General features: G+C 68.1%; 50 protein-coding genes and 1 tRNA gene (1 of these 51 running past the window's edge). 20 read left to right on the top strand and 31 right to left on the bottom strand.

Annotation, left to right across the window (positions count from 1 at the left end):
- Nucleotides 1-446, top strand: partial view of a class I SAM-dependent methyltransferase gene (locus AZOLI_RS12415; protein ID WP_014249006.1) — the 3' portion only. It extends 115 nt beyond the left edge of the window; only the last 446 of its 561 coding nucleotides appear in the window; its start codon lies off the left edge, out of view; it ends in the stop codon at nt 444-446.
- Nucleotides 447-453: 7 nt separating this feature from the next.
- Here the strand turns inward: AZOLI_RS12415 and AZOLI_RS12420 are convergent, their stop codons facing one another.
- Nucleotides 454-1,038: an RNA methyltransferase gene (locus AZOLI_RS12420; protein ID WP_014249007.1), complete on the bottom strand. Its 585-nt coding sequence runs from the start codon at nt 1,036-1,038 to the stop codon at nt 454-456.
- 77 nt (nt 1,039-1,115) lie between these two features.
- Between AZOLI_RS12420 and AZOLI_RS12425 the strand changes: the two genes are divergently transcribed.
- The 3 genes from AZOLI_RS12425 (at nt 1,116) to AZOLI_RS12435 (ending at nt 4,519) form a co-directional block, all read left to right on the top strand.
- Nucleotides 1,116-2,237 (top strand): asparaginase, encoded by a 1,122-nt coding sequence (locus tag AZOLI_RS12425; RefSeq protein ID WP_014249008.1) that lies wholly within the window; start codon nt 1,116-1,118, stop codon nt 2,235-2,237.
- Between the two features lie 61 nt (nt 2,238-2,298).
- Complete coding sequence (locus tag AZOLI_RS12430; protein ID WP_014249009.1) at nt 2,299-3,204, top strand: AraC family transcriptional regulator; 906 nt, start codon at nt 2,299-2,301, stop codon at nt 3,202-3,204.
- A gap of 88 nt (nt 3,205-3,292) precedes the next feature.
- A complete protein-coding gene (locus AZOLI_RS12435) occupies nt 3,293-4,519 on the top strand; it encodes a class I SAM-dependent methyltransferase (RefSeq protein WP_014249010.1) in 1,227 nt (408 codons plus the stop codon).
- A gap of 416 nt (nt 4,520-4,935) precedes the next feature.
- Here the strand turns inward: AZOLI_RS12435 and AZOLI_RS12440 are convergent, their stop codons facing one another.
- The gene (locus AZOLI_RS12440; protein WP_014249011.1) at nt 4,936-6,318 is read right to left on the bottom strand and encodes an aspartate aminotransferase family protein; all 1,383 of its coding nucleotides are present in this window, start codon (nt 6,316-6,318) and stop codon (nt 4,936-4,938) included.
- A 165-nt stretch (nt 6,319-6,483) separates the two neighbouring features.
- Nucleotides 6,484-9,087 (bottom strand): ATP-dependent chaperone ClpB, encoded by a 2,604-nt coding sequence (gene clpB, locus AZOLI_RS12445; RefSeq protein WP_014249012.1) that lies wholly within the window; start codon nt 9,085-9,087, stop codon nt 6,484-6,486.
- 311 nt (nt 9,088-9,398) lie between these two features.
- Between clpB and AZOLI_RS12450 the strand changes: the two genes are divergently transcribed.
- Together AZOLI_RS12450 and AZOLI_RS12455 are read left to right on the top strand one after the other, a co-directional pair.
- Nucleotides 9,399-9,968 carry an NUDIX domain-containing protein gene (locus AZOLI_RS12450; protein WP_014249013.1) on the top strand — a complete coding sequence of 190 codons (570 nt, stop codon included), beginning with the start codon at nt 9,399-9,401 and terminating at the stop codon, nt 9,966-9,968.
- Between the two features lie 129 nt (nt 9,969-10,097).
- Entirely contained in the window at nt 10,098-10,859 is a 762-nt protein-coding gene (locus AZOLI_RS12455) for an MOSC domain-containing protein (RefSeq protein ID WP_014249014.1), read from the top strand.
- Between the two features lie 34 nt (nt 10,860-10,893).
- Here AZOLI_RS12455 and AZOLI_RS12460 read toward each other — a convergent pair whose 3' ends face one another.
- Both AZOLI_RS12460 and prmC read right to left on the bottom strand, forming a co-directional pair.
- Nucleotides 10,894-11,340: a DUF4167 domain-containing protein gene (locus AZOLI_RS12460; protein WP_014249015.1), complete on the bottom strand. Its 447-nt coding sequence runs from the start codon at nt 11,338-11,340 to the stop codon at nt 10,894-10,896.
- Nucleotides 11,341-11,623: 283 nt separating this feature from the next.
- The gene (gene prmC, locus AZOLI_RS12465; RefSeq protein ID WP_014249016.1) at nt 11,624-12,472 is read right to left on the bottom strand and encodes a peptide chain release factor N(5)-glutamine methyltransferase; all 849 of its coding nucleotides are present in this window, start codon (nt 12,470-12,472) and stop codon (nt 11,624-11,626) included.
- Nucleotides 12,473-12,585: 113 nt separating this feature from the next.
- Between prmC and AZOLI_RS31120 the strand changes: the two genes are divergently transcribed.
- Nucleotides 12,586-12,984 (top strand): endonuclease domain-containing protein, encoded by a 399-nt coding sequence (locus AZOLI_RS31120; protein ID WP_014249017.1) that lies wholly within the window; start codon nt 12,586-12,588, stop codon nt 12,982-12,984.
- 4 nt (nt 12,985-12,988) lie between these two features.
- Here the strand turns inward: AZOLI_RS31120 and prfA are convergent, their stop codons facing one another.
- The 7 genes from prfA to AZOLI_RS12505 form a co-directional block, all read right to left on the bottom strand.
- Nucleotides 12,989-14,074, bottom strand: a complete 1,086-nt coding sequence (gene prfA, locus AZOLI_RS12475) for a peptide chain release factor 1 (protein WP_048816488.1) — start codon at nt 14,072-14,074, stop codon at nt 12,989-12,991.
- Entirely contained in the window at nt 14,049-15,395 is a 1,347-nt protein-coding gene (gene hemA / locus AZOLI_RS12480) for a glutamyl-tRNA reductase (protein ID WP_014249019.1), read from the bottom strand. The genes prfA and hemA overlap by 26 nt, the downstream gene beginning before the upstream one ends.
- Nucleotides 15,396-15,432: 37 nt before the next feature.
- Nucleotides 15,433-16,614, bottom strand: coding sequence for a flavodoxin-dependent (E)-4-hydroxy-3-methylbut-2-enyl-diphosphate synthase (gene ispG, locus AZOLI_RS12485; protein ID WP_014249020.1), 1,182 nt, complete (start codon nt 16,612-16,614; stop codon nt 15,433-15,435).
- Between the two features lie 166 nt (nt 16,615-16,780).
- Nucleotides 16,781-18,016 carry a helix-turn-helix domain-containing protein gene (locus AZOLI_RS12490; RefSeq protein ID WP_014249021.1) on the bottom strand — a complete coding sequence of 412 codons (1,236 nt, stop codon included), beginning with the start codon at nt 18,014-18,016 and terminating at the stop codon, nt 16,781-16,783.
- Nucleotides 18,017-18,192: 176 nt separating this feature from the next.
- A complete protein-coding gene (ptsP, locus tag AZOLI_RS12495; RefSeq protein ID WP_014249022.1) occupies nt 18,193-20,511 on the bottom strand; it encodes a phosphoenolpyruvate--protein phosphotransferase in 2,319 nt (772 codons plus the stop codon).
- Nucleotides 20,512-20,513: 2 nt separating this feature from the next.
- Nucleotides 20,514-21,620, bottom strand: a complete 1,107-nt coding sequence (locus tag AZOLI_RS12500) for an NAD(P)H-dependent flavin oxidoreductase (RefSeq protein WP_014249023.1) — start codon at nt 21,618-21,620, stop codon at nt 20,514-20,516.
- A 53-nt stretch (nt 21,621-21,673) separates the two neighbouring features.
- Entirely contained in the window at nt 21,674-22,909 is a 1,236-nt protein-coding gene (locus AZOLI_RS12505; protein WP_014249024.1) for an aspartate kinase, read from the bottom strand.
- A 169-nt stretch (nt 22,910-23,078) separates the two neighbouring features.
- Between AZOLI_RS12505 and ubiG the strand changes: the two genes are divergently transcribed.
- Nucleotides 23,079-23,873: a bifunctional 2-polyprenyl-6-hydroxyphenol methylase/3-demethylubiquinol 3-O-methyltransferase UbiG gene (gene ubiG / locus AZOLI_RS12510; RefSeq protein WP_081505937.1), complete on the top strand. Its 795-nt coding sequence runs from the start codon at nt 23,079-23,081 to the stop codon at nt 23,871-23,873.
- A 125-nt stretch (nt 23,874-23,998) separates the two neighbouring features.
- Here ubiG and AZOLI_RS31125 read toward each other — a convergent pair whose 3' ends face one another.
- The 12 genes from AZOLI_RS31125 to AZOLI_RS12565 form a co-directional block, all read right to left on the bottom strand.
- A complete protein-coding gene (locus AZOLI_RS31125; RefSeq protein ID WP_197541515.1) occupies nt 23,999-24,439 on the bottom strand; it encodes a type II toxin-antitoxin system MqsA family antitoxin in 441 nt (146 codons plus the stop codon).
- Nucleotides 24,436-24,774 (bottom strand): type II toxin-antitoxin system MqsR family toxin, encoded by a 339-nt coding sequence (locus tag AZOLI_RS12515; protein ID WP_044550125.1) that lies wholly within the window; start codon nt 24,772-24,774, stop codon nt 24,436-24,438. The genes AZOLI_RS31125 and AZOLI_RS12515 overlap by 4 nt, the downstream gene beginning before the upstream one ends.
- Nucleotides 24,775-24,968: 194 nt before the next feature.
- Nucleotides 24,969-25,511, bottom strand: a complete 543-nt coding sequence (locus tag AZOLI_RS12520) for a Uma2 family endonuclease (protein WP_014249029.1) — start codon at nt 25,509-25,511, stop codon at nt 24,969-24,971.
- Nucleotides 25,512-25,662: 151 nt separating this feature from the next.
- Nucleotides 25,663-26,121, bottom strand: a complete 459-nt coding sequence (ptsN, locus tag AZOLI_RS12525) for a PTS IIA-like nitrogen regulatory protein PtsN (RefSeq protein ID WP_014249030.1) — start codon at nt 26,119-26,121, stop codon at nt 25,663-25,665.
- Between the two features lie 34 nt (nt 26,122-26,155).
- Nucleotides 26,156-26,746 (bottom strand): ribosome hibernation-promoting factor, HPF/YfiA family, encoded by a 591-nt coding sequence (hpf, locus tag AZOLI_RS12530; protein ID WP_014249031.1) that lies wholly within the window; start codon nt 26,744-26,746, stop codon nt 26,156-26,158.
- A 138-nt stretch (nt 26,747-26,884) separates the two neighbouring features.
- Nucleotides 26,885-28,501, bottom strand: a complete 1,617-nt coding sequence (gene rpoN, locus AZOLI_RS12535) for an RNA polymerase factor sigma-54 (protein ID WP_014249032.1) — start codon at nt 28,499-28,501, stop codon at nt 26,885-26,887.
- Nucleotides 28,502-28,534: 33 nt separating this feature from the next.
- Complete coding sequence (gene lptB / locus AZOLI_RS12540) at nt 28,535-29,326, bottom strand: LPS export ABC transporter ATP-binding protein (RefSeq protein ID WP_014249033.1); 792 nt, start codon at nt 29,324-29,326, stop codon at nt 28,535-28,537.
- The gene (locus AZOLI_RS12545; RefSeq protein WP_014249034.1) at nt 29,323-30,192 is read right to left on the bottom strand and encodes an LptA/OstA family protein; all 870 of its coding nucleotides are present in this window, start codon (nt 30,190-30,192) and stop codon (nt 29,323-29,325) included. Before AZOLI_RS12545 ends, lptB begins: the two co-directional genes overlap by 4 nt.
- Nucleotides 30,189-30,935, bottom strand: coding sequence for an LPS export ABC transporter periplasmic protein LptC (lptC, locus tag AZOLI_RS12550; RefSeq protein ID WP_014249035.1), 747 nt, complete (start codon nt 30,933-30,935; stop codon nt 30,189-30,191). The genes AZOLI_RS12545 and lptC overlap by 4 nt, the downstream gene beginning before the upstream one ends.
- Nucleotides 30,936-30,987: 52 nt before the next feature.
- On the bottom strand, nt 30,988-32,037 hold the full coding sequence (locus tag AZOLI_RS12555) for a KpsF/GutQ family sugar-phosphate isomerase (RefSeq protein ID WP_014249036.1): 1,050 nt from the start codon (nt 32,035-32,037) through the stop codon (nt 30,988-30,990).
- Between the two features lie 173 nt (nt 32,038-32,210).
- Nucleotides 32,211-32,837 (bottom strand): ribonuclease D, encoded by a 627-nt coding sequence (locus AZOLI_RS12560; protein ID WP_014249037.1) that lies wholly within the window; start codon nt 32,835-32,837, stop codon nt 32,211-32,213.
- A 119-nt stretch (nt 32,838-32,956) separates the two neighbouring features.
- A tRNA-Leu gene (locus AZOLI_RS12565) sits at nt 32,957-33,043 on the bottom strand.
- A gap of 290 nt (nt 33,044-33,333) precedes the next feature.
- Here AZOLI_RS12565 and AZOLI_RS12570 point away from each other — a divergent pair.
- The 5 genes from AZOLI_RS12570 (at nt 33,334) to AZOLI_RS12590 (ending at nt 37,469) form a co-directional block, all read left to right on the top strand.
- Entirely contained in the window at nt 33,334-34,305 is a 972-nt protein-coding gene (locus tag AZOLI_RS12570; protein ID WP_014249039.1) for a complex I NDUFA9 subunit family protein, read from the top strand.
- Nucleotides 34,306-34,378: 73 nt separating this feature from the next.
- Entirely contained in the window at nt 34,379-35,176 is a 798-nt protein-coding gene (locus AZOLI_RS12575) for a sulfite exporter TauE/SafE family protein (RefSeq protein WP_197541516.1), read from the top strand.
- A gap of 111 nt (nt 35,177-35,287) precedes the next feature.
- Nucleotides 35,288-36,472 (top strand): MFS transporter, encoded by a 1,185-nt coding sequence (locus AZOLI_RS12580; protein WP_014249041.1) that lies wholly within the window; start codon nt 35,288-35,290, stop codon nt 36,470-36,472.
- Nucleotides 36,473-36,633: 161 nt separating this feature from the next.
- Nucleotides 36,634-36,990: a hypothetical protein gene (locus AZOLI_RS12585; protein WP_014249042.1), complete on the top strand. Its 357-nt coding sequence runs from the start codon at nt 36,634-36,636 to the stop codon at nt 36,988-36,990.
- Between the two features lie 167 nt (nt 36,991-37,157).
- Nucleotides 37,158-37,469: a hypothetical protein gene (locus AZOLI_RS12590; protein WP_044550132.1), complete on the top strand. Its 312-nt coding sequence runs from the start codon at nt 37,158-37,160 to the stop codon at nt 37,467-37,469.
- Nucleotides 37,470-37,517: 48 nt separating this feature from the next.
- On the opposite strand, the gene AZOLI_RS12595 is transcribed toward AZOLI_RS12590, so the two are convergent.
- Nucleotides 37,518-38,318: an undecaprenyl-diphosphate phosphatase gene (locus tag AZOLI_RS12595; RefSeq protein ID WP_014249043.1), complete on the bottom strand. Its 801-nt coding sequence runs from the start codon at nt 38,316-38,318 to the stop codon at nt 37,518-37,520.
- A 376-nt stretch (nt 38,319-38,694) separates the two neighbouring features.
- On the opposite strand from AZOLI_RS12595, the gene AZOLI_RS12600 reads away from it, so the two are divergent.
- Nucleotides 38,695-40,143, top strand: a complete 1,449-nt coding sequence (locus AZOLI_RS12600; protein ID WP_014249045.1) for an NAD(P)-dependent oxidoreductase — start codon at nt 38,695-38,697, stop codon at nt 40,141-40,143.
- Nucleotides 40,144-40,351: 208 nt separating this feature from the next.
- Nucleotides 40,352-44,914: a glutamate synthase large subunit gene (gltB, locus tag AZOLI_RS12605; RefSeq protein ID WP_014249046.1), complete on the top strand. Its 4,563-nt coding sequence runs from the start codon at nt 40,352-40,354 to the stop codon at nt 44,912-44,914.
- A 153-nt stretch (nt 44,915-45,067) separates the two neighbouring features.
- Here the strand turns inward: gltB and AZOLI_RS12610 are convergent, their stop codons facing one another.
- The gene (locus AZOLI_RS12610; RefSeq protein ID WP_162488069.1) at nt 45,068-46,720 is read right to left on the bottom strand and encodes a tyrosinase family protein; all 1,653 of its coding nucleotides are present in this window, start codon (nt 46,718-46,720) and stop codon (nt 45,068-45,070) included.
- 190 nt (nt 46,721-46,910) lie between these two features.
- Nucleotides 46,911-47,561: a glutathione S-transferase family protein gene (locus tag AZOLI_RS12615; RefSeq protein WP_014249048.1), complete on the bottom strand. Its 651-nt coding sequence runs from the start codon at nt 47,559-47,561 to the stop codon at nt 46,911-46,913.
- A 544-nt stretch (nt 47,562-48,105) separates the two neighbouring features.
- On the opposite strand from AZOLI_RS12615, the gene AZOLI_RS12620 reads away from it, so the two are divergent.
- The gene (locus AZOLI_RS12620) at nt 48,106-49,485 is read left to right on the top strand and encodes a leucyl aminopeptidase family protein (RefSeq protein WP_014249049.1); all 1,380 of its coding nucleotides are present in this window, start codon (nt 48,106-48,108) and stop codon (nt 49,483-49,485) included.
- 203 nt (nt 49,486-49,688) lie between these two features.
- Nucleotides 49,689-50,711, top strand: a complete 1,023-nt coding sequence (gene fliG, locus AZOLI_RS12625) for a flagellar motor switch protein FliG (protein WP_014249050.1) — start codon at nt 49,689-49,691, stop codon at nt 50,709-50,711.
- Between the two features lie 67 nt (nt 50,712-50,778).
- Here the strand turns inward: fliG and AZOLI_RS12630 are convergent, their stop codons facing one another.
- Nucleotides 50,779-51,975 (bottom strand): sensor histidine kinase, encoded by a 1,197-nt coding sequence (locus AZOLI_RS12630; RefSeq protein ID WP_014249051.1) that lies wholly within the window; start codon nt 51,973-51,975, stop codon nt 50,779-50,781.
- Nucleotides 51,976-52,043: 68 nt separating this feature from the next.
- On the bottom strand, nt 52,044-52,541 hold the full coding sequence (locus AZOLI_RS12635; RefSeq protein ID WP_014249052.1) for a low molecular weight protein-tyrosine-phosphatase: 498 nt from the start codon (nt 52,539-52,541) through the stop codon (nt 52,044-52,046).
- Between the two features lie 166 nt (nt 52,542-52,707).
- Between AZOLI_RS12635 and cobB the strand changes: the two genes are divergently transcribed.
- Nucleotides 52,708-53,451, top strand: coding sequence for a Sir2 family NAD+-dependent deacetylase (gene cobB / locus AZOLI_RS12640; RefSeq protein ID WP_014249053.1), 744 nt, complete (start codon nt 52,708-52,710; stop codon nt 53,449-53,451).
- Nucleotide 53,452: 1 nt separating this feature from the next.
- Nucleotides 53,453-54,052 carry a uracil-DNA glycosylase family protein gene (locus AZOLI_RS12645; protein WP_044550137.1) on the top strand — a complete coding sequence of 200 codons (600 nt, stop codon included), beginning with the start codon at nt 53,453-53,455 and terminating at the stop codon, nt 54,050-54,052.
- A 25-nt stretch (nt 54,053-54,077) separates the two neighbouring features.
- On the opposite strand, the gene AZOLI_RS12650 is transcribed toward AZOLI_RS12645, so the two are convergent.
- Complete coding sequence (locus tag AZOLI_RS12650) at nt 54,078-54,428, bottom strand: metallopeptidase family protein (RefSeq protein WP_014249055.1); 351 nt, start codon at nt 54,426-54,428, stop codon at nt 54,078-54,080.
- A gap of 141 nt (nt 54,429-54,569) precedes the next feature.
- On the opposite strand from AZOLI_RS12650, the gene AZOLI_RS12655 reads away from it, so the two are divergent.
- The gene (locus AZOLI_RS12655; protein ID WP_014249056.1) at nt 54,570-54,872 is read left to right on the top strand and encodes a 4a-hydroxytetrahydrobiopterin dehydratase; all 303 of its coding nucleotides are present in this window, start codon (nt 54,570-54,572) and stop codon (nt 54,870-54,872) included.
- Between the two features lie 67 nt (nt 54,873-54,939).
- On the opposite strand, the gene AZOLI_RS12660 is transcribed toward AZOLI_RS12655, so the two are convergent.
- Nucleotides 54,940-56,916: a HAMP domain-containing methyl-accepting chemotaxis protein gene (locus AZOLI_RS12660; RefSeq protein ID WP_244442482.1), complete on the bottom strand. Its 1,977-nt coding sequence runs from the start codon at nt 56,914-56,916 to the stop codon at nt 54,940-54,942.
- Nucleotides 56,917-57,046 lie beyond the last annotated feature (130 nt).

Here is a 57,046-nt window from a genome sequence, read left to right on the forward strand (position 1 = left end):
GGCTGTTCCACCGGCGCGGCCATCCGGTGGCCGGGCTGGACCGCGACCTCGGCGGCGTCGCCGACCTGGACGGCAGCGCGGGCGTCACCCTGATCCAGGCCGATCTGGAGAGCGGCGACTCGGGCAGCCACACCCCCTCCCTGCCGACCGCCGGCCGCTTCGCCGGGATCGTCGTCACCAACTACCTGCACCGCCCGCTCTTCCCCGCCATCCTGGCGGCGCTGGAACCGGGCGGCGTGCTGATCTACGAGACCTTCGCCGACGGCAACGCCCGCTTCGGCCGCCCGTCCTCCCCCGACTTCCTGCTGCGCCGGGGCGAGCTGCTGGAGGCGGTGCGCGGCACGCTTCAGGTGGTGGCCTTCGAACAGGGAGAGATATCAGTGCCCAAGCCCGCGGTGGTGCAGCGGATCTGCGCCGTCGCCGGGAACGATCCGCTGCCGCTCTGAGGCATCCTTACTCGTCGCTGTCGTCGGGAACCGGCTTCTGCTCCCCGCGGATGCGGCGGCGGCGGTCCTCCTTGCGCATGATCTGCTTGCCATGCTTGTGCTGCGCCGGCCCCTCCAGCGGGCCGCCGGGACGCACCGGGCGCTCGGCGAAGCGGCCCAGCGAGATCATCCGGTCATACATCACCAGCGCCCCGGCGACGCCGACATTGATGCAGAAGGACATCGGGATCTTCACCACATGGTCGCAGCGCGCCAGCAGGGCGGGCGACAGGCTGTCGCGCTCCGGCCCCAGCACATAGGCGGCGCGCGACGGGTGGCGGAAGCTGGGCAGCTCCACCGCATCGTCGGTCAGCTCCACCCCGACCAGCATGCAGTCCCTGGGCAGGGTGAAGTCGGCGACCCGCTCGTGGATGTAGAGCGGCAGGTGCAGCGTGGCGCCCGAGGTATCGACCAGCTTCGTCTCCCGCAGATCCGGTTCCGGATCGATGGCGAAGAAGAAGGAGGCGCCGAAGGCATGGGCGGTGCGCATCAGGTTGCCGACATTGCCCGGCTTGCTGATCCGCTCCACCCCGATTCCGAAATAACCACGCATGAAGAACCCGCTGCTCCAGGTAAGGATAACCGGGCCGGAGCTTGCCGCCGCCGCCCGCCCGAGGCAAGCTTGCCGGCATGAGCCAAGACCATACGCACGACCACTCCTGCTGCGGTGGGGATCACCACCACGGCCATTCCCACCAGAATAGCGAGGGCGCCGAGGGCCGCGCCGATCTGTCCGGCCCGGCGGAAAGCCCGATCACCGTCGAGGTGACGCGCGGCAGCCTGGTGGAATCGGTCCACCGCGCCCGCGCCTGCATCGTCGATGCCGGCGGTCATGTGCTGGCGCGCTGGGGCGACATCGACGCCTCCGTCTACCCGCGCTCCGCCATCAAGTCGCTGCAGGCGATCCCGCTGGTGGAAAGCGGCGCGCTCGACGCCTTCGGGCTGGGGGACGAGGAACTGGCGCTCGCCTGCTCCTCCCACAATGGCGAGGCGCGGCATACCGAACTGGTGCGGTCCTGGGCGGAGCGGGTCGGGCTGACGCTCGACGATTACGAATGCGGCGCGCAGATCCCCTACGATCCGGCCACCGCCGCGGATCTGGTCCGCCGCGGCGAGGCGCCGACCGCCTTCCACAACAACTGCTCCGGCAAGCACAGCGGCTTCCTGACCACGGCGAAGCACAGGGGCGAGCGGCTGAAGGGCTATGTCCGCTACGAACACCCGGTGCAGCAGCGCATCCTGGGCGTGATTGAGCAGATGACCGGCCAGGACCTGTTCGGCGCGCCCTGGGGTGTGGACGGCTGTTCCATCCCCACCATCGGCATCCCGCTGGGCGCCATCGCCTATGCCATGGCCCGCATCGCCGACCCGGTCGACCTGCCCGACGCGCGGGCTGCGGCCGTCACCCGCATCGCCGCCGCCTGGGGCAGGCACCCCTTCCTGATCGGCGGCACCGGCACCTTCGACACCGCGCTGATGGAGGCGGCCGGCGGCGCCGTGCTGGTCAAGGGCGGGGCCGAGGGCGTCGGCTGCGCCGTGATCCCGGAGCAGGGCATCGGCATCGCGCTGAAGATCGAGGACGGCGCAGCCCGCGCCCGCGATGTTGCCTTGGCCGCGCTGATCCGCTCGACCGGGGCGCTGACCGAGGCGCAATGGGCGCGCGTGCCGCAATTGCTGACCGCCCCGCTGCTGAACCGCGCCGGCACGCGGGTGGGCGAGGTGCGGCCGGCGGCGGGCTGGCCGGCGGCTTAACTCCGCAAGCGCGATCAAGCGGCTGCCGGCTAGCATCGGCGGGACTGGAGGATGTCACCCCATGGCCCACGACAGCATCTCCGCCGAACTGCCTGTACCTTGCTCCGCCGTCGCGGCGAAGCCCGGCACCCGGCTCGATTACGGCGACCGGACCGAACGGGTGGTGGCCTATATCGCCGCCAACCTGGACGAACCGCTCGACCTCGATCGGCTGGCGGAGGTCGCCTGCTTCTCGCCCTACCATTTTCACCGCATTTACCGGGCGATCACCGGCGAGACGGCGGCGGAAACCCTGCGCCGGCTGCGCCTGCACCGGGCGGCCGGCGATCTGGTGCGCGACAGCATCGCCATCCCGACCATCGCCCGGCGGGCGGGCTACGGCAGCGTCGAGGCCTTCACCCGTGCCTTCGGGCAAAGCTACGGCGTGACGCCGGCAGCCTATCGCAGGCAAGGACGGCTCAATCCTCCGGTTCCGACCACTCATCGAACGGAGGACAGCATGCACGAGGTCGAGATCCGCGACCTGCCCGCCTATCGCATCGTCGGGCTGCCGCACACCGGTCCCTACATGACCATCGGCGTCAGCTTCGACCGGCTCTATGCCTGGGCGTCGAAACAGGGGCTGATCGGTCCGGGCACCCGCAGCTTCGCCATCTATTACGACGATCCCGAATCGGTGAAGCCGGAGGAGTTGCGCTCCTTCGCCGGGCTGATGCTGAACCTGGGTGTCGTGGAGGACGGGGCGATCCGCGTGGTGGACATCCCCGGCGGGCGTCATGCCGTGGTCCGGCACCAGGGACCCTATGCCGAACTCGGCGCGGTCTACCGCTGGCTCTACGGCGAGTGGCTGCCCAGCAGCGGCCACACGCCGGGCGACGCCCCCTGCTACGAGGAATACCTCAACAACCCAAGGGCCTTGCCGCCGGCCGAGTGGCTGACCGAGATCTGCGTTCCGCTGGCGGACTGAGCTCGGCCACGCTCCCGCCACCGAACGGCTGCCATCGGACAGGCGCGGTGCTATGGTCGCCGCGCCCGTCCCTTATGAGCAGTCCCCCATGAGCATCGACGACCTGCGCGCCCAGTACGAAGCCTATCCCTACCCGGCGCGCAACCCGGCCGACGAATCCAAGCGCCTGATCACCGGGTCGCCCAGCCATCTGGACGAGCTGGTCCAGCATGTCTTCGGCGGCCGGATCGACCATTCCAAGCCGCTGCGCGTGCTGGTGGCCGGCGGCGGCACGGGGGACGGCACCATCATGCTGGCGCAGCAGATGGCCGATGCCGGCAATCCCGGCCGCATCACCTACATCGACTTGTCCGACGCCAGCCGCGCCGTCGCCGAGGCGCGGGCCAAGGCGCGCGGCCTGACCAACATCGACTTCCGCCGCGGATCGCTGCTGGAGCTCGATGGACTGGGACCGTTCGACTACATCGACTGCTGCGGCGTGCTGCACCATCTGGACGATCCGGCGGCGGGTCTGCGCTCGCTGGCCGGCGCACTGGCGCCCGGCGGCGGCATCGGCATCATGGTCTACGCCCCCTATGGCCGCACCGGCGTCTATCCGATGCAGGAGGCTCTGCGCGGCATGACCGAGGGGCTGCCGCCGACCGAGAAGGTGGCGCTGGCCCGCCGGCTGATCCAGGCTCTGCCGTCGACCAACTGGCTGCTGAACAACCCGCATATCAGCGACCACCGCCTCGCCGACGCCAACCTCTACGACCTGCTGCTGCACAGCTGCGACCGTCCCTACAGCATGCCGCAGCTGGCGGAGCTGGCGGACAGCGCCGGGCTGGCCATCGCGACGCTGATCGACCCGTTGCGCTACGAACCGTCGCTGTGGATCAAGGACGCCCGCGTGCTGAAGCGGCTGGAGGGGATGGGCATGCTGGAGCGCGCCGCCTGGACCGAGCGCATCACCGGCGCCTTCACCAAGCACATCGCCTATCTGCTGCGCCCGGCCGATCTGGATGCCGCCCGCATCGCGCCGGACGGGCCGGACGTTATCCCGGTCCTGCGCGACATCGACGGCCCGATGGTGGCGAAGACCGCGCCGCCCGGCGGCAGCCTGGAATTCGACCTGATGGGCAGCGTCGTGGCCCTGCCCCTGCCCCGGCTGGCCGGCCCGATCCTGTCGCGGATCGACGGCAAGACCAGCCTCGGCGCCCTGCACACCGCCATCGAGCCGACGACGAAGGCGACCTGGGAGCAGTTCCTCACCCAGTTCCGCCAGCTGTTCGACGCGCTGGGCGGCCTGGGCAAGATGCACCTGCGGCGGGGTTGAGTGCCCTCTCCCTACAGGCTTTTCTCCCTCTCCCCCCGGGGCTACCGGATGCACACATTTCGCATTTGCGAAAGGACGTGCAGCTTGGCATTGAGGACAGCCCCTCTCCCCTCGCGGGAGAGGGGTTGGGGTGAGGGGCGGAAACTTGATTTCCACGGGCTTTCAGCCGGTCGCACCCCTCATCCCGCCCCGCAAGGGGAGAAGGGCTTTTCACCACCGGTGGTTGCCGCCATTTCGCAGAGGCGAGATGTGTGAATGCCATAGCCCCCCGGGGAGAGGGTCGGGGTGAGGGGGACGCACCGCATGGATCACGGGAAAACGAGACGCGCGGGTTCCTGAATCAAATCTCGCCGCGCCTCCCCCTAACCCTCTCCCCGGGGGGGAGAGGGGATCTCGGGGGCGGGAGAGGGTGCCCCTTACCCCCGCAGAACCGGCACCGCGGCGTCGAGCGCCTTGGTCAGCCGGTCGAAGGTCTCGTGGATTTCCGCCTCGGTGATGACCAGCGGCGGGCAGAGCGCGATGGAATCGCCCATGGCGCGGACAATCAGCCCATTGTCCTGGGCCAGCCCGTTGACCAGCGCACCGGCGCGGCCGGGCGGGTCGAAGGGCATTTTGGTCGCCTTGTCCGCCACCAGCTCCAGCGCGCCGATCAGGCCGGTGCCGCGGGCCTCGCCGACCAGCGGATGCGCCGCCAGCGCCTTCAGACGGTTCTGGAACGCCGGGGCGACCGAGCGGACATGGCCGACGATGTCGCGCTCCTCGTAGATCTTCAGCGTTTCCAGCGCCACCGCCGCCGCCACCGGATGGGCGGAATAGGTGTAGCCATGGCCGAAGGTGCCGATCTTCCGGCTCTCGTCGACGCAGGCGCGATAGATGGCGTCCGTCACCATGACGGCGGAGATCGGCAGATAGCCCGACGACAGCTGCTTGGCGCAGGTCAGAATGTCCGGCTGCATGCCCATGGTCTGGCTGCCCCAGAAATTGCCGGTGCGGCCGAAGCCGCAGATCACCTCGTCGGCGACCAGCAGGATGTCGTATTTCTTCAACACCGGCTGGATCTTGGCGAAATAGGTCGCGGGCGGCACCACGACGCCGCCGGCACCCATGATCGGCTCGGCAAACATGGCGGCGATGGTGTCCGGCCCCTCGGCCAGGATCAGCGCCTCCAGCTGTTCGGCCAAGCGGGTGGCGAAGGCCTCTTTGCTCTCGCCCTCAAGCCCGTTGCGGTAATGGTGCGGGCAGTCGCCGTGAATGATGCGGGCGATCGGCAGGTCGAAGTCGCGGTGGTTGTTGGGCAGCCCGGTCAGGCTGGCGGTCGCCACCGTCACGCCGTGATAGGCGCGCTGGCGCGACAGGATCTTCTTCTTCTCCGGCCGGCCGAGCGCGTTGTTGTAGTACCAGATCAGCTTGATCGCGGTGTCGTTGGCTTCCGACCCCGAATTGGCGAAGAAGACCTTCGACATCGGCACCGGCGCCAGCCCGATCAGCTTTTCCGCCAGATCGATGCCGGGCTCGTGCGACTTGTGGCCGAAGATGTGATAGCTGGACAGCTGCCGCATCTGCTTGGCCGCCGCCTGCACCAGCCGCTCCTCCCCCCAGCCGAGCGAGACGCACCACAGGCTGGCCATGCCCTCGATGTAATCCCGGCCGCCGTCGTCGAAGACGCGCACGCCCTCACCGCGCTCGATGATCATCGGCCCCTGCGTCTCGTGGACGTCCAGGTTGGTGTAGGGATGGAGGATGAAGGCCTTGTCGCGGCTGGCCGCGGAGTTGCCGGCGGTGCTGACGGGAGCGGTCATGGAAGGTGGCTTCCTGTTCGGGCGTTCGGGTGCATTGCTCCGCCGTCCGCGAGGGATCGGCGGAAACTGTTCGATATGTTAAACAGTTCCGCCGATCATACGCACAGTTCACCCACCCGACAAAGCCGCGTCGCAGTCATCGGTGCAATGCGGCGGGCACAGACGTCAGCCCTTGCGAACCAGACTGCTCACCGGCTGGCCGTCGATGGTCAGCGAACCGCCTTCCGCGCCGACCGCCACCGTCTGGCCGTCCTTGATGCGGCCTTCCAGGATCAGGGTCGCCATCGGGTTTTGCAGCTCGCGCTGGATCACCCGCTTCAGCGGTCGCGCGCCGTAGACCGGATCGTAGCCGGCCTCGGCCAGCCATTCGGTCGCGGCCTCGTCCACCGTCAGCGTGATCTCGCGGTCGGCGAGCATCTTCGTCAGGCGGCCGAGCTGGATCTTGACGATGCCGCCCATATGCCGGCGGTCGAGCCGGTGGAACAGCAGGATCTCGTCCAGGCGGTTCAGGAATTCCGGCCGGAAATGGGCGCGGACGGCTTCCATCACCTCCTCGCGCACGGCAGCGCTGTCCTCGCCCTCCGGCTGCTCGGCCAGCGCCTGCGAGCCGAGGTTGGAGGTCATGATGATGACGACGTTGCGGAAATCGACGGTGCGGCCCTGCCCGTCGGTCAGGCGGCCGTCGTCCAGCACCTGCAGCAGCACGTTGAAGACGTCGGGATGGGCCTTCTCCACCTCGTCGAACAGCACGACCTGATAGGGCCGGCGGCGCACCGCCTCGGTCAGCGCCCCGCCCTCCTCATAGCCGACATAGCCCGGAGGCGCGCCGATCATGCGGGCGACGGAGTGCTTTTCCATATATTCCGACATGTCGAGCCGGACCATCGCCGTCTCGTCGTCGAACAGGAATTCGGCCAGCGCCTTGGTCAGCTCGGTCTTGCCGACGCCGGTCGGCCCCAGGAACAGGAAGGAGCCGATGGGACGGTTCGGGTCCTGCAACCCGGCCCGCGCCCGGCGCACGGCGTTGGATACGGCGACGATTGCCTCGTCCTGGCCGATCACCCGGCCGCGCAGCTTGTCCTCCATCGCCAGCAGCTTCTCGCGCTCGCCGGCCAGCATCTTGTCGACCGGCACGCCGGTCCAGCGGCTGACCACCGCGGCGATGTCGCCGTCGCGGACCTCCTCGTTCAGCATGCGGCTGCTGGCATGCGCCTCGGCATCCTTCAGGGCCTTCTCCAGGCCGGGGATGACGCCGTAGGCCAACTCGCCCGCCCGGCCCCAATTGCCGTCGCGCTGCGCCGTCTCCAGTTCGGTGCGGGCCTTCTCCAGATCCTCCTTGATCTTCTGCGCGCCCTGCAGCTGGTCCTTCTCGGCCTGCCACTTGGCGGTCAGCTCGGCCGAGTCCTGCTCCAGGTCGGACAGTTCGCGCTCCAGATTGACCAGCCGGTCGCGCGACGCGGCATCCTGCTCGCGCTTCAGCGCCTCGCGCTCGATCTTCAACTGGATGATGCGGCGGTCGAGTTCGTCGATGGCTTCCGGCTTGCTGTCCACCGCCATGCGCAGGCGGCTCGCCGCCTCGTCGATCAGGTCGATGGCCTTGTCGGGCAGGAAGCGGTCGGTGATGTAGCGGTTGGACAGGGTCGCCGCCGACACGATGGCGCTGTCGGTGATGCGCACGCCATGGTGCACCTCATAACGCTCCTTCAGGCCGCGCAGGATGGAGATGGTGTCCTCCACCGTCGGCTCCGACACGAAGACCGGCTGGAAGCGCCGGGCCAGCGCCGCGTCCTTCTCGATGTACTTGCGGAACTCGTCCAGCGTGGTGGCGCCGACGCAATGCAGCTCGCCGCGCGCCAAGGCCGGCTTCAGCATGTTGGAGGCGTCCATCGCGCCGTCCGACTTGCCGGCGCCGACCAGCGTGTGCAGCTCGTCGATGAAGACGACGATCTCGCCGGCTGCCGCCTGGATTTCCGACAGAACGGCCTTCAGCCGCTCCTCGAACTCGCCGCGATACTTGGCGCCGGCCACCAGGGCGCCGAGGTCGAGCGACAGCAGCTGCTTGTTCTTCAGGCCTTCCGGCACGTCGCCCTTGACGATGCGCTGGGCCAGCCCCTCGACGATGGCGGTCTTGCCGACGCCGGGCTCGCCGATCAGCACCGGGTTGTTCTTGGTGCGGCGGGCCAGCACCTGGATGGTGCGGCGGATTTCCTCGTCGCGGCCGATCACGGGGTCGAGCTTGCCGTCGCGCGCCGCGGCGGTCAGGTCGCGCGCATACTTCTTCAGCGCGTCATAGCCCTGCTCGGCGCTGGCGCTGTCGGCGGTGCGGCCCTTGCGGATGTCGTTGATGGCGGTGTTCAGCGCCTGCGGCGTCACGCCGGCGGACTTCAGCGCACGCGCCGACGGGGTGCCGTCGGCCATGGCCAGCGCCAGCAGGATGCGCTCGGCGGTGACGAAGCTGTCGCCGGCCTTTTCGGCGACCTTCTCCGCCTGTTCGAAGACGCGGGAGAGTTCGGGCGTCAGATAGAGCTGACCGGCGCCGCTGCCCTCGACCTTCGGCAGCTTGTCCAGTTCGGCATCGACCGCCGACAGTGCCGCCTTCGGGTCGCCGCCCGCCGCACGGATCAGGTTGGCGGCAAGGCCTTCCTTGTCGTCCAGCAGGGTCTTCAGCAGATGTTCCGGGGTCAGGCGCTGATGCCCACGGCGCACGGCCAGGGTCTGCGCGGCCTGGACGAACCCGCGGCTGCGCTCGGTGTATTGCTCGAAATCCATGATGCTCCCCTATCTCCCGCCGACCGTCCGCGAGGCAGCCCGGTCAACTCGATTCCCTTGCCCGATCCACGCAAATGTGCGATCCGCAAGAATGCTGCCGGAGATGTAGGCAGGGCCGGAGGTCATGCAAGACCATCGGCATAGAAAGGTTATCGCAGGAGAAATCCCGCCTCCCAGCCTTCCCCAGGACCGCGTAGGACCGGGAAAAAGGGGTAGCTCGCGACCCGCCGATTGCCCCCCTACACGGCACGCGCCCGGCCCGGCTAGACTTCCGCCCGCCCGCCGTCCACGGGTCCTTCCGGATTCCCATCATGACCGATTTGGCCGCCTCCAGCACCAGCCCACGCGCCAGCACCGACACGAAAGCTTCGCCGATCCCAGCCCACCACGCCACGCCCCGGACCATGATGGCCCGACTGCTCCGTCTCGCCTGGACCCTGCGCGGGGTCTGGCACCGGATCGCCCGGCCGCTGACCATGGGGGTGCGGGCGATCATCATCGACGACTCGGACCCGGCCGCCCCCTGTGTTCTGCTGATCCGCCACAGCTATGTCGATGGCTGGCACTTCCCCGGCGGCGGTGTCGGGCGGGGGGAGACGCTGGCCGACGCCATGCGGCGGGAGGTGCGGGAGGAGGTCGGGTTGATCGCCGACCGCCCCGCTCAGCCTTTCGGCATCTATGCCCGCTTCCGCAACGGCGCGAGCGACCATGTGGCGGTCTATGTCGTGCGCGGCTGGAGCGGCACGCCGAAGGCGGACGGGGTCGAGATCGTCGAGACCCGGTTCTTTCCGCTCGACCGGCTCCCGGCGGACCTGTCGCCGGCCACCGGGCGCCGGCTGGAGGAATTTCTGGGGCGCCGCCCGGTCGCCGAACGCTGGTAAAGGCACCAGATTAGGGGGTGGAGCGGGCGGTCCGGGTTGCTACCGGCCGCCTTTCCCCCAGCCGCAGCGTGAGAAACAGGCACCGCATCGGTTGACAGGGACGCTCCCACCCTCTCATTGTGCAGTGCAATGAAAACCACACTGACCGCCATCCGCCGCTATCCCGTCAAGGGCATGAGCGGCCAGGACCTGACCGCCACCGACCTGACCGCCGGACAGGCGATCCCGCTCGACCGCCGTTACGGCCTGCTGCACGGCCCGGCCGCGCTGGACAGCGAGACGGAGGGCTGGCGCCTGCCGTCCGACTTCTTCACGCTGGACCGCACGGAAAAGCTGGCGGCGCTGCAGACCGAGTTCGACGAGGAGACGCACGCGCTGGTCATCCGCCGCGGCGGCCGGCAGGTGTCGCGCGGCCGGCTGGACCAGCCGATGGGCCGCACGCTTCTGGAACAGTTCTTCGCCGCCTATCTGGCCGGCATCGTCCCCGGCATGCCGCGGCTGATCGAGGCGCAGCACGGCGCCTTCGGCGACAGCGAGGAGCCGTCGGTCACCCTGCTGAACCTCGCCAGCCTGCGCGACGTCGAGGAGCGGATCGCCAAGCAGCCGGTCGATCCCCGCCGCCTGCGCGCCAACCTGCTGCTGGACGGCATCGATCCGTGGGCGGAGCGCGGCTGGATCGGCCGGACCCTGACCATCGGCGATGCGACGCTGGAGGTGGTGGAGGCGCTGGACTGCACGCCCGGCAACGATGTGAACCCGGACAGCGGCATCGCCGACCTCAGCCTGCCGACCATCATGGAGCGGGGGTATGGCCACAGCCAGATCCTGCTGCGCGCCCGGGTGACCGGCGGCGGCCGGATCGCAGTGGGCGATCCGGTCACGCCGGCCTGAACTTTCAGATATCCAGCCTCAGGAACGCGAGGCGTCAGGCGTTGACGGCCGCCCGTTCCTCGCCGTCCGTCTCGTCCTCGCCCTGCTGGTCGTCATCGTCGCCGGCCTGCGAGGACCCTTGCTGCTGGTGGCCGTGCCCGATGCTGGGCTGGCCGCCGCGCTGGCGGTTTTCCGATTCCTGGATCTGGTTGATGATGCGCAGGTAATGCTCCGCATGCTGCAGGTAGTTTTCCGCCTGCACGCGGTCGCCGGACGACATCGCGTCGCGGGCCAGCGCCTGATACTTTTCCTGCACCTGCCACGCATTGCCGCGGATGCGGACATCCGGACCGTTGCTGTCGAAGGTCTGGTGACGCAGCGGAACGTTCTGGCGCCGGCCGGCACCACCGCCGCCCCCGCCCCCGCCACCACCGCCGCCGCTGCCCCCGCCGCCGCTGTTGCCACGACCACGCGAACGCCTGGAGTTCGGTCCCTGTCTCATTCGGCTCTTAAGGCCCCATGCAAGAGAAGTGCAGTCCCCGGAACGCTCCGGCGGCCATCCGGCCTTGCGGCCCGGCCACCGAGCCCGCCATGGACGATTTCCATGGGTCGCTCACGGGGTTCAAACGACGCGTCCGCATCGCGTGCGGCAGGCCATGGCGGTCAGCGCTCGGCAGAAAACCATCCGAGATTCTTGCTCCGCAGGCCATAGGTTCGCGGTCGTGTACGGCACACTACCCGGCAAAGCCCGGCGATCCAACCGTTTTTTTGGATAACCGCCCGCATCACAGGGCTTTCCGTGCCCTGACGCAGCGCTTTACCCCACCGAGGTCACACAGGATCGCGGTTTCCCCCAGCCCCTGCGCCTCGACCAGAGCCGCCACATCCTCCGCCTGACCCTGCCCGACCTCGAAGGCGGCCAGCCCGCCGGGAACCAGCAGACGCGGCAGCTCGGCGGCGAGGATGCGGTAGGGCTCCAGCCCGTCCGGCCCGCCGTCCAGCGCACGGAGCGGGTCGTGCTGCCGCACCTCCGGCTCCAGCGTGGCGATGTCGGCGCTGGGGATATAGGGCGGGTTCGACACCACGATGTCGAAACGATCCTCGATCCCCTTGGCCCAATCGCCGGTCTGGAAGTGGGCGCGGTCCGCCAGCCCATTGCGCTCGGCATTGCCGGCCGCCCCCTCCACCGCCAGCGGGCTGAGATCGACGCCGAGACCGGTGGCATTCGGCAGCTCCGACAGCAACGCCAGCAGGATGCAACCCGTTCCGGTTCCGAAATCGATCAGGCGTAGCGGGGATTTCCGGTCGGGAATGGCGGCCAGCACCGCCTCCACCACCGTCTCGGTGTCCGGCCGCGGCTCCAGCGTATCAGGGTTGAGGGCGAGGTCGATGGTCCAGAACTCCCGGTGCCCCAGGATGCGCCCAACCGGCTCCCGCGCGGCGCGCCGCTCGACCAGCGCCAGGGCACGGGCGGCATCGGCGTCGGAGATGACTTGTTCGGCTTTCGTAACGAAGTCGGTGCGGGTGAGCGTCAGCGCATGTTCCAGCAGGTAGCGGGCGTCGAGCTCCGGCGTATCGACGCCGGCCTCGCGCAGGCGCATCTCGGCTCGGGCGCGCAGGGTGCGGAGGTTCATGGATGCGACCATTCTACAACTTCCTCAACCACACATACGTCTTCATACTCGCCTCAAATCCCCTCTCCCGCGAAGCGGGGGAGGGTTAGGGAGGGGGCATACGCCGACGCCACATGCCACGCGCCAAGAAAACCGCGCTCACTCAAGCTCGCTCCATGCGCCGCGTCCCGACCGATGCAGAACGCAAGCTCTGGAGTCTGCTGCGCCGTCGGCAAATCCGTGGATGGTACTTCCGACGCCAGCACCCCATTCCGCCCTACATCGCCGACTTCGCCTGCATCGAAGCGAAGCTGGTAGTCGAGGTCGATGGCGGACAGCATGCCGAGTCCTCGTATGATGCTGTGCGGGACCGACAGATGAGGCATGCTGGCTGGCGGGTGATGCGCTTTTGGAACACCGATGTGCTCGGCAATCCGGAGGGTGTGGCGCGCATGATCTGGGAAGCGCTTGGCCCCCTCCCCGACCCTCCCCCGCCTTCGGCGGGAGAGAGAGATTGGGGCGACGCCTCGTAACGCCTCACCCCAGCTCCGCCAGCCGGGCGGCTTCGTCTTCGGACACCAGCGCGTCGATCAGTTCGTCCAGCGCTTCGCCGGCCATCACCTTGTCGATCTTGTAGAGCGTCAGGTTGATGCGGTGGTCGGTCACGCGCCCTTGCGGGAAGTTGTAGGTGCGGATGCGTTCCGAGCGGTCGCCGCTGCCGACCTGATTCTTGCGGTCGGCGGCGCGGGCGGCGTCCTTCTCGGCGCGCTCGCGGTCGTACAGCCGGGCGCGCAGCACCTTCAGCGCCTTGGCCTTGTTCTTGTGCTGCGACTTTTCGTCCTGCTGGCTCACCACCAGCCCGGTCGGCAGGTGGGTGATGCGCACCGCGCTGTCGGTGGTGTTCACCGACTGGCCGCCGGGGCCGGAGGAGCGGAAGACGTCGATCCGCAGATCCTTCTCGTCGATGTGGATGTCGACCTCCTCCGCCTCGGGCAGCACGGCGACGGTGGCGGCGGAGGTGTGGATGCGGCCCTGCGCCTCGGTGGCCGGCACGCGCTGGACGCGGTGGACGCCGGACTCGAACTTCAGCCGGGCGAACACGCCGCGCCCGGTGATGTTGGCGGTGGCCTCCTTGTAGCCGCCGATGCCGGTCTCGCTGACGTCCATCGCCTCGAACCGCCAGCCATGCAGGCCGGCATAGCGGCGGTACATCTCGAACAGCTCGGCGGCGAACAGCGCGGCCTCGTCGCCGCCGGTGCCGGCGCGCACCTCAAGGATCGCGTTCTTCTCGTCCGCCTCGTCCTTCGGCAGAAGCGAGATCTGCACCTTGCGCTCCAGATCCGGGATGCGCTTGGCCAGTAGGTGGAATTCCTCCTCCGCCATCGCCTTCATCTCGGGGTCGGCAGACGGATCGCCCATCATCGCCGATATCATCTCCGCCAGATCGGCGGCCTCGGCGCGGCCCTTCTTCAGCTCCGCGATGGCCTCGGCAATCGGGGTGAGGTCGGCATATTCCTTGGACAGCCGGGCGAAGTCGCCGGACTCGGTCAGGCCGGCCGCAAGCGTGTCGCGCAGCTCGTCGTACCGGGCCATCACCTTATCGAACTTCTCGTCCAGGCTCACGTCGCTCGTCCTTATCCCGTTCAGTCTCTTCGGCCCCATCGCAGGCCATACCGTCCCGCCCGACCCTGTCCAGCCCGAACAGCCGGAACATCAGCCGCTCGGCCGCGGCCCGTTCGGCCAGCCCCTCGCCGCTGCCGTCGGCGGCCAGCGCACGCAGCGCCTCCGACGGGGCGTGCAGCAGCCGGTTGAGCAGCAGCCGCGTCGCCGACGCCGCGTCCAGATCGCCGTGCCCGGCCAGCAGGCGCCGCCGTTCCGCCTCGAAATGGCTGCGGAGCGCCGCCACGGCAGGCACCGCGGCGCGTTCCGCCCGGTCGCGGGCAAAGGCGGCCACCGCCTCGTCCACGATCATCCAGGCGGCCTGGGTCGCCGCCTCGCGCCCGACGCGGCCCTGCAGAGCCACCCGCTCCAGATCGGCCAGATCATAGACGAAGGCGCCGTCCATGCCCGCCACCGCCGGATCGACATCGGCCGGGATGGCGGCATCGACCACGAAGACCGGACGGCGGCGGCGGCGCTTCAGCACCGCCTCCATCATCGGAGCCGTGAGGATATAGCGCCCGAGGCCGGCTGCGGCCACCAGGATATCGGCGCCGGTCATCGCCGTCTCCAGCTCGGCCCAGGGGGAGAAATGCCCGTCCAGCCGCCGCGCCGCCGCTTCCGCCCGCCGGTCCACCGGGGCTGCGACCGTCAGCCGCGGCAGCCCGGCGTCGCGCAGCCCCTCCAGCACCAGGGCGCCCATGTCGCCCAGCCCCAGCAGCAGGGCGCCGCAGCGCCGGATGTCGCCGTGCAGGTCGCGCGCCACCTGGATGGCGGCGGCGGCCAGCGAGGTGGCGCCCTCCGCGATGGGCGTCTCGCTGCGCACCCGCTTGGCGGCGGCATAGGCGGCCTGCAGCACCGCCTCCAGCTCCGGCCCGGTCATCCCGGCGCCGGCGGCGCTGCGGTGGGCGGCCTTCAGCTGGCCCAGGATATGCGGTTCGCCGACGATCTGGCTGTCGAGCGAGCAGGCCACCGCGAACAGGTGGCGCACCGCGTCGATGCCGGTGCGGGTGTAGAGCTGCGGCGCCAGATCGGATGTCGGCAGGCCGACGCGGTCGGCCATCGCCTCGGCGATTGCCAGCGCCGCCTCGTTCGGGCGCTCGTGGACCGCCTGAACCTCCACCCGGTCGCAGGTGCTGAGCCACACCGCCTGCCCCACGCCCGCGGCGCGCAGCCGCTCCAGCATGCCCGCCACTTCCGCCTCGTCGGTGGACAGGCGGTCGCGGACCGCGCCGGAACAGGTCCGGTGGCTGGCGCCGATGACGAGGTAGGAGGTGGTGGTCACGCCTGGGGTCGCTGTCCCTGCTTAAATCGGGGGCAGCTTACTCCGCGGCGGGGGCCACGTCTCGGGTGGTTTCTCGGATGGTTTCCGCTTCGGCGGCTTCCGCCGCTGCGTCCGATGCGGCCTTCGCCGCTTCGATCTCCGCCGCCTTCTTCTCGACCAGACCGACCAGATGCTGGACGATGTCCTGGTCCTTCAGCCGGTGGTCGGTGACGCCGGACAGATAGACCTGATGGGTGTTGTTGCCGCCGCCGGTCAGGCCGATGTCGGTCTCCCGCGCCTCGCCCGGGCCGTTCACGACGCAGCCGATCACCGACAGGGTCAGCGGCGTGGTGATGTGGGCCAGCTTCTGCTCCAGCAGCTCCACCGTCTTGATGACGTTGAAGTTCTGCCGCGCGCAGCTGGGGCAGGAGATGACGGTGACGCCGCGGCGGCGCAGGCCCAGCGACTTCAGGATGTCGTAGCCGACCAGGACCTCTTCCGCCGGATCGGCCGACAGCGAGACGCGCAGCGTGTCGCCGATGCCCGACCACAGCAGCATGCCGAGCCCGATGGAGGATTTCACCGTGCCGGCGCGCAGGCCGCCCGCCTCGGTGATGCCGATGTGCAGAGGATAGTCGCAGGCCTCGGCCAGCCCCTGATAGGCGGCGACGGCCAGGAAGGCATCCGATGCCTTCACCGAGATCTTGAACTCGCGGAAGTCGTTGTCTTCCAGGATCCTGGCGTGGTTCAGCGCGCTTTCGACCATCGCCTCCGGGCAGGGCTCGCCGTATTTCTCCAGCAGATCCTGCTCCAGCGAGCCGGCATTGACGCCGATGCGCATCGAACAGCCGTGATCCTTGGCCGCCTTCACCACCTCGCGCACCCGCTCGGCCGAGCCGATGTTGCCGGGGTTGATGCGCAGGCAGGCCGCCCCGCTCTCCGCCGCCTCGATGGCGCGCTTGTAGTGGAAATGGATGTCGGCGACGATCGGCACCTTCACCTGCCGGACGATGTCCTTCAGCGCCAGCGCCGACTCGCGGTCGGGGCAGGAGACGCGGACTATGTCGGCCCCCACCCGCTCCGCCGCCTGGATCTGCTCCACCGTCGCCTTGACGTCGGTGGTCGGCGTGTTGGTCATGGTCTGGACCGAGATCGGCGCATCGCCGCCGACCAACACGTTGCCGACGCGAATCTGGCGCGATTTGCGGCGGAGGATCTGGCGGTAGGCGCGCACGGTCATCTCAGGTCAGCCTCTGGACAGCGAAAGCGGTGGCCGGGAGCCGCATCCTAGCGCAGCCGGCGTCAGGCCAGAAGTGCGCTCCTGCGCCCCGGTTTCAAGATCGGGTATTCATGCCATGCATTTGAGTGGGCCATGCATTTAAGCGGCCCATGCAGGATGGCAGGGCTCAGCGCCGCACCACCCCGTTGGCGTCGATGGCGACATCGCGCAGAACCTGCCCGACGGAACCCAGCGGCGGGCTTTCGCCGCCCTCGGCCATCACCACCAGTCCGCCGGCATTGCCGGTGCGGATCTTCACGTTGGGCTTGTCGGGAACCCGGAAGGTGTCGCCCGGCTTCAGCACGCGGGTGAAGACGATCTCGCTGCCGTCGCGCACCTGCAGCCAGCTTTCCTGGGTGGCCTTCAGGATCAGCTTGGCGTTGGTGTTCAGCGTGCCATAGACCTTGCCGTTGGCCGGCACCGTCGCCGTCGGCGCGGCCGGTGCGGCGGGCGGGTTGGCCGCGGCGTTCAGCGGGGTCGGGTCCTGCGGCGATGCCTCCTCGTCATCCTCCGGCGGCGGGGCCGGAACATTGACGACAGCCTGCGCGGGCGCCTGCCCGGCAGTCTGATTGGTGGACGGCGCGTTGGCGGACGGCAGCGGCGACTGGGCCGGCGGCAGCACCGCGGGCGGAACGGCCGCGACGGCCGGCGGCTTGCCGGCAACCGTCGAAGCGGCCGGGGCAGTCCCCTGCGGAGGCTTCGCCGCCGCACCGGGAGCAGGGGCGCCCGCCGCGGGGGCGGGAGCCGCCGGAGCCGCGGCAGGCGGCGGGGCGGCGGGCGTGGCCGGGGCGGAGGCGATCGCCGGCGCGGGAACCGACGGCTCGGCTCCCGGCTGCGCCACGGTGCCGGTCTGGTCGGATGCCGGGGCTGCAGGCTTGGACGGCACGCCATCCAGCAGCGAGACCAGCCGGTCCGGCAGGGTGGGCACCAGATCGGTCACCGTCCGGTCGGTTGCCGACAGATAATACCAGCCGCCATAGACGATGCCGGCCAGAACCAGCGTGCCCAGCAGCAGCGTGCCGCCCGAGGCGCGCCCTCCTTCGGCCGCCGGGGTCGGCAGGTACAGCTCCTGCCGGCGGACGGTGCCGGCCGCCTCGTCCTTGTAGCGGGTGACGACGGTGTCGGGGTCCAGCCCCAGGCACTCGGCGTAGGAGCGCAGGAAGCCGATGGCGTAGGTGCTGCCCGGCAGCTCGTCGAACCGCCCTTCCTCGATGGCCAGCAGGTACGGATAGCGGATGCGCAGCATCGCCGCGACGTCGCGCAGGTCATAGCCGTGCGCCATGCGCGTGGAGCGCAGGGTCTCGGAGACGGAGGGGCCGGACGGGGCCGGGTCGAAATCGTCGAAAACCTTGCGCTTGGCCATGGGCTCGCCATCTGCTCGCAACTAGCGCGCACGCCGAAAGTCATGCGCAACCGGGGCATCCGTGTGGATGAAACAGGCGGAATGGGTACGACATGCCGCCCCCGCGGCGCAACCGCAATGACCGCGGGTCAGGGGTCGCCGGTCGTGACAAGTGGACCGGAACCGAAGCCGCCCCCTCAGATCAGCACCCCGTGATCCTTGGCGAAGGTCTTCAGCTTGTCGCGCAGGCTGTGGTCGGCACCGGTGTAGAGCCCACTCATGTACTGCCGCAGCGCCCCGACGTCCATCGAGCGCAGCATGGTCTTCACCGGGCCCACCGACGGCGGCGACATCGACAGGGTGCGGAAACCGACGCCGATCAGCGCCATGGCGTCCAGCGGCCGCCCGGCCATCTCGCCGCAGATGCTCAGCGACACCTTGTGCCTGGCGCACTCGTCGACCAGCCGGCGCAGCACGCACAGCATCGACGGCGACAGCGGGTCGTAGCGGGTGGAGGTGCGCGGGTTGCCGCGGTCGGCGGCGAACAGATACTGGGTCAGGTCGTTGGAGCCGACCGACAGGAAGTCCAGCTTGGGCAGCAGGGCCGGAAGTTGCCACAATAGCGACGGTACCTCCAGCATGGTGCCGACGCGCAGGCCGCTCGGCCGCTCGATGCCCTGGGAGTCCAGCCGCTTCAGCTCCAGATCCAGCAGGCGGCGGACGCCGTCGAACTCCGCGACCTCGGCGATCATCGGGAACATCACCGACAGCGGCCGGCCGGCGGCGGCCAGCAGCAGCGCGCGCAACTGCTGGCGCAGCAGAGACGGATGGTCCAGCCCGATTCGCACCGCGCGCCAGCCCAGCGCCGGGTTCTCCTCCTCGCTGCCGGTCATGTAGGGCAGCATCTTGTCGCCGCCGACATCCAGCGTGCGGAAGACGATGGGCTTGTGGCCGACCTCGTCCAGGATGCGGGAATAGAGGTCGGTCTGCGCCTTCACGTCGGGGTATGAGGCGCGGACCATGAAGGGGATTTCGGTGCGGTAGAGCCCGACCCCCTCGGCGCCGCTGGCGGTCAAATGCGGCAGGTCGATCAGCAGGCCGCAGTTCAGCTGGATGGAGATCGGCACCCCGTCGCGCGTGACGGAGGGCAGGTTGCGGATCTCCGCATACATCTGCTCCTTGCGGTGCTGCAACGCCACCGCTTCGGCGAAGGCCATCTGGATGTCTTCGGCCGGGCGGATGAAGACCTGCCCGTGGTCGCCGTCGACGATCAGCTGGTCCAGCGGCTCGATCCGGTTCATCGCGTCGGCCGCCTGCACCACCGGGATGTTCAGCGCGCGGGCGACGATGCAGACATGGCTGGCCGGCGACCCTTCCTCCAGCAGCAGGCCGCGCAGCCGGGTGCGGTCGTAATCCAGCAGCTCCGCCGGCCCCATGGAGCGGGCGACCAGGATCATGTCGTCGGGCAGGGTGGCCCCGTCGGTGCCGCTGGTCTTGCCGGCCAGATGTTGCAGCAACCTGTTGGTCAGATCCTCGAAATCCATCAACCGTTCCCGGATGTAGGGATCGGTCAGGTGACTCATGCGGGCGCGGGTGTCGTTCTGCACCTGCTGCACCGCGGCCTCCGCCGTCAGGCCGACGCGGATCGCCTCACGGATGCGCGACAGCCAGCCGCGATCCTCGGCGAACATCCGGTAGGTCTCCAGGATGTCGCGCGGTTCGCTCAATCCCGCCAGCGACGCCGCTTCCAGCAGGTCGTCGATGGCGCTGTGCATGGTCTGCAGCGCGGTGTTGAAGCGCTCCAGCTCGGCGTCGGCGTCCTCCGCCACCATCTGGCGGACGGTCAGCTGCGGCCGGTGGATGACGGCCAGCCCCATGGCCAGCCCGGCGCTCATCGCCGTGCCGGACAGGCGGGCCGGCAGCAGCACGGGATCGCCGGTGGTGGTGACCTCCACCGGATTGACCAGCTCGCTCTGGGCCACCAGCTCGGCGACGACCATGGCGATGGTCTGGAGGGTTTCCACCTCCTCCTCGACATAGCGGCGGCGGTCCTTGTGCTGGATCACCAGCACGCCGCGCACCTTGCTGCCGCGCAGGATCGGCACGCCGGCCAGCGACTGGAACGGGTCCTCCCCGGTTTCCGGGCGGTAGGCGAAGCTGGGGTGGGAGGGTGCGTTGTCCAGCGCGACCGGGCGGGCGTGGCCAGCGATGTAGCCGACGATGCCCTCGCCCACCCGCAGGCGGGTGTTGTGGACGGCGGTCTTGTTCAGGCCCTCGGTGGAGAACAGCTCCAGCACCTCGCCGGCCCGCATGATGTAGCAGGAGCAGACGTCGGCCTTCATCTCCGCCGCGATCAGCGTGACGATCTTGTCCAGCCGGTCCTGCCCCGACCCCGACGCCGCCATGATGTCGCGCAGCCGGGCGAGCAGCCGGCGCGACGAGCTGCCGTCGAAGCGGGGATGCATTCCCCCGCCCATACCGCCGTCACCGGCTGCCGTGTCGAGGGTGTCGGTCATCGCTACAGCGCTCCCACCGTCGGCTCCGCCATCAGGTCTAACGATGCCGCATCCATCGCCCGCCGTGCCAGCGCCGATTCGGCCTGGGCGATCAATTCGGCGAGGATGTCGGCCACCGGCTGTTCGCGGGTGACAAGCCCGACGCTCTGCCCGGCCATGAGGGAGCCGTTCTCGACGTCGCCCTCGATGACCGCGCGGCGCAGCGCGCCGGCCCAGAAATGCTCGATCTCCAGCATGCCTTCGTCGCGGCTCATGATGCCGGAATCGACCTTGGCGATGATGTCGCGCTGGAATTCCATGAAGCGCTTCGACGCCTCGTTCGCCAGCGCCCGCACCGGGATCACCGGAAAGCGCGGGTCGATCTGCACCGAGGGCTGGGCGTCGCGGGCCGACGCCCGGATGAAAGCCTGCTTGAAATTGGGATGGGCCACGCATTCGGTGGCGCAGACGAAGCGGGTGCCGACCTGCACGCCGGCCGCCCCCAGTTCCAGATAGGAGAGGATCGTCTCGCCCCGGCCGATGCCGCCGGCGACGAACACCGGCACCTCGCGCAGGTCGGGCAGGATTTCCTGGGCCAGCACGGTGGTGGAGACCGGGCCGATATGGCCGCCGGCCTCCGTCCCTTCGATCACCAGGGCGTCGGCGCCATGCTTCGCCAGCCGGCGGCCGGCGGTCAGCGTCGGCGCGAAGGCCATCGCCTTGGCGCCGCCGTCCTTGATCCGGCGCAGGGTGGCGGCGGACGGCAGGCCGCCGGCGACGACCACATGGCCGACGCCCTGCTCGCGGCAGACGTCGATCAGCTGGTCCAGCGCCGGGTGCATGTTGATGACGTTGACGCCGAACGGCTTGTCGGTCAGCGCCTTCGTGCCGGCGATCTCCGCCGCCAGCTGGTCCGGGGCCATGGAGCCGCAGGCCAGCACGCCGAAACCGCCGGCATTGGAGATGGCGGAAACAAGGTGCCGTTCGGACACCCAGCTCATGGCGCCGCCCATCACGGCGGTGCGCGTGCCCAGGAAGTCCCGCCCCCGTTTCCACAGCCGGTCGAGACGGGACCGGTAAAGGCGGGATTGGGCCGATGCTTCCGCCGCGTGCGATGTGGCGTCGGTCATGGCCGGCCCTCTCCTGCTGTTGCGGTCCCCGGCACCCGGGTCCCCACCTGCACTCAGGCGGCGTCCAGGCCGTAGGCGGTGTGCAGGGCGCGCAGCGCCAGCTCCGCATACTCCTCGGCGATCAGGACCGAAATCTTGATCTCCGAGGTCGAGATGACCTGGATGTTGATGCCCTTGTCGGCCAGCGCCTTGAACATGCGCTGAGCCACGCCGGCATGGCTGCGCATGCCGACGCCGATGACCGACACCTTGACCACGTTGGCGTCGGAAACGATGCGCTTGTAGTTCAGGGTGGACTGCGCATCCTCCAGCACCTTCACGGCGCGGGCGATGTCCGCCTTGCCGACGGTGAAGGTCATGTCGGTGGACTTGCCGTCTTCCGACACGTTCTGGACGATCATGTCGACGTTGACGGCGTTGTCGGTCAGCGGACCGAAGATGGCGGCGGCGACGCCCGGCTGGTCGGCGACGCCCACCAGGGTGATCTTCGCCTCGTCGCGGCTGTAGGCGATGCCGCTAACAACTTCCTTTTCCACGATCTCGTCCTCGTCAACAACCAGGGTTCCGGGAAGCGAACTGCCTGCAGCGGCTTCGAAGCTCGACAGCACCTGCACGCGCACGCGGTGGTTCATCGCCATCTCGACCGAGCGGGTCTGAAGCACCTTGGCCCCCTGCGAGGCCATCTCCAGCATTTCCTCGTAGGTGATCTTGTCGAGCTTGCGCGCCTTGGCGACGATGCGCGGGTCGGTGGTGTAGACGCCGTCGACGTCGGTGTAGATGTCGCAGCGGTCGGCCTTCACCGCCGCAGCCAGCGCCACCGCCGAGGTGTCGGAGCCGCCGCGGCCCAGCGTGGCGATGCGGCCCTGTTCCGACACGCCCTGGAAGCCCGCGACCACGGCGACTTCGCCGGTCTGCAGGGACTTTTCCATCTCGGTGGTGTCGATGGAGACGATGCGCGCCTTGCCATGCGTGTCGTCGGTGCGGATCGGCACCTGCCAGCCGGCCCAGGAGCGGGCGGGAATGCCGAGCGACTGCAGGGCGATGGCCAGGAGACCGGAGGTCACCTGCTCGCCGCTGGCGACGACGGCGTCGTATTCGCGCGCGTCATGCAGCTTGTCGATGTCGTTGCAATATTTGACGAGCTGGTTGGTCACGCCGGACATCGCCGACACGACGACGGCGACCTGATGCCCCGCCTTCACCTCTTGCTCGACCTTCCGGGCCACGTTCTTGATGCGGTCGATGTCGCCGACCGACGTGCCTCCGAACTTCAGGACGATCCGCGCCATACCTCACACCATGTCTGGCCGCCCGGTCATGATGTCTCGATCATGCGGGTCGGCGGAGCGCACCCCCGCTCCACCGTTGCCGGCGCGGGGCGGCGTATCCATACTCCGTCAGTGGAAGCGAGGCAAGTTGCCCGCACCCGTCCCGCCACTCTGTTTACGGATTTTCACCATGACCGCGTCCTCCTCCGCCTTCCCGCACGCGTCCGCAACCGCTCCTGCTGGTGGAGTTGGGGGTGGAACCGTGGACCCGGAGGATGTCGCCCGCTTCTCCGCCATTGCCGCCGAGTGGTGGGATCCGACCGGCAAGTTCAAGCCGCTGCACCGGCTGAACCCGCTGCGCCTGACCTACATCCGCGATGCCGTGTGCAAGCGTCTGGGCCGCGACCCGCTGGCGCCCGATCCGCTGGCGGGCCTGCGCGTGGTCGACATCGGCTGCGGCGGCGGCCTGCTGGCCGAGCCGATCGCGCGGATGGGTGCCACCGTCGTCGGCGTCGACGCGTCGGAGAAGAACATCAAGACCGCCGCCACCCACGCCGCCGAGACCGGCACGACCGTCGACTACCGCGCCACCACCGCCGAGGCGTTGGCGGCCAGCGGCGAAAAGTTCGACGTGGTGCTGGCGATGGAGGTGATCGAGCATGTCGCCGACGTGCCCCTGTTCGTGAAGTCGCTGTCGGAGCTGCTGGCCCCCGGCGGCGTGCTGTTCCTGGCGACGCTGAACCGCACGCCGAAATCCTTCGCGCTGGCCATTGTCGGGGCGGAGTACATCCTGCGCTGGCTGCCGCGCGGCACCCACAACTGGCGCCAGTTCCTGCGCCCGTCCGAACTGAACGCTGCCGTACGCACGTACGGGCTGAGCGTACGCGACCTGACCGGCATCACGTACAACCCGCTGAGCGACGAGTTCCGGCTGAATGCGCGCGATCTGGACGTGAACTACATGGGCTGGGCGGAGCGGGTGTGAGGCCGGTCATTAGAATCGGCATACAGGTCTGAAACACCAATGGCCGCCGACACTGAGTCGACGGCCATTGGGCACGGCCATTTGGCGTAGCCAAGCTCAAAATTGGGCGTAGCCAAGCTCCAAAATTACACCGCCGATTTATCGGTGGGAGCGAGTTCATTCAGCCGGCTCGGATCTCGATCCAGGAGCCTGAGCAGATTGGCCATGGCTCGCGAAGGGACTTCTCGACGCTTTTCGTATTTGTTGAAAGCAGCGGGTCCGCCACCGAGCCGTCTGCCAGCCTCGTCCTGCGTCAGCCGAAGTTTTTTCCGGATTCGCTTTACCTCTGCAGCGGGCAACGAGCCATCGACAACGGCCTTGAAGTCCATGAACGCCGCCTCAGTCGCAAGACTGTCCGAGACAGACAGCAGGCTGTCTCCGCACGAAGTACAGTACCAAGCGGGTTGATCCAGAGTGATTGACTGGTCGCGATATTTAAACTCCATAGGCCGGCTATCTCGGACCATTTCGCCGCCACAGTCGCAATGCGGTTTCTGCTTTGCATTGTCGGTGTTGGTCATCGTCATGATCCCTCGTCCTTTTCCTTGAACGACAGTAGGCGGAACTCGCACACAGCGTCGGCACGAAACTTGATGTAGATCGTTAAGTTGTCTTCATAGGGGAAGTAATAAACGTCCTGCCATTCCTTACTGTTGCCGATGGTGGTCACAGAATGATTAAAGTGGCGCGCAGTAAGTGAAGCAATAACGTTTCCCATCTGGGCGATACCAAGACCTATGGAGCGAGCGCCCTTGATTGCACTGCCGGTAATCACCCCGTTATCGCCCTGCGATTTGATCTCGTGGGCAACCACGGCCTGAAAGCTAGCCAGGGCGTAGGTTGGTTTACGCTTCGTCGACATATCTCCAACGTGCCATGAAGATGGGCAGCCTTCAATCAGAAACAACCTTATCGGTTGTTTTTCGCCGTATTTGGGATCGGGCTGGCGTCACTCGCGCACACGACGTATCGCCTCGCCCATGAAGACAGCGAGCAGGGCGGCTTGCGGTGTGGCCAGCATGAGACCGGTCCAGCGGGCGGTTCCCGTGATCGCTCTCAGTCCTCGTACACCGCGTCCAACGGTAGAGAGAGGTCCAACGCGGCCAGCATGACCGGACCGTCGCGCACGACATCGACGGTCCAGCCGCTGCCGTCGCGGCGGTAGACCTCGACCAGACGCTCGTTCTGCGAGACCAGGACGATTTCGCGCAGGGACGGGATTTTCTGGTAGTTGGTCCGCTTCTCGCGGCGGTCGATGGCCTCGGTGCTATCGGACAGCACCTCCACGACAAGGACCGGGTCCTTGACGACATAGGGATCGTCGTCAGCGGCACAGGTCGCCACGATGTCGGGATAGTAGTAGGCGTTCGCCGCCTCTACCCTGACCTTCACATCGTTGGTGAAAGCGTCACACCCACGACGCAACGCCGCCTGCCGGATCGCATACCCTAGACGCGCCACGATCCGCGCATGATTCAGGCTCGCCCCGACCATGGCGAAGATCTCGCCGTCGACATATTCATGGCGAACCTCGGCGCTGCGTTCGGCGGCGAGGTAATCCTGCGGCGAAATCCAGGGCTTGCGCTGTGCGTTTCCCATGGCCTTGGCCCCCGTCAAACAAGTCGGCTCGGTCCAGTGTAGCAGCCCGTCTGTCCCGACACCAATCGGTGTATCCGCCGCCAAAGAAAAAGGGCCGCGCACAGCCCGTGCAGCGGCCCTTTCGGCATCCTATTCCCGCACTGGCGGCCGGTCAGTTGGACGGGCTCGGCTCGTGCTGGGTCAGAAGCGCGTACATCGCGTCGCCGGATTGGGCGCCGCGCAGCTTTTCGCACATGGACTGGTCCCGCAGAAGGCGCGAGACACGGGCCAGAGCCTTCAAATGGTCTGCTCCCGCCTGTTCCGGGGCGAGGAGGAGGAAGATCAGATCGACCGGCTGCTCATCGATCGCGTCGAAATCGATGGGCCGCTCCAAGCGGGCGAAGACACCATGGACGCGGTCCAGGCTGGACAGCTTGCCGTGCGGGATGGCGATGCCATGACCCACGCCGGTCGTGCCCAGCCTTTCGCGCTCCAGAAGCACGTCGAAGATCGCCCGCTCGTGCTGACCGGTCAGCTCGGACGCTTTGCGCGCCATCTCCTGCAGGGCCTGCTTCTTGTTGCTGGCCTTCAGGTTCGGGAGGATGGCGTGCGGAGAGATGAGGTCGAGCATGACGCTTCTTGACCAGGGGGACGGGTCGGCGCCGTCAGGCGCCGGCCTTCTCCGCCGGATCGACCCAGCCGATGTTCCCGTCGGCACGGCGATAGACCATGTTCAGGCGGCCGTGCGCACCGTTGTGGAACATCAGGGCGGGGGCCTGCGCCAGCTCCAGGCGCATCACCGCCTCGCTGACCGAAAGGGTGGCGATGCTCGTCTCCATCTCCGCCACGACCATCGGCTGGTGGGCGCCGTCGGCAACCGTCTCGACCTCGTCATGCTGCTCGTCGGCATCGGCCTCCAGCACGCGGTAGTTGGCGGGCATGGCGGCGCCGTTCTCGGCCGCGTGGTGGTCGCGCAGGCGGCGCTTGTAGCGGCGCAGGCGCTTGGCCAGCTTTTCGCAGGCGATGTCGAAGGCCGGATACGGCTCGGTGGCGTCACCGGCGCTCTGCAGCATGATGCCGCGGCCCACATGGGCCTGGATGTCGGCCTTGTAGAGGTGCGCGTCCTTGGTCAGGATCACGGTCGCTTCGATCGGCTTGTCGAAGTACTTGCCGACGACGGCGCTCAGGCTATCGGCCACATGGGTGCGCAGAGCGTCGCCCACGTCGAGCTGCTTGCCTTTGACAGTGAGTTGCATGGTGGAACGTTTCCAAAAAATTGGTCCGCTGGGGACGGTGTAGAGACGACGTGTGGAGATGCGGTCCACCGCGTGCGGGCCGGGACGATAGGCAAGGGCTATCGGACTGTCAATCGAGCCCTCCCCCGCCCGACCTGCCTACATGCGTGACATCTTGGCACGGCGTCGCTGCACCGATGACGGTATTTTCATCGCTTCACGATACTTCGCGACCGTCCTTCGCGCAATGTCGATCCCTTCGGCACGGAGAATCTCCACCAGTTTGTCGTCCGACAGCACGTCGTCCGGCTTCTCGGCGTCGATCATCGTCTTGATGCGGTGCCGAACCGCTTCGGCCGAATGGGAGGCCTGGCCGTCCGCACCCTGGATGGCCGAGGTGAAGAAATACTTCAGCTCGAACACGCCGCGCGGGGTCGCCATGAACTTGTTGGTGGTGACGCGGCTGACGGTGCTCTCATGCATGCCGATGGCCTCGGCGATGTCGCGCAGGATCAGCGGCCGCAGATGCGAGACGCCATGGATGAAGAACGCGTCCTGCTGGCGGATGATCTCGCTTGCCACCTTCAGGATGGTGGTGGCGCGCTGGTGCAGCGACTTGACCAGCCAGTTCGCCGACTGGAAGCGTTCGGAGAGATACTCCTTGTCGGCCTTCGACTTGGCGCTGTCGGAGATGCGGGCGAAATAGCGGTGGTTGACCAGCACCCGCGGCAGCGTGTCCGGGTTCAGGTCGATCAGCCAGCCGCCGCCGGGATTGGCGCGCATCAGGATGTCGGGGGTGACCAGCTGGGCCGGGGTGTGGTCGAAGGCCAGCGCCGGCTTCGGGTTCAGCTTGCGGATGTCGGCGACCATGTCGGCGACATCCTCGGCATCGACGCCGCAGACCTTCATGATGGCCGGCAGGTTGCGGGCGGCCAGAAGCTCCAGATTGTCGAGCAGCGTCGCCATCGCCGGGTCCAGCCGGTTCTTCTCGCGCAGCTGGATGGCAAGGCATTCCTTCAGCGACCGCGCGAAGATGCCCGGCGGGTCGAAGCGCTGGCAGGCGGCCAGAACCCGCTCCACCCGGTCCGCCCCGCAGCCCAGCTGCTCGGCCAGCGCCTGGGCATCGAAGCCGACCAGCCAGCCGGCCTCGTCCAGCATGTCGATCAGCGCCAGCCCGATCAGCTGGTCGCCGAGGTCGGGCAGGTCGATCTTCAGCTGTTCGGTCAGGTGGTCGCGCAGGTTCTTTTCGCTGGTCAGCGTCGCTTCGAGGTTGCTGTCGTCATCCTCGAAACCGCTGCGGCCGCCGCGCTCGCCATAGGAGCCATAGACCTCGCTGCCGCCGTCCGAGCCGTCGGAAAAGCGGTCGTCGCCATAGACATTCTCGAAATCGGTGTCGAGCGGCGCCTCCGACGAGGAGGCCATCGTGTCCGACGAGGTCATCTCCACCGTGTCGCGGGTGCGCCCGTCGCTTGGGGCCAGTCCGGGACCGTCGTCGCGGCCGTTCAGCCCGTCGATGCTGAGGCCGTTCGCCTCCATGCCGCCGGGACCGTCCAACCCGCCGGGCGCCTCGCCGCCGGCCCCGTCGCCCACCGGGTCGCTGCCGCCGTCACTGGGGCCGCTGTCGCGCTCCAGCAACGGGTTCTGCTCGATCTCGCGGTCGACGAAGTCCGACAGTTCGATGTTCGACAGCTGCAGCAGCTTGATCGCCTGCTGCAGCTGCGGCGTCATCACCAGTGTCTGGGCTTGTCGAAGGTCGAGACGTTGAGCAAGCGCCATGGCTGTTGAACCGGGACCAGTGGAAACGGAGGGCTACAGACTGAACCGGTCGCCGAGATAGACCCGACGCACGCCCTCGTGCGCCACGATCTCGTCCGGTTGTCCCTCCATTAGTACCACACCATCGTGCAAAATATATGCCCGATCGACGAGGTCGAGCGTTTCACGCACGTTGTGGTCGGTGATCAGCACGCCGATGCCGCGGTCGCGCAGATGCCCGACCAGTTCGCGGATGTCGTTCACCGCGATGGGATCGATGCCGGCCAGCGGCTCGTCCAGCAGGATGAAGTGCGGCTGTCCGGCGAGCGCGCGGGCGATCTCCACGCGCCGCCGCTCGCCGCCCGACAGCGCCAGAGCGGGCGAACGGCGCAGGTGGGTGACCGAGAATTCGGCCAGCAGCTCATCCAGCATCGCCTCGCGCGCGTCGCGGTCGCTCTCCACCACCTCCAGCACGGAGCGGATGTTGTTCTCCACCGTCATGCCGCGGAAGATCGAGGCCTCCTGCGGCAGATAGCCGATGCCGAGCCGGGCGCGGCGGTACATCGGCAGCGCGGTGATGTCCTGGCCGTCCAGCGTGATCGTGCCGGAATCGGCGGCGATCAGGCCGGTGATCATGTAGAAGCAGGTGGTCTTGCCGGCGCCGTTGGGGCCGAGCAGCCCCACCGCCTCGCCGCGCTGGACGCTGATCGAGACGTCGCGCACCACCGGCCGCTTCTTGAAGGACTTGCCGAGATGCTGCGCCACCAGCCCTTCGGCCGGGACGGATGCTGCGGGAGTGCTGCCGGCGGGAGCGGCGCCGGGTCCGTTGGCGGTCAGCACGGTCACGGCTTCTTGCCTGCCGCGCCGGGCTGGTCGCCGGTCTTCTCGGCGGGGATCAGCAGGCCGCTGACCCGGCCGCCGGCATCGCGGCCGGCGATGACGCGGTTGATCTTGGTGTTCATGTTCATCTCGGCGGCTTCGCCGTTCAGCTGGTTGTCGCCGCGGGTGATGCGGACATTGCCGATCAGCACCGCGACATTGTCGGCCACCGAATAGACCAGCTTGTCCGACAGCGCCACATCGGTGGGGGTGGTGACGATGACACTGCCGGAGCCGTCGATCCGCTCCATCTGGGTGGTGCCGTCCGGCAGCTTCTTCAGCCGGCCGATCAGCACGTCGGCACGCAGCCGGTCGGTGCCGCGCACCGCCACCGCGTCGCCGCGCGCCACCGTCAGCTCGCGCGCCTCGTAATATTCCAGGCTGTCGCGGGCGGTGATCACGTCCTTGGTGGTGACCAGCCTCAGATCCTTGCCGGTGACGACGGCGACCTGCTTGTCGACGTCATAGACGCCATGGTCGCCGAACACCTGCTGGGTCGGGCTGACGATGCGGACATTGCCGTCGGCCACCAGCTGGAACACCTCGTTCCCCTTGCCGGGCACCTCGCGGTAATAGGCGGTCAGCACGTCGGCGAAGACGGTCGAGTCGTTGCGCTTGGCCGAGGCGTTGCCGCGCGCCACATAGGCGCGCACGTCCTGGTGCCATTCGATCGCCTGGTCGGCGTTGATCTCGACCGGCTGCTTGCCGCCCATGCCGGGCAGTCCCTGGGCGATGGCGGGAGCGGCGAACAGCAGCCCGGCGGCCAGCGCCGCGGCGGCCGGGATCGCCGACAGGGAGAAGACGGTTCTGGACGGCGACCGTTTGGACGTCACGGCTTCTTGCTCCCGGGGCGTTCGGCGGCCTGGACCTCGGCCTTCGACTGGTTGAGGAAGACGACATTCTTGCCGCGGTCCGTCATGCGGAAGCCCTTGGCGTTGATCTCGCCCTGCGGACCCTGGCCGGCCACCGCCTGGTCGCCCCAGGCGTTGCCCTTGCGGATGTCGGCCTCGGCCTCGCTGGTGGTGAACTCGTTGCCGTCGTCGCGCAGGACATGGACGTTGCCGCGCATCAGCAGGATACCGGTGGCCTGATTGTACCAGCCCTTGTCGGACCGCATGGTCACCCAGGTGCCGGCGGTCTCGGTCATCTCCGCCTGCGGCTCGTCCAGCAGGACGATGTCGGGCTGGTCGGTCGATTTGTCGGCCTTGGCCGCCACCAGCGAGAAGGGCTGGTTGTGTTCGTCCAGGCTGAAATAGCGCGGCTTCAGCATCTCGCTCTGCCCGGCATCGGCGGAGATGCGCGGGGTCGGCGGGCTGTTCAGCGACGGCCAGGCGGCCAGCAGAGCCACCATCGCCAGCGCCGCCGCCGGAAGCGCGAACTTCAGGGCCGAGACGAAACGGCTGTGGAACCGGCTGACCGGGCGGGTGTCACGCCGCCGGTGCGCACGCAGCACGGCCGGCGGCTCCGCCGGGCCATGGGCCGCGGCGGACACGCGGCGATCCTCTCCGCCGGCAGACGGGGCTGCGGGCGGGGCGGTTCCGCTGCGGTCGGGGCTGCGCAGGTCGTCCAGGCTCAACTCTTTGTCCCTCCGGCTCGGCGCTTGGCTTCCATAATGGACAGGAACGCGGTCAGGCGGCGCCCGCGCGCAGGCAATCGTGGATGTGCACGATGCCCAGCGGCCGGTCGTCCTCGATCACGAACAGGGTGGTGATCTTCTTCTCGTTCATCTCCCGCAGCGCCTCGACGATCAACGCCTTCGGGCGGATGGTCTTGGGCCGCGGCGACATGATGCTGTCGGCGCGCTCCGCCAGAAGCTCCGGCGTCAGATGACGGCGCACGTCGCCGTCGGTGATGATCCCGACCAGCACGCCCGCCTCGTCGGTCACCCCGACGCAGCCGAGCCGCTTGGCCGTCATCTCGAAGATGACGTCGGACAGCGGCGAGTCAAGGCGGCACAGGGGCAAATCGGTCCCCTTGTGCATGATGTCCGTCACCTTCAGCAGGGCGCGGCCCAGCTGTCCGCCGGGGTGGAACTCGCGGAAATCGGCGGCGGAGAAGCCGCGCCGTTCCAGCAGCGCCACGGCGATGGCGTCGCCCAGCGCCAGCATCATGGTGGTGGAGGTGGTGGGCGCCAGCCCCAGCGGGCAGGCCTCCGGCACCGGCGGCAGGACCAGCGCCACGTCCGACTGCTCGGCCAGCGAGGAGGCGGCCCGGCGGGTCATGCCGATCAGCGGGATGCCGAAGCGGCGGGTGTAGGCGATGATGTCGGCCAGCTCGTGCGTCTCGCCCGAATTGGACAGCGCCACCACCGCGTCGTTCTTCGCGATCATGCCGAGGTCGCCGTGGCTCGCCTCGCCCGGATGGACGAAGAAGGCCGGCGTGCCGGTGGAGGCCATGGTCGCGGCGATCTTGCGGGCGACATGGCCCGACTTGCCCATGCCGGTGACGACCACCCGGCCTTCGATGCCGTGCAGCAGGTCGAGCGCCTGCAGGAAGGCGCCGTCGAGGCTGTCCGCCAGCGCCACCAGCGCATCGGCCTCCGTCCGCAGGACGCGGGTGGCGCAGGCGAGGTCGCGGTTCTCCACGGCGCTCGACTCCGTCGAGGCGGCGGAGCCGTCGGTCATGCCGGCGGTCAGGCTGGACGTGATAACGCTGGTCAAGGCGGTCATGCCTTCCATTCAAAAGGCCCGATAGGCAGGCCGTTCACAAACACGCGCCCGCCCGGATGGCTCCCGGCAGGCGCGTGATGCAGTATGCCCCCCGTGGGGCGCCGGGTCAAATCGACGGCCGGTCAGGGGAGGGGCGAGCATCCCGAGCTTTCCAAGCAGGAAAGCTCCGATAAAATCTGCGTTCAGTGCGCCAAAATGTCCGGGTTTTCCCAGCCGCCGAGGTCCAGTTCGCCGCGGGCCGGCAGGAAGTCGAAGCAGGCCTGGGCCAGATGGGTGCGTCCCTCGCGCGCCAGCATGACGTCCAGCTTCGCCTTCAGGTCATGCAGGTGCAGCACGTCCGACGCCGCATACTTCATCTGGTCGGTGGTCAGCTCCGGCGCGCCCCAGTCGGAGGACTGCTGCTGCTTGGAGATTTCCACCCCCAGCAGGTCCTTGCACAGATCCTTCAGGCCATGGCGGTCGGTGAAGGTGCGGACCAGCTTGGAGGCGACCTTGGTGCAATAGACCGGCCGGCAGCCGACGCCCAGATAGGCCTTCATCACCGCCACGTCGAAGCGGGCGAAGTGGAACAGCTTGGTCACGCCGGGATCGGTCAGCAGACGCTTCAGGTTCGGCGCCTCGTACTGGCCGGGACGGAACTGCACCAGATGGACCGCACCGTCGCCGGCCGACAGCTGCACCAGGCAGAGGCGGTCGCGGTGGGGGTTCAGCCCCATGGTCTCGGTGTCGATGGCAACGCAGTTGTCGCGGGCGCCGGCGGCAAGGTCGAGGCCGTCGGGGAGGTCGCCGTCATGAAGGTCGATGGGCATGGTCGTTTCCCGGTGGTCAGGCCCCCGGCCACGGACCCTAGAAACGACGAACGCCGCTCTGCACTGCCTCCCTCTCGATCGAGGGAGCTGTGCATGCGGCGCAGCCGGGTAGAAAGAAATGGTGCCCAGGAGAAGACTCGAACTTCCACGACATTTCTGCCACAGGTACCTGAAACCTGCGCGTCTACCAATTCCGCCACCTGGGCTCGGTGCTCGGTGTGTGGGCGGTTGTTTAATGATCCGGCCGGGGGGCGTCAACAGCTTTTTTCCAACCCCTTCATTTTTTTGTCGCATCGCGGGTTTTCACCCCATCGCCGGCAGCCGCGGCAATGCAGTCCCTAGATTGGCGGCGGTCCATTCGCTATAAGCATGCCCGCAGTTCCAGCAGTCCTCATGGCGACACACAGTCGGACGACGCGCGGGGGCGCGCGGCAACGGCGGGAGAACCGCCGCGCGCAAGCCCCGGTACGGCGCGCAACGACACGGGAGACGGTCGATGTCCTATCGCACTCAGGTTATCACGGTGTTCGGCGGTTCGGGCTTCATCGGCCGCCACCTGATCCGGCGCCTCGCCCGGTCGGGCGCGCAAATCCGCATCGCCACCCGCAATCCGGGCAAGGCCACCTTCCTGAAGACGGCCGGCGCCGTCGGCCAGATCGTGCCCTTCGCCACCGACTGCACCAAGGACGAGTCGGTCGCCCGCGCCGTGCAGGGCGCGGACATCGTCATCAACCTGCTGGGCGTGCTGTACGAGCGCGGGAGCCAGAGCTTCCAGGGCGTGCATGTCGATGCCGCGGCCCGCATCGCCCGTCTGGCCGCCGCCAACGGCGTCAACCGGCTGATCCAGATTTCCGCCATCGGCGCCGACGCCAATTCCCCCTCCTCCTACGCCCGTTCCAAGGCGGCTGGCGAGCAGGCGGTGCTGTCCGCCTTCCCGGCGGCGACGATCCTGCGCCCCAGCATCGTCTTCGGGCCGGAGGACAACTTCTTCAACAAGTTCGCCGCGATGGCGCAGAAGGCCCCTGCCCTGCCGCTGATCGGCGGCGGCAAGACCCGTTTCCAGCCGGTCTATGTCGGCAATCTGGCCGATGCCGTCGTCGCCGCGCTGGAGAGCGACGACAGCCGCGGCAAGACCTACGAGCTGGGCGGCCCGCGCGTCTACAGCTTCCGCGAATTGCTGGAGCTGACGCAGAAGGACATCCAGCGTCACCGCCCGCTGGTGACCATCCCCTGGAACATCGCCGAATCGCTGGCCGGCTTCCTGGAGAAGGTGCCGGTGCTGGCCCCGGCGCTGACCCGCGACCAAGTGGCGCTGCTGCGGCAGGACAACGTCGTCTCGCCGACCGCGCTCGGCTTCAAGGACCTGGGCATCACCGAGCTCGCCACCTGCGAGGTGATCCTGCCGACCTACCTGTCGCGCTTCATCGTCGGCGGCAAGTACAACAGCCTGACCGGCAACGCGCACTGAGCGGCGGGACCGGTTCCGTGACTCCCGAAAGCCCCGGCCCCTGCGCCGGGGCTTTCGCATTGGAGCTTTGGCGGTGACGAGGCTGCGCGCGCTCGCCTCCTTCGCCGGCGGCGCCGTCATCGGCACGCTGGGCGGCCTGATCGGGCTGGGCGGGGCCGAGTTCCGGCTTCCCCTGCTGGTCGGCGCCTTCCGCTTCGCGGTGCTCGACGCCGTCATCCTGAACAAGGCGATGAGCCTCGTCGTCGTCGCCGCCGCCCTTCCCTTCCGGGCCGGCGCGGTCCCGCTCGGCCTCGTCGCCGCCAACGGGACGGTGATCGTCAACCTGCTGGCCGGCAGCCTGCTGGGCGCCTGGATCGGGGCGGGTTGGGCGATGCGGATGGACGCCGCCCGGCTGCACCGGGTGATCGCCCTGCTTCTCATACTGATCGCCGGCGCCCTGCTGTTCGGCCACGGTGCCGCAGGTGGCGGATCGCCGCTGGACGGGCTGGCGCTGGACGGGCTGGCGCTGATCGCCGCCGGGACCGCCGTCGGCTTCGCCATCGGCGTGGTCGCCTCCATCCTGGGCGTGGCCGGCGGCGAGCTGCTGATTCCGACGCTGGTCCTGCTGTTCGGCGTCGACGTCAAGCTGGCGGGCAGCCTGTCCCTGGCGATCAGCCTGCCGACCATGATCGCCGGCTTCTCCCGCTACGCCCGCGACCGCAGCCTGTCCGTGCTGGCCCGCAACCGCCGATTCGTGCTGCTGATGGCGGCGGGATCGCTGGCCGGCGCCTTCATCGGCGGCCGGCTGCTGGGCATCGTGCCGGAGTCGGTCCTGCTGCCGGTCCTGTCGGCGATCCTGCTGCTGTCGGCCGCCAAGATGTGGCGGCACTGAGAGTTTCCGCAGGGTTCCGCCCGCTTCCGGCATGGCACGCCTGCCGCTTCCCTGCTTGATTTCGCCGCTGGCCGCCGTCATGTCGGCAGTTCAACAGAGACGGGACGGGCGATGACAGGGGCAGAGGATATCCGCGGCGCCGCGGGCCGGGTGGTGGAGCAGGCCGCCGCCGCGCGCTGGGCCACCGTCGCCGCCTTCTTCCTGAACGGCACCGTCTTCGGCGTCTGGGCGACCCAGATCCCGCTGCTGAAGAACCGGCTCGACCTCAGCCCCGCCGTGCTGGGGGTGGCGCTGCTCTGCCTTGCCGTCGGCGCGCTGACCGCGATGATCGCCAGCGGTCCGCTGCTGGGACGGCTGGGCAGCGCCCCCGTGACGCGGGTGACCGCCCTGCTGTTCGCCGGATTCCTGCCGCTGCCGGCCCTGGTGCCGGACGTGGTGACGCTGTGCATCGTGCTGGCGCTGTTCGGCGCCTCGGGCGGCACCATGGACGTCGCCATGAACGCCCAGGGCGCGCTGGTGGAGCGGCGGCTCGGCCGGCCGATCATGTCCTCGCTGCACGGGATGTGGAGCCTCGGCGGGCTGGCCGGCGCAGGCTTGGGCGGGCTGCTGCTGCCGCTGATGGCGCCGGCGGCGCAGGCCGCCCTGGTATCGGTCGGGCTGGTCGCGCTGTTCCTCGCGCTGCAGGGCCGTTTCCTGCCCGACCGCAACGCCTCGACCGGCGGGCTGGTCCTGCCCGACCGCAAGACCCTGCTGCTCGGCCTGCTCGCCGCCCTGTCCTTCATGAGCGAGGGCGCCATCCTGGACTGGAGCGCCATCCATCTGCGCGACGATCTCGGCGCCCCGGCCTCGCTCGCCGGCATGGGGTTCGGCGTGTTCTGCGCCGCCATGGCGGTGGGACGCTTCAGCGGCGACCGGCTGCGCCACCGCTTCGGCGGGGCGACGCTGATGAGCGTCGGCAGCCTGTTGGCCTCTGCCGGGCTGGGGCTCGTCCTGGCGGCGGGCGTGATGGCGGATGGATCGCCGCTGCTGGCGATTGCCGGCTTCGGGCTGACCGGGATCGGGCTGTCGAACATCGTCCCGGTGCTGTTCAGCACGGCCGGCGCGGTGGACAGCGGCCACGCCGACCATGCCGTCGCCGCGGTGTCGACCATGGGCTACACCGGCGTGCTGGCCGGCCCGCCGCTGGTCGGCTTCATCGCCCAGGCGACCAGCCTCGCCACCGCCTTCGCCCTGATCGCCGTGCTCGCCCTGTTCGTGGCCGTCGCCGCGGCGCGGGCGGTGCCGCGGTCGCACTGATCCGAGGGGCCGAGGCCGCGACAAAAGTAAAGTGGTAGCGTTGCCTATTTGACAGGCGGCGACACCATTTCCTATTGTTTGGGAATCATCCGCATTTTGGTGCGGCTCGGCCGACATGGTGTTTTGAACGCCCGATATCCGCATCGCACAGGGAGTTGGCAGTGGTTCGGAACAAGCAGCTGCGCGACGAGATGATGCTCTGCTTCCAGGGAAGCCCGACCGGCCATGAAAGCTCGGACTCTCGGGATGACTGCGGTTCGTCGGCACCGACGCTTGTCCGTCCCTCGAAGCCGCTGAAGGCCCAGACCCTCGTTCTGCGCAAACGCAGCCCACGCTCGATACCGGACGGCTCCCCCGCAATTCCTCCCGGCTACCGTTTGGCCACGCGGGAGGAGCTTTACGATACCGGCCGCGGTCACTTCGACCCGAGCGAAGTGAGCGTTTGTCCGCCGCAGAGCCGCGAAGAGATCGAGGCACTTGACCGTGTCGTCGCCATGCTTGAGGCGCAGCTTCGCTGAACGAGGTGTGAGCGGAGTCGTCTCTCAGCGCCGTCTCTCGGTTCCGGCGGCACGCGGGGCGTGCAGAGCGTGTCTTGGATGCGGCCCTTCGTCGCCAAGGCCAATGCCCATTGCAATCGGCGGAGACTTCCGGAAGAGTCCTTGCAAGACCCCGGCAATCCGCATGCATGATGATCAGACCTGTCCTTGTAGACTACAACGGCATCGCGTTTCCGGCGGACGATGACGACGCGGCGGCGCTTCATGCAGTTCTGCTGAAAGCGGTTCGCAGTCCAATGCATCCGGACGATGTCAGGCTGCTTGCCGGAGAGACGGTGCTGATCATGTCGGTCAATCACGGCAGACGTACAGCCGGCGTCGCTTACCGCTTTGCCGTCAGATCGCCGCCCGCGGGGACGGTCTACCGCATCGGCAACCGGCTGACGAATGAGCCTTACATCCTCTTGTCGATACGGCACATGGTGGTCGGGAAACGCTGAGCCCGGCAGTTTCCCGCCGGGCGACGTCGCAGGCTCATCTCGGCCGCGTCACAGATACAGGAAGGCCAGCATGCCGGTGCCGATGGCGATGCGGTACCAGCCGAAGGGGGTGAAGCCGTAGCGGCCGACGAAGTCGACCAGCGTCTTCACCACCAACGCCGCGGCGATGAAGGCGGTGACGAAGCCGACCAGGATCAGCAGGCCGCTGTCCAGGCTCATCACCGACCAGTTCTTGTAGAGGTCGTAGGCGGTGGCGCCGGCCATGGTCGGCACCGCCAGAAAGAAGGAGAATTCGGCCGCCGCCTTGCGGTCGACGCCCATCAGCAGGGCGCCCAGGATGCTGGCCCCCGACCGCGACACGCCCGGCACCAGCGCCAGGCACTGGCAGAAGCCGATCTTCAGCGCCAGCGGGGCGGAGAAATTCTCGATCCGGTGATAGCGGGCGACCGGGACCAGCCGCTCCACCAGCAGGATGGCGATGCCGCCGACGATCAGGGCGATGCTGACCACCGTCGGGTTGAACAGCAGCGTCTTGATGACGCCATGCAGTCCGGCGCCCAGCACCATCGCCGGCAGGAAGGCGATCAGCACCGCCATCACGAAACGCCGCGCGCCGGGGTCGTCCTTCAGCCCTGTGGCGACTTGCCACAGCCGCTGGAAATAGACCACGCAGATCGCGAGAATGGCGCCGAGCTGGATCACCACCTCGAACACCTTGCCGGGCGGGCCCTGGAAGCCCAGCAGCTCGTCCAGCATGATGAGGTGTCCGGTCGAGGAGACGGGCAGGAACTCGGTCAGCCCCTCCACCAGCCCCATGAGTGTGGCGTCCAGATATTGATCGATCATCATCGCGGCACGGAGCCTTCGGCACGGTTGGATGTTGCGGTGCTTATAGCAGGCGGTGCCGGTCGTTGGCGACGGCGAGGGGTCGGTACCCCTATTTGCGAGATAGTCTCGTTTATGGACTAATTTTCTGTCTCGTTTTTGTGACGCTGGGCCGCACCGCTCATGCATTTCAGCCTTGCGGGAGAAAAGGTCAACAAAACGGACCTATCGGTTCTTTTGTGCTTCCGCCGCTCCCGCGCATGCGTTATATGACGAGCGTCCGCCACTTTGCGGACGTTCGATTTCAACCCAGCCGGTCGGTGCAGGCCCACGCCGCAGCCCCCGGTCAGGCACGTCCCCGCGACAGCGGGCGGGGCCGCGAAGCGAAGGAGCAGACGTCATGGCGAACCAGAAAATGTTGGGCTTCGTGCACACCGCGCAGAAGATGCCCGACAAGCGGTCTGCCGCCGACCGTCGCCAGGACTTCGCCGAGATCTACGCCCGCTTCAGCGACGAGCGCGCCGGCGAACAGGCCAACCGCTGCTCGCAGTGCGGCGTTCCCTTCTGCCAGGTGCATTGCCCGGTCTCCAACAACATCCCCGACTGGCTGAAGCTGACCGCCGAGGGTCGCCTCGAGGAGGCCTACGAGGTCTCGCAGGCCACCAACAACTTCCCCGAAATCTGCGGCCGCATCTGCCCGCAGGACCGCCTGTGCGAGGGCAACTGCGTCATCGAGCAGTCGACCCACGGCGCCGTCACCATCGGCTCGGTCGAGAAATACATCAACGACACCGCCTGGGAGAACGGCTGGGTCAAGCCGCGCAAGCCGGCCCGCGAGCTGGGCCTGTCGGTTGGCGTGATCGGCGCCGGCCCGGCCGGGCTGGCCGCCGCCGAGGAGCTGCGCGCCAAGGGCTATGAGGTCCATGTCTACGACCGCTATGACCGCATGGGCGGCCTGCTGGTCTACGGCATCCCCGGCTTCAAGCTGGAGAAGGACGTCGTCGCCCGCCGCGTCCAGCGTCTGGCCGATGCCGGCGTCATCTTCCATTCCAACTTCGAGGTCGGCCGCGACGCCTCGCTGGCCGAGCTGCGCGAGCGCCATGTGACCATCCTGGTCGCCACCGGCGTCTACAAGGCCCGCGACATCGAGGCTCCCGGTTCGGGGCTGAAGAACATCGTGCCGGCGCTGGAATACCTGACCACTTCCAACCGCGTCGGCCTGGGCGACTCGGTCGAGGCTTACGAGGACGGATCGCTGAACGCCGCCGGCAAGAAGGTGGTGGTGCTCGGCGGCGGCGACACCGCGATGGACTGCGTGCGCACCGCGATCCGCCAGGGCGCCACCTCCGTCAAGTGCCTGTACCGCCGCGACCGCAAGAACATGCCGGGCTCGCAGCGCGAAGTGGCGCATGCCGAGGAAGAGGGCGTCGAGTTCGTCTGGCAGGCCGCCCCGGAAGCCTTCACCGGCGACGACGTGGTGACCGGCGTCCGCGCCGTCCGCATCCATCTGGGTGTCGCCGACGCCACCGGCCGCCAGACCCCGCAGGTGATCGAGGGCTCCGAGTTCACCGAGCCGGCCGACCTCGTCATCAAGGCTCTCGGCTTCGAGCCGGAGGATCTGCCGGGCATGTTCGGTTCGCCCGACCTGACCGTCACCCGCTGGGGCACGCTGCTGGTCGACCACCGCACCAAGATGACCAGCCTGGACGGCGTCTTCGCCGCCGGCGACATCGTCCGCGGCGCCTCGCTGGTGGTGTGGGCCATCCGCGACGGCCGCGACGCCGCCGAGGCGATGCACGCCTACGCCCAGACCGTCGGCGCACCCAAGCTGGCGGTTGCCGCGGAGTAATCCACCCACCTGCCCCCTCCCCAGCCCTCCCCCGCTTCGCGGGAGAGGGTGCCTCACGGGAAGGCGGCGCAGTCCCCTCTCCCACCGCAGGTGGGGGAGGGTTAGGGAGGGGGCCGTTCGCTCTCTCCACACCAGAACCACCGTCTACCCCAGGGGGCCATCCCTTCCGCCCCCCAGGTCAACGTCCAGACTGTGAAAGGGTCGTTCCATGACCGCCGAGTTTAACCAGGGCTCGTTGAACCAGGGTGAGCAGTTCGTCGCCGATTTCCGCGCCAACGCCGCGGCGCTGACCACTGCGCACGCCTACAATCCGGCCGACGAGCACGACGCCTGCGGCGTCGGCTTCATCGCCGCGATCGACGGCAAGCCCCGCCGTTCGGTGGTCGAAAAAGGCATCGAGGCCCTGAAGGCGGTCTGGCACCGCGGCGCGGTCGACGCCGACGGCAAGACCGGCGACGGCGCCGGCATCCATGTCCAGGTGCCGCAGAAGTTCTTCAAGGACCACGTCAAGGTCATCGGCCACACCCCGCCGGAGAACAACCTGGCGGTCGGTCAGGTCTTCCTGCCGCGCATCAGCCTGGACGCCCAGGAAGCCTGCCGCTGCATCGTCGAGACCGAGATCCTGGCCTTCGGCTATTACATCTACGGCTGGCGTCAGGTGCCGATCAACGTCGACATCATCGGCGAGAAGGCCAACGCGACCCGGCCCGAGATCGAGCAGATCATCATCGGCAACAGCAAGGGCGTGTCCGACGAGCAGTTCGAGCTCGACCTCTACATCATCCGCCGCCGGATCGAGAAGGCGGTGCATGGCGAGCAGATCAACGACTTCTACATCTGCTCGCTGTCGGCGCGCTCGATCATCTACAAGGGCATGTTCCTCGCCGAACAGCTGTCCACCTTCTACCCGGACCTGACCGACGACCGTTTCGAGTCGTCCTTCGCCATCTACCACCAGCGCTATTCGACCAACACCTTCCCGACCTGGCCGCTGGCCCAGCCGTTCCGCATGCTCGCCCACAACGGCGAGATCAACACGCTGAAGGGCAACGTCAACTGGATGAAGGCGCACGAGACGCGGATGGAGCATCCGGTGTTCGGCGCCAACATGGCGGACCTGAAGCCGGTGATCGGCGTCGGCCTGTCGGACTCGGGCGCGCTCGACAGCGTGTTCGAGGTGATGGTCCGCGCCGGCCGCAGCGCGCCGATGGTCAAGATGATGCTGGTGCCGCAGGCGCTGACCAGCTCGCAGACCACGCCGGACAACCACAAGGCCCTGATCGCCTACTGCAACTCCGTCATGGAGCCGTGGGACGGCCCGGCCGCGCTCGCCATGACCGACGGCCGCTGGGTCGTCGGCGGCATGGACCGCAACGGCCTGCGCCCGATGCGCTACACCATCACCACCGACGGCCTGATCATCGGCGGCTCCGAGACCGGCATGGTCAAGATCGAGGAGAATCAGGTGGTCGAGAAGGGCCGCCTCGGCCCGGGCGAGATGATCGCCGTCGACCTCCAGGCCGGCAAGCTGTTCAACGACCGTGAGCTGAAGGACCATCTCGCCACCCAGAAGCCCTGGGGTCAGTGGGTCAAGAACACCACGCATCTGGACGAGCTGGTCAAGACCGCCTCGCTGAAGGGCGAGCCGTCGGAGATGGAGAAGGAGGAGCTGCGCCGTCGCCAGATGGCCTTCGGCCTCGCCATGGAAGACATGGAGCTGATCCTCCACCCGATGGCGGAGGACGGCAAGGAGGCCGTCGGCTCGATGGGCGACGACAGCCCCATCGCCGTGCTGTCCGACAAGTACCGCGGCCTGCACCACTTCTTCCGCCAGAACTTCTCCCAGGTCACCAACCCGCCCATCGACTCGCTTCGCGAGCGCCGGGTGATGAGCCTGAAGACGCGGCTGGGCAACCTCGGCAACATCCTGGACGAGGATGAGAGCCAGACCCGGTTGCTGCAACTCGACAGCCCGGTACTGACCACCGCCGAATTCCACGCCATGCGGGAGTATATGGGCGACACCGCTGCGGTGATCGACGCCACATTCCCCATCGACGGCGGCCCCGACGCGCTCCGCGACGCGCTGCGCCGCATCCGCCAGGAGGCGGAGGACGCCGTGCGCGGCGGTGCCAACCACGTCATCCTGACCGACGAGGCGATGGGTCCGGCCCGCGCCGCCATCCCGGCCATCCTGGCGACCGGTGCGGTCCACACCCACCTGATCCGCTCCAACCTGCGCACCTTCACCTCGCTGAACCTGCGCACGGCGGAATGCCTGGACACCCATTACTTCGCGGTGCTGATCGGCGTCGGCGCCACCACCGTCAACGCCTATCTGGCGCAGGAAGCGGTGGCCGAGCGCCAGCGCCGCGGCCTGCTCGGTTCGCTGTCGCTGGAAAAGGCGATGACGAACTACAAGAAGGCCATCGACGACGGCCTGCTGAAGATCATGTCCAAGATGGGCATCTCGGTCATCAGCAGCTACCGCGGCGGCGGCAACTTCGAGGCCATCGGTCTCAGCCGCGCCCTGGTCGCCGAGCATTTCCCGGCGATGGTCAGCCGCATCTCCGGCATCGGCCTGAACGGCATCCAGAAGAAGGTGCTGGAGCAGCATGCACTGGCCTATGCCGGCGAGGCACTGCCCCTGCCGGTCGGCGGCTTCTACCGCTTCCGCAAGTCGGGCGACCGCCATGGCTGGGAGGGTGGGATCATCCACACCCTGCAGCAGGCCGTCACGAACGACAGCTACACCACCTTCAAGAAGTATTCGGAGCAGGTGAACAAGCGGCCGCCGATGCAGCTGCGCGACCTGCTGGAGTTCCGCACCACCAAGGCCGCCGTTCCGGTGGACGAGGTGGAGAGCATCACCTCCATCCGCAAGCGCTTCATCACGCCGGGCATGTCGATGGGCGCCCTGTCGCCCGAGGCGCACGGCACGCTGAACGTCGCCATGAACCGCATCGGCGCCAAGTCCGACTCGGGCGAGGGCGGCGAGGATCCGGCGCGCTTCCGTCCCGACAAGAACGGCGACAACTGGAATTCCGCCATCAAGCAGGTGGCGTCGGGCCGCTTCGGCGTCACCGCCGAATACCTGAACCAGTGCCGCGAGCTGGAGATCAAGGTCGCCCAGGGCGCCAAGCCCGGCGAAGGCGGCCAGCTGCCCGGCTTCAAGGTGACGGAGATGATCGCGCGGCTGCGTCACTCGACGCCGGGCGTCATGCTGATCAGCCCGCCGCCGCACCACGACATCTATTCCATCGAGGATCTGGCCCAGCTCATCTATGACCTGAAGCAGATCAACCCGGACGCCAAGGTCACGGTGAAGCTGGTCAGCCGGTCGGGCATCGGCACCATCGCCGCCGGCGTGGCGAAGGCCAATGCCGACATCATCCTGATCTCCGGCAACTCCGGCGGCACCGGCGCCTCGCCGCAGACCTCGATCAAGTTCGCCGGCCTGCCCTGGGAGATGGGCCTGTCGGAGGTGCATCAGGTCCTGACGCTGAACAAGCTGCGCCACCGCGTGCGGCTGCGCACCGACGGCGGCCTGAAGACCGGCCGCGACATCGTCATCGCCGCCATGCTGGGCGCGGAAGAGTTCGGCATCGGCACCGCCAGCCTGATCGCCATGGGCTGCATCATGGTCCGGCAGTGCCATTCCAACACCTGCCCGGTCGGCGTCTGCGTCCAGGACGAGAAGCTGCGCGAGAAGTTCGTCGGCACGCCGGAGAAGGTCGTCAACCTCTTCACCTTCCTGGCCGAAGAGGTCCGCGAGATCCTGGCCCGCCTGGGCTTCCGCTCGCTGTCCGAGGTGATCGGCCGCACCGACCTGCTGCATCAGGTCAGCCGCGGCGGCGCCCATCTGGACGATCTCGACCTCAACCCGCTGCTGGCCCAGGTCGATCCGGGCGAGAACGCCCGCTATTGCACGCTGCAGGGCCGCAACGAGGTGCCGGACACGCTGGACGCCCGCATCGTCGCCGATGCCCGCCCGCTGTTCGAGGAAGGCGAGAAGATGCAGCTCGCCTACAACGCCCGCAACACGCAGCGCGCCATCGGCACGCGGCTGTCCTCGATGGTGACGCGGAAGTTCGGGATGTTCGGGCTGCAGCCCGGCCACATCACCGTCCGCCTGCGCGGCACCGCCGGCCAGTCCCTGGGCGCCTTCGCGGTCCAGGGCATCAAGCTGGAGGTGATGGGCGACGCCAACGACTATGTCGGCAAGGGCCTGTCGGGCGGCACCATCGTCGTCCGTCCGGCGACCAGCAGCCCGCTGGAGTCGAACAGGAACACCATCATCGGCAACACGGTGCTGTACGGCGCCACCGCCGGCAAGCTGTTCGCCGCCGGCCAGGCCGGTGAGCGGTTCGCGGTGCGCAACTCCGGCGCCACCGTGGTGGTGGAGGGCTGCGGCTCCAACGGCTGCGAGTACATGACGGGCGGCACGGCGGTCATCCTGGGCAAGGTCGGCGACAACTTCGCCGCCGGCATGACCGGGGGCATGGCCTACCTGTACGACCCGGAGGACTCGCTGCCGCTGCACATCAACGAGGAAAGCGTCATCTTCCAGCGGATCGAGGTGCCCCATTACGAGGCCCAGCTCCGCGCCCTGATCGAGGAGCACGTCGCCGAGACGCAGAGCCGTTTCGCCGCCGAAATCCTCAACGACTGGCAGCGCGAACTCGGCCACTTCTGGCAGGTGGTCCCGAAGGAGATGCTGCACCGTCTGGCCGTGCCGGTGACCCTGCCGCGCGCCATCCCGGCGGAGTGACCTGCCGACCCGCGATCGGTTCGGGCGACCCCGGCCGAACCGATCGCGGGCTTGGGCCTCGACGGACAAGGGCCTGCCGCCCCGGTGGTTCGCCACCCGGACGGCAGGCCCTTTCCATTTTCCGACCGTAACCGCCGAAGCGGGCAGCCGGGATCAGTCCTTCAGCTCGACCGACCCGATGTTGACGTAGGTCGTTCCCGCCCCCGGCTGCTGGCCGATGGTCGTGATCGTCACCGTCACCGGACCGCCCGACCAAATCCCCTTCTGGCGCTGCGTCTCCAGCAGCTTGGAGACGTCATAGACGAAGGAGGCGGTATCCATCCCGTGTCCGGCGCCATGGCCGGCATGCCCCGTGCCACCGGCTCCCGCCGCGTTGCCGCCGGCCGCGCCGACGGTCCCAACCTTGAACAGGTTGATCGGGCCGGCGTAATAATCGCCGCCCACCGCGGCGGTGGTGCCGGCTGGAAGGTTGACGAACACGTACAGCGGCGCCGGCGGTCGCTTCTGCACCGTCAGCCCCTTGAGCACCAGGGTTTCCGGCGTTGCCGGCGAAGCGGTCGCCCGCGCCGTTCCCTGGAGGTTGGCCTGCGGGACGGGGGTCAGGGTCAGGGTGGTGCCGCCGCCGCCCACCGCCACGTTCTGGCTGGCGGCCACCGTGGACACCGGGATCATCGAAGCGGTCGCGCCGGCGGATGCCAGTGCCGCGACGGGAGCCGATTTCGGCGTCGACGCCATCACCGCGCTGTCGCCCGGCTTGGGCGCCAGGGAATCGTAGCCATAGCCCAGGGCCTTGTAATTCAGCGCGCCCTGTGCCGTCGCCGTGACCAGCCGGCCCATGCCGTCGACGAAGGAGAAGACCTTGGCGTCCCAGTCCGCCTTGCTCGGCTGGGCCGCCGTGCCCTGGCCGGGAGGCGCGAAATTGATGGTGTCGTTCCCGGGATAGCTCTGCCAACTCGCCCACAAATGGTCGATCTGGCAGTGATGCATGTAAAAGATCGGATCATGGGCGGCGGTCGGCACATTGCCCATCAGTCCGCCGACGCCGTCATGCACGTTGTCGTGCGGCTGCGTCTCGGTCCGTCCGGTATAGCCGTAGCCGTACCAGCCCGCGGAGGGCGGGAAGACCAGCGGACTGCCGACATCGGCCGGATAATAGGCCGCCGCCACCAGCGAACCGCTGTAATCCACCAGCGGGAAGCCCAGATAGCCGTTCTTGTTCATCGGCTGGGTCTGGGAAACCAGATTCAGCGGATCGGTGAAGCCGTTGCCGCGGATCGCCTCGTACAGCGCACTCGCCGGGTCCTGGAACTGCGGAGGAAGCTGCAGGTACTTGCTGGTGCTCGCCCCGTAATCCCAATAGGGCAGCGCGAAGTCCGGCTGCTTGCTGACCGAGCGGATGATCTGCTCGAAATAATACATGTACCAGCGATGCCAGGGCAGGAAATAGGGGCTGCCGTGCGGACAGGTCGACCAGCAGGCAAGTGCCGCCTTCTTCCAGGACGCCGCCGCCCCGGTCGGGTTCTTCCCATAAATCTGGTCGATCTTCGCCTTGAAGCTGGCCGACCCGTTGACATAGCCGTCGGAATTTGGGTCTTGCGGATCATAGGGAAGCGAATGGATGTAGGCCTGGAAGGTCCAGCTTTGCGGCTGCGGCGGGTTGTTGATCGCCGGATCCTTCATGGCCTTCACGGCTTGCTCGTAGATCGCGATCATCGCCTGCCCGGCCGGCGTGGCGATGTTGGGGCGGTTGGCCGTGGCGGCCTGTGCCAACCGGATCGGAGTGCCGACCGCCGCCAGACCAGCCACCGCGGCCCCGCTCGCCAAAAGAGCGCGTCTTGTCGGATTAATGCCATTCTTTTGCATTCATTTTTCTCCACATACAACCATGGAGAATATTAAGCCACAGATAATCTCCCATCATTCAAGGCACAGTTTCCTGCATCGTCCCAGCCAAGGGGACGGACACGCGCATATCCAAGCACAACCTTGACTCAGCTCAGGGTTCGAATTCCCAAGGCTCCGCATTGGCTGCCGCGATCCACTCCCGCATCGCCGGTAGCGCCAGCACCGCGTCCATGTATGCGCGCGACACCGGCGACACCGCGACGCCATAGGTCTCCAGCCGCGTCACCACCGGGGCGAACATGGCGTCGGCGACGGTGAAGGCGCCGAACAGGAACGGCCCGCCCGCAGGGCTGCCGAAGCGGCTGCGGGCATCGGCCCACAGCGCCTCGATCCGGGCGATGTCGGCGGCGGTCGCCTCGGTCATGCCCTGCCCCTTGCGGTCGCGCTTGAGGTCCATCGACATGGTGCTGCGCAGGGAGACGAAGCCGGAATGCATCTCCGCCGACACCGCCCGCGCCACCGCGCGCGCCGCCCGGTCCGCCGGCCACAATTGGGCATCGGGCGCCAGCTCCGCGACATACTCGCAGATCGCCAGCGAATCCCAGACGGTCAAGCCATCATGGGTCAGGGACGGCACGCGGCCCGACGGCGAATGCTCGGCGATGCGCGCGGCGGTGTCCGGCTGGCGCAGGGGAATGACGATCTCGGCAAAGGCAAGCCCCGCCTGCTTAATCGCCAGCCAGGGGCGCAGCGACCAGGACGAATAAGCCTTGTTTCCCATCACCAGAGTCAGGTCGGACATCGGGCTGCACCTTCTTCAATACAGGTCAGGCAAGTTCCCGAGCATGGCCCAGCACCGGGACCTCAACAAGTCGGACGGCTGCGCCCGGAAGAGGATCAGCCTTGCCGTCGGGACAATCCTCGGTCGGACGTTTTTCATCCGGCACATCCCGAGCCTCGCCCGACATGGTAGTGTTGCGCATCTTCCGGGTTGCGATGGACAGGCCATGCCTCCGATGGTTAATCCGCTGAAATCAACCGTCTCCCACTCTCTCCCGCCTACCCTCCCGCTGGCGATGGAACAGTGGAACATCGCGGCGAAATCGTTTCACGGTGTTTCATCCGTTCCATTCACGCGCACCACCGGCGGGATACGGCGGCCGGATGGAACAGTGGAACATCCCCGGAAAACCGTTCCACCCTGTTCCATCCGCCGACTTTCACAGCCCGCCCATGCCTGCCCGGCGCATGCCACCCCTTTCCAGCCGGCGCCCGGCGCGCCATCCTTGGGGGATGGGCATCCGCATCGGATGCGTGACGCGATCTCGTGAGAAGGATCCTCAGTCTTGCTCGCCACCCTGCTTGCCGTCGACGGCCCCGACACCGTCGCCCTCACCCCCGTGACCAAGGCCGGGCTGGCCGACTGGCTGGCCGCGCAATCGCCGGCCGTCGCCTCCTGGGTCAAGGCGGTGGGCTTCACCGGCGAGGCCGGATCGACCGTCTTCCTGCCGGGACCGGACGGGGGCGTCGCCCATGTGCTGGCCGGCGTGTCGGCCATCGACGATCTGTGGGCCTTCGCCGGGCTGCCCGCCTCGCTTCCGGCCGGCTCCTACAAGATCGACGCGACACTGGACGCGCGGACGGCGACGCGGGCGGCGCTGGGCTGGGCGCTCGGCAGCTATCGCTTCAGCCGTTACAAGAAGCCGCCCGAGAAGGGCTTCGCCAATCTGGTCTGGCCGGCGGCGGCCGACCGCGGCGAGGTGGAGCGGGCGGCGACCGCCACCTGGCTGGTGCGCGATCTGGTAAACACCCCGGCCTGCGACATGGGTCCGGCCGAACTGGCCCAGGCGGCGCAGGATCTGGCGGCGGAATTCGACGCGGCGGTCGAGGTGATCGTCGGGCAGGATCTGCTCGACCGCGACTATCCCGCCATCCATGCCGTTGGCCGCGCCAGCCCGCGGGCGCCGCGACTGATCGACCTGCGCTGGGGCAACCCGCAGCATCCGAAGGTCACCATCGTCGGCAAGGGCGTCTGCTTCGACACCGGCGGGCTGGACCTGAAGCCGTCCTCGGCCATGCTGATCATGAAGAAGGACATGGGCGGGGCGGCGCATGCGCTGGCGCTCGGCCGGATGATCATGATGGCCGGGCTGCCGGTGCGGCTGCGCGTGCTGGTGCCGGCGGTGGAGAATGTCGTGTCCGGCGACAGCTTCAAACCGCAGGACGTGCTGAAGACCCGCAAGGGCCCGACGGTGGAGGTCGGCAACACCGATGCCGAAGGCCGCCTGATCCTGTGCGACGCGCTGGCCGAGGCGGATTCGGAGAAGCCTGAGCTGCTGATCGACTTCGCCACCCTGACCGGTGCCGCCCGCGTGGCGCTCGGCCCCGACCTGCCGGCGCTGATGTGCAACGACGACGCGCTGGCCAACGACCTGACCGAGGCCGGGACCGCGGTGGACGACCCGATGTGGCGGCTGCCGCTGTGGGCGCCCTACCGCAAGGGGCTGGACAGCAAGGTGGCGGACATCAACAACGTCACCACCAACGGCTTCGCCGGCGCCATCACCGCCGGGCTGTTCCTGCAGGAATTCGTGTCGAAGGGCACGCCCTGGGCGCATCTCGACACCTATGCCTGGAACGGCTCGGCCCGTCCCGGCCGGCCGGAGGGCGGCGAGGCGCTGGGCCTGCGCGCCGCCTATGCGGTGATCGCCAAGCGGTTCGGCTGACGGCTGCGGCTGGCAGAGGCGGAGGCGGGGGCGGAGGACGGAACGAAGGGCGGGGAATCGGCCGATTTTGTCCCCGTCCTTCATCCTCGAAGGGATGGAATGCCATAGAGGATCGTATTAAAACGGAAGAACAGGAAACCTGACGTGTAAGAATGAACCGCCCGCCCCAGGCGCGAGGTGGGCGGATTGGCGGAGGCGGACAGATGGCGTTGAAGGTTCGCGAGGATTACCGGACCCTCACCGGCCCGGAAAAGGCCGCCATCATGATGCTCGCACTGGGCGAGGAGCATGCCAGCAGGCTGTTCTCGCTGATGGACGACGAGGAGATCAAGGAGCTGTCCCAGGTGATGGCCAACCTGGGCACCGTGTCGGCCAACCTGATCGAGCGCCTGTTCGTCGAGTTTGCCGAACAGATGTCCGCCACCGGCTCGCTGGTCGGTTCCTTCGATTCGACCGAGCGCCTGCTGCTGAAGACCCTGCCGAAGGACAAGGTCGACCAGATCATGGAGGAAATCCGTGGTCCTGCCGGCCGGACCATGTGGGACAAGCTGGCGAACGTCAACGAGTCGGTGCTGTCCAACTATCTGAAGAACGAGTACCCGCAGACCGTCGCCGTCGTCCTGTCCAAGATCCGCCCCGAACATGCCGGCCGGGTGCTGACCCAGCTGCCGGAAAGCTTCGCGATGGAGGTCATCATGCGCATGCTGCGCATGGAGGCGGTGCAGAAGGAGGTCCTGGACGACGTGGAGCGCACGCTACGCACCGAATTCATGACCAATCTCGCCCGCACCAGCCGCCGCGACAGCCACGAGATGCTGGCGGAGATCTTCAACGGTCTGGACCGTACCACCGAGCACCGCTTCATGGCGGCCCTGGAGGAGCGCAACCGCGACAGCGCCGAGCGCATCAAGTCGCTGATGTTCACCTTCGAGGACCTGTCGAAGCTCGACCCCAGCGGCGTCCAGACCCTGCTGCGCACGGTGGACAAGCAGAAGCTCGGCACGGCGCTGAAGGGGGCGTCGGAAACGCTGAAGGACCTGTTCTTCTCCAACATGTCCGAGCGCGCGGCCAAGATCCTGCGCGAGGACATGGCCGCCATGGGACCGGTGCGCGTCCGCGACGTGGACGAGGCGCAGATGTACATGGTCCAGCTGGCCAAGGATCTCGCTGCCCGCGGCGAACTGGTCATCTCCGAAGGCAGCGGCGAGAACGAGCTGATTTACTGACGGACGATCCGGCTACGGCGGCCTAATCGAGGACATGGCGGGGGGGAGGCGACGGCCGGCTCCGTCCTCACAGCTCCTGCGGCAGGGTGATCGTCACCGTCGTGCCGGCCCCCGGCGCGCTGTCGAAGGCGATCCGGCCGCCGAGCGGGCCGGTCACCGTGTTGAAGACCACCGCCAGCCCCAGCCCCTTGTGCCCGCGCCCACGGGCGGTGGTGAAGAAGGGATCGGTCAGGATCGGCAGATGCTCCGCCGGGATGCCGGCGCCGCGGTCGCGGACGGTCAGGGTCCAGGCCGGCACCGCATCCAGCGTCGCCGGCTCCACCGTCACCTCGACGGCGCCGGGACCGCCGGCGTAACCATGGGCGGCGGCGTTGGCGAACAGGTGGTTCAGCACCCGCTCCAAAGGCTGGGTGCAGCCGATCCACGGACAGGGAGCGCCCGGCATCACCCGAAGGGACAGCTGCAGGTCCGGATACTGGACGGCGAACAGCGCCGCGATGTCGGCAACCGTCTGGCGCAGGTCCAGCGCTTCCAGCGGTTCGGCGTTCTGGCAGGCGGCGATGGCGGAAAATGCCTCCACCAAATCCACCGCGCGCGCGAGATTGGCATCGAGCAGGGCGGCAGGCTCCCGCAATTCCTCCGTCGCGAGCGGACCGTTGCCGGGACGGGCCAGCTCCTGCAAGTGGCTGGCTGCGGTGACGCAGACACCGAGCGGCGTGTTCAGCTCATGCGCCAGCCCGGTCACCGCCTGGGTGATGGCGCGCTGGCGCGCCAGAGCCGATTCGGCGATGCGGGTGCGCCGTTCCAGATCCTCGCGCACCACCCGCTCCGACACCTCGCGGATCATCCGGCTGAGTTCGCGCAGCAGTTTCGCCAGCAGATCGGGCGAGGGGGAGATCAGCGCCAGGAACAGCTCGCGCTCCAGCTCGAACACCGTCACCGGCGTGGCGGCGATCACTGAGGCGGAGCGGGCGCCGCCGTCGATCAGCGCCATCTCGCCGAAACAGTCGCCGGCCCGGCGGAATCCGACCTCCACCTGACCGCCGAACTGGTCGTTGCGCACCACCCGCACCGTGCCGTCGAGCAGGACGTAGAGCGAGCTGGCGATGTCGCCCTCGCGCATCAGCACCGTGCCGGCCGCGGCATCGAACACCCGCCCGCGCGAGGCAACGGCCGCGCGCTCCTCCGGCGAGAAGGCCTCGAACAGGACGATGCCGTCGAGGATTCCGCCGGGCGTGGTGGTGCCGGTGGCTGCGCTGGTCATGGCTGACGGATGCTCCGAAAGGGCTAATCCCGGCAGCATAAACCAAGCGGCCGGGGCAGAGCGACACGTTAACCGATGCGTTCGCGAATCGGAAACTCGCATTCGCGCATCAGGCGATCCAGCAGGCCGCGCGACCCGGCCTCGCACAGATCCAGCACCTGTTCGAAGCCGTCGGGGCCGCCGTAATAGGGATCGGGAACCTCGCGGCCCTCAAACCCCGGCGCATCGTCCAGGAACAGGCGGAGCGCGGCGGTGGTGCACGACGGGGCGATGCGGCGCAGCTGGGCCAGATGGCCGTGGTCCATCGCCAGGATATGGTCGAAGCGGGTGAAATCCGCCGCCACCACCTTGCGGGCGCGCAGACCCGACAGGTCGACGCCGCGGGCCAGCGCCGCGTGTTGCGTGCGCGGATCGGGCGGCTCGCCGACATGATAGCTGTGGGTGCCGGCGGAATCGGCGATCGCATGCGGCCCGAGACCAGCGCGCTCGGCCAGATGGCGGAACACCCCCTCGGCGGTTGGCGAGCGGCAGATGTTGCCCGTGCAGACGAACAGGACCTTGACCACCTGCGGTATCCCCCTTCTTTCTTCTCAGCGGCTTTACTTCCAGGCGCGACAAGCGTACGCCGCAGCAGTTTTCCACATGACCGGTTTCCGAACCGTTAGATCGGATCGCGTAAAATCGAACTCGATTTGAAGCGTGAATCCGATCGCCAGATATCAAGGGGATGCCATGCCCTCGCCCGCGCTGACCAACCGCCTGCGACCGACCGACTCGATCGTCATCCTGACCGGGGCCGGGATTTCCAAGGAATCGGGTCTGGACACCTTCCGCTGCGCCGGCGGCATCTGGAGCCAGGTCGATCTGGAGGATGTGGCGACGCCGCAGGGCTTCGCGCGCAACCCCGACCTCGTCCACCGCTTCTACAACGACCGCCGCCGCGGCCTCGCCGACCCGGCGGTGCAGCCCAACGCCGCGCACCGGGCGCTGGCGGAGCTGGAGCGGCGCTGGAAGGGCGATGTCCTGCTGGTGACCCAGAACATCGACGACCTGCACGAGCGCGGCGGATCGACGGCGCCGCTGCACATGCATGGCGAACTGCTGAAGGCCTTCTGCCTGCATTGCCGCACGGTGACGGAGGTTCAGGGCGACCTGTCGGTGCACGACCATTGCCTGACCTGCGGGCGCAAGGGCGGCATGCGGCCGGACGTGGTGTGGTTCGGCGAGATGCCCTACCAGATGGAGCGCATCCAGCGGGCGCTGGAGGAATGCGACCTGTTCGTGTCGATCGGCACGTCGGGCCATGTCTACCCCGCCGCCGGTTTCGTGGCGGAAGCGCGGTCGGCCGGCGCCTATACGGTGGAGCTGAACCTGGAACCGTCGGAGGGTGCTTCCCATTTCCACAGCTCCATCCACGGCCCGGCGACCCAGGTGGTGCCGGCCTTCGTTCAGGATCTGCTGTCGATTGTCCGATGACATGGCTAAGGGCGGTTCGGATCTGGACCGCCTGTTCGCGACGGTGCGCGCCTGCACGCTATGCGCAGGCGTCCTTCCCCATGGCTGCCGCCCGGTCCTGCGCGGCAGCCGCACCGCCCGCCTGCTGATCGTCGGGCAGGCGCCCGGCGCGCGGGTGCATGCCAGCGGCATCCCCTGGGACGACGCCTCCGGCGACCGGCTGCGCAAGTGGCTGGCGATGGACCGGACCGCCTTCTACGACGAGTCCCGCATCGCCGTGGTGCCGATGGGGCTGTGCTATCCCGGAACCATGCCGAAGGGCGGCGATTATCCGCCGAGGCCCGAATGCGCGCCCTTGTGGCATCCGCCGGTGCTGAGCGCGCTGTCGGGCGTCCGGCTGACCCTGCTGATCGGGCAGTACGCCCAGACGCGCTATCTGGGCGACCGCCGCAAGGCGACGATGACGGAGACGGTGGCGAGCTGGCGCGACTACGGCCCAGCCTATATCCCGCTGCCGCACCCGAGCTGGCGCAACACCGCCTGGCTGAACCGGAACCCCTGGTTCGAGGAGGAGCTGGTGCCGGCGCTACGCCGCCGGGTGGCCGAGGTGCTGGAGGGCTGAGAGGCCCCCGCCCTACTCCCCCCGGCTATTCCATCGTCTCGATCCGCTCCATGTCGTCGTCGGAGAAGCCGAAATGGTGGCCGATCTCGTGGATCAGGACATGGCGGACGATGGCCGGCAGTTCCTCCCCCGTCTCGCACCAGTAATCCAGGATCGGGCGGCGGTAGAGGAAGATCATGTCCGGCCCGCCGCGCAGGTCGGCGACGCTTTGCCGCGTCAGATCCACCCCCCGGTACAGGCCCAGCAGGTCGAATGGGCTTTCCAGCTCCATCTCCCGCTCGGTATCCTCATCGGGAAAATCCTCGACATGGATGACGAGGTTCCCGACCGGGGCCAGAAGCTCCGCCGGGATGGTTTCAAGCGCTTCTTCGGCCATGCGCTCCAGGTCTTCGACCGTGGGCGGAACCGTATGGGGACCTGAAGGTTTCCGTATCATGCCGCAGAAGGTAGCGGACCGCCGCCCGTTCGCCAAGAAGCTGCGGGCGGCAAAAGAGGGACGGAAGAAAGGGAGGTCATCATGTCCGATCGTTTGGTCGGCGCGCATCGCCAGACGGCACTGAAGGAACTGCACGGCTGGTCGGAGGTGCTGGAACGCGACGCCATCCGCAAGACCTACCATTTCGCCGATTTTCCGGCCGCCTGGGGGTTCATGAATCAGGTCGCCCTGCTGGCCGAGAAGACCGGCCATCACCCCGAATGGTTCAACGACCTCGGCCGGGTGGAGGTGATCCTCTACACCCGCAGCGCCGACGCCGTGACCCCGGCCGACATCGAGTTCGCCCACCGCCTGGACCAGATGGCCCCGCTGCACGACCGGTAGGGCCGGAATGAAAGGCCCTTCTCCCGCCTTGGGAGAAGGGCCGCCTTGAGAGAAAGGCCGACGACGGTCAGGCGGCGCGGATGCCGGCCAGGAAGGTCTCCACCTCGCGGCGCAGGTCATCAGCCTGACGCGACAGACCGGTGGACGCGTCGAGCACCTGCGACGCCGCCCGGCCGGTCTGGGCGGCGGCCTCGTGCACCTGCGCGATGTTGCCGCTGACCTCGCCGGTGCCCTGGGCCGCCTGCTGGACGTTGCGCGAGATCTCCGACGTGGTGGCGCTCTGCTCCTCGATGGCGGCGGCGATGGTGGCGGCGATCTCGTTCATCGTGCCGATGGTGCCTCCGATCCCCTCGATGGCGTTCACCGTGCTGCGCGTGGCGCTCTGCACACTGTTGATCTGGGCAGAGATGTCCTCCGTCGCCTTGGCGGTCTGGTTGGCCAGCTGCTTCACCTCGCTCGCCACGACGGCGAAACCCTTGCCGGCCTCCCCCGCCCGCGCCGCCTCGATGGTGGCGTTCAGCGCCAGAAGGTTGGTCTGGCTGGCGATGTCCTGGATCAGCTTGACCACCTCGCCGATGCGCGCGACCTCCTCGGCCAGATTGCGGACGGAACCGGTGGTGTCCTGCGCCTCGCGCACCGCCTGGGCGGCGACGCCGTTGGAGCGGGAGACCTGTTCGCTGATCTCGCGGATCGAGGCGGTCATCTCCTCCGTCGCCGAGGCCACGGTCTGCACGTTCACCGACGTCTGCTCCGCTGCAGAGGTGGAGGCGGAGGCCTGACGGCTGGTCTCCTCCGCCAGCGCCGCCATGGATTCGGCGGTCCTGCTCAACTGAGTGGAAGCACCGGATACGCTGGTCAGGATGGCCGACACCGCCCGGTCGAAGCCCTGGACCATCCGTTCGACGGCGGCGGTGCGCTTCTCGCGGGCGGCGCGCTGGGCCTCCTGTTCGGATTCCAAGCGCACGCGTTCGATGGCGCTTTCCTTCAGCACCTGGATCGCCCGCGCCATCGCGCCGATCTCGTCCGGCAGTTTGGAATAGGCGATGTCGACGCCGAGATCGCCGTCGGCCAGCCGCACGACGGTGGAGGTGAGGGAACCCAGACGCCGCGTGACCTGGGCCGACAGCACGATCAGCACGATGCCGAAGGTGATGCAGACCGCGGCCAGAACCACCGCGGCGAGGATCAGTTGAGTCCAGGCCTGACTTACGCTCTCCCGGTTCGTCTCATGCGCCACAGCCAGGGCGGCGTTGCGCATCGTCAGGATGTTGTTCAGCATCGGCGTCACCCAGGGACGCCATTCGGAAAGCGGCAGGGGCGGCGGCGCACCCTTACGCGCGGCGTCGATCACGCTTTGGAAACGCTGCTCGCCTTCCGTCATCATCGTGGTGCGCACATGCTCCAGCGCCCTGGTCAATTCGGGTGGATTGCCGAGATTGAGCACCGCCTGCTGCGTCATCTGCCACAGCCCGGCGATCCTGCCGGTCATCTCGGTCGCCGCCTGCAGCCGCTCCGGCCCGAAGGGCATGCCGGCGACGAACAGCCCGACGGAGGCGGAGCGGGTACCGCCGACGTCGCGCATGTCCTGGGCCAGACGCGCCAGATTGACATGTCCGAACAGGTCTGGACCGTTGACGATGGTGGAGCGGTAGGTCTCGTCGATGGCCTTGCCGACATTCTGGTTGGCCACGGCGATGGCATCGACCGTGGCCGCTGCGATGGTCGCCGGCCGGGCCGGTTTGGCCTGCTCCGCCGCCTGACGGGCGGCCGTCCGCGCCGCCTTCAGCTGGCTGGACGCGGTGACGATGGGGGCGGCGGACAGGCCGGCGGCTTCGATTTGCTCGCGGGCTTTGGCCAGAGCCGCATCGCTGGCGGCGATCGCCGCCTCCAGCGGTTGGGCCGCGGCGGTATCCAACGCCTTCTCGCTGTCGAAGGCAACCGCCCAGCGCCCTCGTTCACTGGCCAGCAGGGGGCCGACCTGCAGCGTCGCCTCGAATGCCGAGAGCGAGCTTTCCGTCCGGTGGCGCTGCCGGAGATCGCCCACGGCATTCCATGCAAGGACGACGGCCATGCAGATCGGAAAGGCGGCGATGAGAACATTTGCGCACAATATTTTCGTGCGGATATTCATCCTGTGTCCCCTGCGCGACGCGACGAATGCAAACAGGGGCAAC

Origin of the sequence: Azospirillum lipoferum 4B (genome assembly GCF_000283655.1) — a bacterium.
Taxonomy (GTDB): domain Bacteria; phylum Pseudomonadota; class Alphaproteobacteria; order Azospirillales; family Azospirillaceae; genus Azospirillum; species Azospirillum lipoferum_C.

Bases quoted from the DNA above. Each gene is read 5' to 3' on its own strand.
- AZOLI_RS12440 (WP_014249011.1), bottom strand. From the start codon at position 6,318: ATGACCGCTCCCGTCAGCACCGCCGGCAACTCCGCGGCCAGCCGCGAC.
- AZOLI_RS12555 (WP_014249036.1), bottom strand. From the start codon at position 32,037: ATGGAAGGCATGACCGCCTTGACCAGCGTTATCACGTCCAGCCTGACC.
- AZOLI_RS12425 (WP_014249008.1), top strand. From the start codon at position 1,116: ATGAGCCAAGACCATACGCACGACCACTCCTGCTGCGGTGGGGATCAC.
- AZOLI_RS12650 (WP_014249055.1), bottom strand. From the start codon at position 54,428: ATGGCCGAAGAAGCGCTTGAAACCATCCCGGCGGAGCTTCTGGCCCCG.
- AZOLI_RS12430 (WP_014249009.1), top strand. From the start codon at position 2,299: ATGGCCCACGACAGCATCTCCGCCGAACTGCCTGTACCTTGCTCCGCC.
- AZOLI_RS12630 (WP_014249051.1), bottom strand. From the start codon at position 51,975: ATGACCAGCGCAGCCACCGGCACCACCACGCCCGGCGGAATCCTCGAC.
- ubiG (WP_081505937.1), top strand. From the start codon at position 23,079: ATGACCGCGTCCTCCTCCGCCTTCCCGCACGCGTCCGCAACCGCTCCT.
- AZOLI_RS12595 (WP_014249043.1), bottom strand. From the start codon at position 38,318: ATGATGATCGATCAATATCTGGACGCCACACTCATGGGGCTGGTGGAG.
- hpf (WP_014249031.1), bottom strand. From the start codon at position 26,746: ATGCAACTCACTGTCAAAGGCAAGCAGCTCGACGTGGGCGACGCTCTG.
- AZOLI_RS12655 (WP_014249056.1), top strand. From the start codon at position 54,570: ATGTCCGATCGTTTGGTCGGCGCGCATCGCCAGACGGCACTGAAGGAA.
- AZOLI_RS12615 (WP_014249048.1), bottom strand. From the start codon at position 47,561: ATGTCCGACCTGACTCTGGTGATGGGAAACAAGGCTTATTCGTCCTGG.
- AZOLI_RS12645 (WP_044550137.1), top strand. From the start codon at position 53,453: ATGGCTAAGGGCGGTTCGGATCTGGACCGCCTGTTCGCGACGGTGCGC.
- ptsN (WP_014249030.1), bottom strand. From the start codon at position 26,121: ATGCTCGACCTCATCTCTCCGCACGCCATCCTCCCGAACCTGAAGGCC.
- ptsP (WP_014249022.1), bottom strand. From the start codon at position 20,511: ATGACCGACACCCTCGACACGGCAGCCGGTGACGGCGGTATGGGCGGG.
- clpB (WP_014249012.1), bottom strand. From the start codon at position 9,087: ATGGATTTCGAGCAATACACCGAGCGCAGCCGCGGGTTCGTCCAGGCC.
- ispG (WP_014249020.1), bottom strand. From the start codon at position 16,614: ATGACCGTGCGCGCCTACCGCCAGATCCTCCGCCGCAAATCGCGCCAG.
- AZOLI_RS12520 (WP_014249029.1), bottom strand. From the start codon at position 25,511: ATGGGAAACGCACAGCGCAAGCCCTGGATTTCGCCGCAGGATTACCTC.
- AZOLI_RS12490 (WP_014249021.1), bottom strand. From the start codon at position 18,016: ATGGCCAAGCGCAAGGTTTTCGACGATTTCGACCCGGCCCCGTCCGGC.
- gltB (WP_014249046.1), top strand. From the start codon at position 40,352: ATGACCGCCGAGTTTAACCAGGGCTCGTTGAACCAGGGTGAGCAGTTC.
- cobB (WP_014249053.1), top strand. From the start codon at position 52,708: ATGCCCTCGCCCGCGCTGACCAACCGCCTGCGACCGACCGACTCGATC.
- AZOLI_RS12590 (WP_044550132.1), top strand. From the start codon at position 37,158: ATGATGATCAGACCTGTCCTTGTAGACTACAACGGCATCGCGTTTCCG.
- AZOLI_RS12460 (WP_014249015.1), bottom strand. From the start codon at position 11,340: ATGAGACAGGGACCGAACTCCAGGCGTTCGCGTGGTCGTGGCAACAGC.
- AZOLI_RS12570 (WP_014249039.1), top strand. From the start codon at position 33,334: ATGTCCTATCGCACTCAGGTTATCACGGTGTTCGGCGGTTCGGGCTTC.
- AZOLI_RS12580 (WP_014249041.1), top strand. From the start codon at position 35,288: ATGACAGGGGCAGAGGATATCCGCGGCGCCGCGGGCCGGGTGGTGGAG.
- AZOLI_RS12450 (WP_014249013.1), top strand. From the start codon at position 9,399: ATGACCGATTTGGCCGCCTCCAGCACCAGCCCACGCGCCAGCACCGAC.
- AZOLI_RS12420 (WP_014249007.1), bottom strand. From the start codon at position 1,038: ATGCGTGGTTATTTCGGAATCGGGGTGGAGCGGATCAGCAAGCCGGGC.
- AZOLI_RS31120 (WP_014249017.1), top strand. From the start codon at position 12,586: ATGCCACGCGCCAAGAAAACCGCGCTCACTCAAGCTCGCTCCATGCGC.
- fliG (WP_014249050.1), top strand. From the start codon at position 49,689: ATGGCGTTGAAGGTTCGCGAGGATTACCGGACCCTCACCGGCCCGGAA.
- AZOLI_RS12500 (WP_014249023.1), bottom strand. From the start codon at position 21,620: ATGACCGACGCCACATCGCACGCGGCGGAAGCATCGGCCCAATCCCGC.
- AZOLI_RS12505 (WP_014249024.1), bottom strand. From the start codon at position 22,909: ATGGCGCGGATCGTCCTGAAGTTCGGAGGCACGTCGGTCGGCGACATC.
- prmC (WP_014249016.1), bottom strand. From the start codon at position 12,472: ATGAACCTCCGCACCCTGCGCGCCCGAGCCGAGATGCGCCTGCGCGAG.
- rpoN (WP_014249032.1), bottom strand. From the start codon at position 28,501: ATGGCGCTTGCTCAACGTCTCGACCTTCGACAAGCCCAGACACTGGTG.
- AZOLI_RS31125 (WP_197541515.1), bottom strand. From the start codon at position 24,439: ATGACGATGACCAACACCGACAATGCAAAGCAGAAACCGCATTGCGAC.
- AZOLI_RS12455 (WP_014249014.1), top strand. From the start codon at position 10,098: ATGAAAACCACACTGACCGCCATCCGCCGCTATCCCGTCAAGGGCATG.
- AZOLI_RS12435 (WP_014249010.1), top strand. From the start codon at position 3,293: ATGAGCATCGACGACCTGCGCGCCCAGTACGAAGCCTATCCCTACCCG.
- AZOLI_RS12600 (WP_014249045.1), top strand. From the start codon at position 38,695: ATGGCGAACCAGAAAATGTTGGGCTTCGTGCACACCGCGCAGAAGATG.
- AZOLI_RS12515 (WP_044550125.1), bottom strand. From the start codon at position 24,774: ATGTCGACGAAGCGTAAACCAACCTACGCCCTGGCTAGCTTTCAGGCC.
- AZOLI_RS12560 (WP_014249037.1), bottom strand. From the start codon at position 32,837: ATGCCCATCGACCTTCATGACGGCGACCTCCCCGACGGCCTCGACCTT.